Source organism: Methanobacterium aggregans (assembly GCF_017874455.1).
In the GTDB taxonomy this organism is placed as follows: domain Archaea; phylum Methanobacteriota; class Methanobacteria; order Methanobacteriales; family Methanobacteriaceae; genus Methanobacterium_C; species Methanobacterium_C aggregans.
The window spans coordinates 403,700-461,370 of sequence record NZ_JAGGLN010000002.1; the positions used below are offsets into that span (position 1 = coordinate 403,700).

Genomic DNA, 57,671 nt, shown 5'->3' on the forward strand with positions numbered 1-57,671 from the left:
AACTAAGTTTTGGTGAGCTAGAAAAAATAAATTGCAGGGAAAAATCCCCAGTTAATTTTATATCTTACTCACAAGGTTCAGAAGTGCTGCTTTAGGATCGTCTGCAAGTATTATTCCAGATGCAAGAAGAACACCCTCTGCTCCAAGATCCATGGCTGCCTTCATATCCTCCCCTGTGGAGATTCCTGCACCACAGAGAACCTTTACATCAGGATTTATCTGGTGTATAACATCAACTGTTCCTTCAACAACTTCAGGTTCTGCCTTTGAAACTGGTATTCCTGATCCTATGAGTTCAGGAGGTTCTATTGCAACGAAGTCTGGCCTGAGGGTTGCTGCAGCTGCACTGGTTTCAACGTTGTTGGTGCAGACAACACTCACCATATCATTGGCTGTAACCTTCTTAACCACATTATCAATATCTGCAAGTTTCATCCTCTGTTCTGAGTGATTTATAAGGGTTCCAGATGCCCCTGCTTCCTTAACAGATTCCAGGAGTATGCTTCCTGTGTGTCCGCCGGCATCAACAGGATCCACGTGATGTGCAAAGACTGGTATTTCAACTTCATTTGCTATTCTCCACAGATCAGCGTGCTGTGGCGACACAACCACGTTGATACCTGTTTCTTCTGCAACTTCTCCTGAAATTTTTGCAAGTTTCAAGGCTCTTTCCCCTGTGGATTCTAGGTAGGTTTTAAAATTCAGAATTACAATTGGAGTTCTGGTGATTTGCTTCATGATTCTCCCCCAAAAAAGTATATTATTCTGTATCTCTTTTTATAAACAGAACATAAAAGTATTTTGGTTCCTTTTAAAAGAATTATTAACAGAATAAGTTAGGGGAATAGTCTCAATCCATTCCTTAAATCTAATAATTTCATGGATTCATAAATGGAACATGAAAAAAAAATCTTATCTTTTGTTTTCTTGCATTTGTTATTTCATTTCTAAGGAAATTATGCAAAAGAAAAATTTTATGTAAAAAAAACTTTATAAAAAATTGAAAATTTAGAGGTTCAACAGTGAAAAAAAAATCCATATGGAATTTCAGCTGTTGATTCTAAATTTATATATTCTTCAGCAATTAGAGTTTTGCTGAAAGTCACATTTTAGTTCTATTAATTAATGAGGGACCTAGAAGTTTTTTCTTAATTCAAACATTCCAGGTTTTGAGGATGTTGCCCAGTACCTCATTTTGTAGCCGTTTGATTTGTAGTTGTAGTCAACCCAACCACCGTTCTTGTAAAGCTGAACAGACCTGTGCCTTGAGGACATACTCGTCCTGTACTGTATGATCCTAGCTTTAACTCCAGCTTTGGTTAACTGTCCCATTAGGTAGTCACTGTTAGCCCAGCAGTCACCCACACCTTTACCATAGGAGTACCTGTAGGTTGATGCTGCTTTAACCTTTTTGTAGGTTTTTTTGTAGGTTTTGGTCTTTTTGTAGCTTTTAGTTTTCTTGTAGGACTTCACTTTTTTGTAAGCCTTGACCTTTTTGTAACTTTTAGTTTTCTTGTAAGCCTTGACCTTTTTGTAACTTTTAGTTTTCTTGTAAGCCTTGACCTTTTTGTAACTTTTAGTTTTCTTGTAAGTTTTGACTTTTTTGGTCTTTTTGTATGCTGCGTTAACTAAAACGTTTCCACTATTCTGGTTTGCACTTAAAATAGACTTATCCTGTACGCTTAACGCACCTTGGCTCTGATCTACTGTTCCCATTGATCCTGGGATGATGCATATAGCAAAAGCTAATGCGCAAATAAGTGCCCCAATATGTAGTCGCTTAATTCTATCGCCTCCGCGCCCTAAAAACCAAATAGTTAGGACTAGAATTCTTTAACCTTCACACAGTATATAAATTTTTTTATTTAATTCTCTAAAAAAGACATTTATAGCGCCTCTTTTTAGATTTAAAACGTTTTATGAGGTTATTTAAATAAAAAATTTCAGATAATGTATCTCCATTGGTATTTTTAACAAATCAACCTATCTAAAACCTATTTCACCATAAATATGGCGCTGCGATTGAATGGTGTATCAACGTGCACAATGGAAATCATCGATTCCATTGTTTCAGTATCTTTATGGAAGATTAAGGTTGTTAAAAATAAATTAAGAAAAAATAGGGAATTAAAACTTTATTTAAACCATTTTTAACGATTTCTGATTATTGTTCATTTTTTCTGTGAAATCATGAATTAAAAGCATTTAACCTGCTTATTTTTCATTCGTCTAGCTTAGAACTTTTAAAAGGATCTATTCAAAAAAATCAGTTGAAACCATTGCAGTTGAAACTTGAAAAAATAACTATCGAAAATCATATGAGATTATACAGTGAAATGGGAAATTACAGAAAAAAAATGTTTTTATTAATAAAAAGTTGTTGAACAGCTGCTTGGCAGCTGCTGAACTTAAGGATTCATACAAGCTTTATGCTGCTACAACTGTCAATCCAGGTTTGCTTGAAGTTGCCCGGAACATGGAATTGTAACCGTAGCTTGAGTATGGAACATCCGCCCAACTACCACTCTGGTAGATCTGAACTGATCTGTGTCTTGATGAGTAAGCTGTACTGTACTGAACTATCCTTGCACTTATACCAGCTGCTTTGAGCTTGCTGTAAAGATAAGCACTCATCGCCCAACAGTCTCCACTTCCAATACTCTGCATTGCAGCCGCTGTATGTGCTGAGCTGCTGTAGCCGTACCTTGCACCACTTTTAAGGATCTGAGCTGTGGTTGAAGAGGAACTGATACTGTAGGTTGTGGTCGTTGTTTTGGAAACAGACGCTGCTTTAGCTGTTTTGTAGTAAACCTTTTTGTAGGTCACGACCTTCGTGTACTTGTAGTACTTCTTGTACTTGTAGTACTTTTTATGGTTCTTGTAGTAAGCTACTTTCTTGTAGTAAGCCACCTTCTTGTAGGTCACAACTTTCTTGTAATAGTAAGAAGCTGCACTGGCTTCTGCAACACTTCCACTGTTTCCATTTGAATTTAAACTAACTTTTTCTTGTACGCTTAGCGTACCTTGGCTCTGATCTCCTGCTCCCATTGATCCTGGGATAATGCAGATAGCAATAGCTACAGCAAATAGAAGTGCGCCAACATTAAGTCGCCTAATTATACCGCCTCCGAACCTATAATGCTTTGATTATAGGAATCTTTTTGGATAACATTAGGTCAACCTCAGGCACATATAAAGGTTTTGATTTAATTTCCAAAAAACGGCCATTATAGAGTCCCTTTTTAGATTTAAAACGCTTTAAATGGATATTTAAATGAAGGATTTGGAAGAAGGTCATTTTATTGACACTTTTAAGAAACAACCATAGTTTTAGGACTGTTTCAAAAAAATAAGCCCATTCAATATGTTTTTGTTTGCAGTTACCCCACCGTAATCAATTGACAAATAATATTTAAACTCCGTTGACTTTAAAAAGTTTTTTTAAGAGCTTTTTTGATTCAAAGAGGGATTTATAAATAAATAAATAAAAAATAACTCATTTGAGAAGTTTTTTAAAATTTGAACTGAATCCTGATATAACGAACAAAATGCTTCTTTATTGAAGATGTTCATGGTTTGGAAGTTATTACTAAGGATCATGCCAGATGAATTGGTTATGAACTGTTCAATGATCATCATCCATGCAGGTAGAAAAAAAGCTTATTAAACCTTATTAAAATTTTATTAAAAATATTTCATTAAATAATTCCGAAATGGAATGAAACATGAACCATTCAAACAATTAAAATAGAAAATATGGGGGACAGATCCCTCTGCCCTCCCAAGTACGTTTATATTCCCTATATCTCACTGAACTTCAATGTTTTTCTCTGTTACCATATGGGCAACGATACATTGGGTATGCTTGATGCAATACCATCTGAGCTCGAGTTTTCACTTGTAAAACACTTAATTTGTACTTACCACAAACATTCCAGGTTTCGAAGATGTTGCGTAGTATACCTTTTTGTAACCATTGGCTTTGTAGTTGTAGTCAACCCATTTACCGTTCTTGTACAGCTGAATAGATCTGTGCCTTGAGGACAGACTTGTTCTGTACTGTATGATCCTAGCTTTAACATGGGCTTTGGTTAGTTGACTCATTAGAACTGCACTGTTAGTCCAACAGTCACCTACACCCTTACCTGAAGAGGAGTAAGAGTAAGTGTAAACTGATGCTGCTTTCACTGATCTGTAGACCTTCTTGTAGGAGGTAACCTTCTTGTACTTGTAGTACTTCTTGTATTTGTAGTACTTTTTATGGTGTTTGTAGTAAGCTACTTTCTTGTAGTAAGCCACCTTTTTGTAGTAGGTAACTTTCTTGTAGTAGTAAGAAGCTGCACTGGCTTGTGCAACACTTCCACTGTTTCCATTGGAATTTAAACTAATTTTATCTTGTACGCTTAACGTACCTTGGCTCTGATCTATGGTTCCCAATGATCCTGGGACAATACATATAGCAAAAGCTAATGCACATAGAAGTGCGCCAATATGTAGTCGCCTAATTATACCGCCTCCATACCTATAATACTTTGATTATAGGAATCTTTGGATACAATGGGATCATCGTCGTGCATATATAAAGGTTTTGATTTAATTTCCAAAAAAAGGCACGTAGCATGCTCTTTTTTAGATTTAAAACGCTTTCTGAGGTTATTGAAGTAGATGATCTTGGATAAGGATTATCCATTGTTATTTCTAGTAAATCAGCTTATTTTAAAGTCCATTCCTCCAAAATACCCATATGCGATCCTTTTGTAGAGAGGTAAATACATTCCGATTGAACTATAATTTATGAAATTCCTTTTTTTAAATAGATATCTTGTTTTTAGGGATTAAATAACCATATAACCATTTAAAACAGAGATAGCCCTAAATCAGATTATTCTAAAAGGATTTAATATAAAATTTAAAAATCTTAATAAAAGCCTTGAAAGCTTGAAAAAATCGCCTAAAATTTTACATAATTTCAAAGGATTCCTATTAACATGCATTATTAAAAGTATGAATTTATTGAGTGATGAATCATCCAGATAGATGTGAATTATGGCACGAACATATATAGATTCCATGAAAAATGGTGATTCTTACTAAATTTTCCAAGGGGTTTTTAGTAGATTTATATTACTTTACAGAGAATTAATATTAATTTTTATATTGATTTTTATTGAAAACATCACGGATCTTTAAGGATCTTTTGATTTACACAACTACCGAATAGACACATCTATATATATATTACAAAGCAACTCACCAACAATTCATTATAAATATAATACAATCCAATTTTAATGAAACGTAGTCTACGTTATAAAGAATTATTTTGAATGTTATATTTTAATATCACAAATTGAATGATACTATGCTGCTTAAAGATGAAGATAAAAGGGACCTCGAAAAGAAGGGTTACAGATTTGCAGGTGAACACAGACATGCAGCTGCAAAGGTCTGCCACTGGACCCGTAAAAGTCTGGTGGATGAAGGAGTATGTTACAAAGAAAGGTTCTATGGTATCAAAAGCCACAGATGTCTCCAGATGTCCCCAAGCATTCCATTCTGTCACCATAAATGTCTCTTCTGCTGGAGGGATGTTTCCATAACCAAGACAGAGTGGGTTGAAGAGTACGATGAACCAAAAACCATTATAGATGACTGCATTGAGAATCAGAGAAATCTTCTCTGCGGCTACTTTGGAAACTCAAAGGCCAACATGAAAAAACTTCAGGAAGCCCAGGATCCTAAAAATGCTGCAATATCCCTTGCAGGAGAACCCATGCTCTACCCAGAAATAGATGGACTTCTTGAAGAGTTTAAAAGAAGAGACTTCACAACCTTTCTCGTTACCAATGGAATGACACCCTCTAAACTGAAAGAACTTGAAACAGAACCCACCCAACTCTACGTGTCCCTCGATGCACCCAATGAAAAGGATTATAAAAGCCTGTGCCAACCACAGGTTGATAATGGTTGGAAGCTTCTGAATGAATCCCTTGAACTTTTATCAAGCTTCGATTGTAGAACAGTTCTCAGAACAACCTGCGTTAAGGGCTACAACATGATGAAACCTGAAGGTTATGCAGAACTAATCAGAAGGAGCAATCCAGATTTTGTTGAGATAAAGGCATACATGTACGTTGGAAATTCCAGGCAGCGCCTTGAACTTGGAAACATGCCTTCCTTCAGTGAGGTTAAAGAATTTGCAGAATCTGTTGCAAAATTATGCGGCAGAGAAGTGGTTGATGAAGCCTATGAAAGCCGTGTTGTTCTCCTATCATGATTTTAGTTAATATATGATATTTATATTATCTATAATCTACATTTCAACGGTTTTATGTGATTACATCATCCATTACATTTGATTATTTCATTTTTTGATTATTTCATTTTAATCATTACTCTCTGAATTCATGATTCATTTTAGGATTGCATTCAACTATTTTTTTTAATAATTCAAATCCAAGTTTTTATAGGAATTAAAAATGATTTTAGGAATTTATACACTCCACAAAATTTAATTAAGATATTAATCATAAGTACATGAAAATATGAAAGGAGTGTTAACATGAAGAAACTAGCAGTTGGATTGATTTTGATACTCGTATCTTTAAGTCCCATATACGCCACTTCAGGATTTGCAGTAACCTACGGTGAGGCAACTTACTCAAACCCTGCCTGGAAAAATTCAGTTACAAGTTACTTCCAGTCCCACACAGATAAAAACATCAGCGATGCAACTTCAAAGGTTATTACTGCATCTGAAGTGAATACCGTGTCCAAGGGTGTTACAGGGAAAACTTACAGCTCAAGTCAGATATATTCCTGTGCAATGGTGGATCTCAGCTACTCAAATGGAATAAAGATCGTGGTGGATAAAAGTAAGATAAGTGTTGTAACACCTAAAATGTATGCAAATGCACTTAAATCAACTGGAATAACAAATGGATACGTTGTTGTAACATCACCAGTCACTGCTTCAGGTGAATCTGCACTTGCAGGTGTGCTTAAATCCTACGAAATTGCAGTTGGAACTTCAATACCAGAACAGGCTAAAAAAGCAGCCACCGAAGAACTTTACACTGAAACACAGATAGTTAACCAGACAGGACAGAGTGGAGATAACGTGGCAACCCTCTTCGATAAGGTGAAGACTGAAGCAACGAACCAGAACACCCAGGATCCTGCCCAGATAAAAGTTATAGTCGTGAACATTGCAAACAACATGAACATCAACCTAACGGATAGCCAGGCCCAGCAAATTGCAGATGCAGTTGCAGGTTCTCTGCAGGCTCAGTCAAGTCTTACTGACTTTAAGAATCAACTTCAAAGTGTTACAGATCAGGCCAGTCAGTCAAGTGGAATACTGAATCAGATATGGAATTATCTACAGGGACTTTATGATTATTTGGCAGGGGTTGTCTCAGGTCAAAGTCTGTGATCCCCACATCTCTTTTTTAAATATCCTTTAAATTTGGTTGAATAATCACATCAAGGTATCAAATCCCATGAAATTATGAATGAAAAGGGTATGGATGGAATGAATCCCTTGAATAAATTAAACTGCCTTAAAGAAAATTAGATAGATACAATATTAACTGTGCAAAGATAATTTAAAAGTGAACCAATTATAATTATAATCCTGTAATACATTAAAAAAAATCAAAGAATAATTCCTTTAATTACAGATCATATTATTAGTACTGATTTAATAGTGATAAACATGCTTATAGCTCAAAACCATCTTCAGCTCATATTGGAAGTCGCAATAATGATTCATGTTGGAGTACTTCTCCTTTTCAATATAATAACCATCCCATTGAGTATGGTTCTCTTCCTTTCATTGTTATTAACTGCCCTACTGGCACTGGTATTTGGATTGGATGCAACCTTCCTTTTTTTACCATTTCTCTCGCACCATGAATTCACCCACCCCTTCGGCCCTCTGGCTGTTTTTGGATGGGTAACCCTTGCTGCATCTGCAAGTCTCTTGAGTGAAGTGGACATTAAATCATCGTCCATCAAGGCACTTTCTTACATCCTTTTCTTTGTTATAGCAGTTGCAGGAGGCCTTATGCACAGATCATTCCTGTTACTGTGGTTCCTTGGATGGATCATTGGAACCGTTATAATGTCCAAGAGCTTCAAAAGAACGTCTCAAATTACTCCAAAAAGAGTAATAGGCCTGTTAATTGTGGCTTTGGGAAGTTTTGGAGTGCTGGAACTGTTTTCAAGGATCTTCAACAAAGCCGTGCTGAGCCCACTCTTGAGAATTTCACGTCTTGAAGATAATGCAATGCCCAGCCTAGGTATGGTTGTTCATAACACCACATTCTGGGGGCATGTGCAGGGTTCCTGCTACTGGGGAGCCAACTGTCTTGGAGGATCCGATGGCTACATATCCCTCCCAATGAACCTCATAAATTTATTCACACTTCCACTTCCACTCTTCTTTGGAGTGCTTGTTACAAAAAAGGATGTAATAGATTACATGCTCCCTGGAATATTTGGAATAGCATTCGACTTTGGATACGGAAGTTTAATACTCTTCCTTGGCTGGTGCCTCCTTGTAATGTTCACAGGATTTTACATACTCAGGAAATATAGAAGCACACGTAAAAATGGGAGTAGAAGATATCTGGGCCGTGAAGCACTTTTAATAGGTGCTCTGACAGCATTCATTTGCCAGACCATCATAGGACTGTTCCTCTTTAACAGAACCATCAATGGATCTGCAATGCTGACTTACATGATGCTTTCAGCACTTGTTATGGCCCATGTTGTTAACGTTAAAACTAGAGTGTGATTTAAAGATTTAGAACAATTAATAATTGAAATCAGGTAGGTTTCAATTTATTAAGTTTTTGTACTGGAAATTAGTTCTTTTACTAAGTAAACTACCTTATTCCATTATTTTATTGGCCAATAGTCTAATTCTAAAAATCATAATATCAGTATCCTAGGAATTATTTTTTTACCTTAACTTTTTTAGCCAAATGAATTTTAAAGAAATATTGAATTAAAGCATAGAGAAATAAATTAAAAATTAAAATAATTAAAAATTAAAATAATTAAAAATTAAAATAAAACTTTTCTGAATTAAAAGAATTGACATGAAAAGTGGGTAATAATACTCTTCAGTATGTCTAACTTCAGGTGTAACATCCTTAACTTATGAAGATTCTAGGTATATACCACTCATTCTTGATAGGTGGGATGAAGTGGATCATTGAATTTAAACAACAACAACTCTCAGAATTAATGACGTTCCATATTGAACTATGTGAAATATTAAGAGTTCTTTTAAAATAAAAGTAGGAAAAGGATTAGGTTAAAATGAAAGGATGGGTTGAAAAAGATATTTGAAAAATGTTAAAATAAAAGGTGTTCAAGTCATGGACTTGCAGATGTCAACTGCCTTTTTTGCAGCTTCTTCCATGGAAGTTTCGAATGAAAGTCCTGCTTCAGCAAGTATTTTCTGACCTTCCTCTTCATTTGTACCTGTTAACCTTATGACAATTGGAACTTTACGGTTGGAAGAGTTCATAACATCAAGAACACCCCTTGCAACATCATCAGCCCGAGTTATACCACCCAACACATTTAAAAACACAACTTTGACATTTTCATCTGAGATAACAATGTTCAACGCCTTTGCAATACTCTCTTCCGATGCACCACCACCTATATCCAGGAAAGTGGCAGGTTTACCTCCATAAATGTGTAACATGTCCATTCCACTGAGTGTAAGGCCTGCACCGTTTCCAATAACCGCAATATTTCCCTTGAGTTTAACGTATGCAAATTCAGGTTTATGCACATGTTCAAGTTCTGCAAGCTTTTTCTGCCTGTAAAAAGCATCATCATCCACTTCAAATTTAGCATCAGCTGCAAAAAGTTCCTCCCCTGTAAATACTAGGGGGTTTATTTCAGCTATGGTTAAATCATAGTCCTTAAATGCCTGGAAGAGTTTCCAAATTATTGAACCAACCTTGGAGATCAAGTGGCTTGGAACACCCATTTTAATGGCAACTTCCCTTGCCTGGTAGGGTAAAAACTCTTCAAGTGGGTTTAAATAGTACTTGATTATTTTTTCAGGGGTTTTCTTGGCAACTTCCTCAATATCCACACCACCCTGAAGACTTGCCAGTACCAGAGGTTTTTTGGTTGACCTGTCCAAAACAACACTGACATAAAATTCTGATTGGATGTTCAGTTTTTCCTCCACAAGCACTATTTCAACAGGTTCTCCATTCACCTCTGATCCAAGAAGCCCTTCTGCTACAACGTAAGCTTCAGCTGGTGTTTCTGCAAATTTTATTCCCCCAGCTTTACCCCTACCCCCTACAAGTACCTGGGATTTGATGGCAACAGGTTTTCCTATAGTTTCAGCTGCTTTTTGAGCTTTCTCTGGGTTTTCTGCAATGATACTCTCAGGCACAGGAATTCCCTCTACCTGAAATATTTTTTTAGCTATGTACTCATGAATTTTCAAGTTAATCATCCTCCCCGACTAGAGATGTTCCTGCATCAAATGCAGCAAGGTTCTTATCTTCAGTACCTGGTGGAACACTTTCTGCCACTGCCTGTCGGGCTGCTTTCTCAGATATAACCTTTGTTATCCTTGTTATTGCACCTATCATCACTATGTTGGCAACGATCTTCAATCCAACAACTTCTTCAGCTGTTTTGGTTACAGGTGCCTTGTGAAATTTTATGTTGTGATCCTCCACGAATGGCAGAACCTCATCCTCAATTATCATATCGGGATCAACTATCAAAGTGCCACCATCCTTTAGATCATCAAGGTAAGCTATCAATGCCTCATGGGATAATGCTACAAAAATGTCTGGCTTTTGAACCTTTGGATAGTCTATCTCCTCATCACTTATTACAACTTCAGTTCTTGAAGCTCCGCCCCTTGCTTCAGGACCGTAAGATTGGGTTTGAACAGCGTTTATTCCATCGTGAAGGGCTGCAGCTTTTCCTATAACTATTCCTGCAAGGATTATGCCCTGACCTCCAAAACCTGCTATTCTTATGTCTTTACGCATCTTAAGCCTCCTTGTAAGCTGACTTAACTGATTGAGGAGTTCCATTTTGACATTTGTCTGCAATTAACTTGCAGAGTTTCTCTGCAAATTCAGGTTCTTTCTTATCCTGAAATTCTCCTATGACAATTTTTCCCTCAAGTTCTTCTTCAGGAAGTTTATCAGCCTTTCTTTTCATCATACTGGACTCCTTCATCCAGTTCATCATGTCGATGGGAGAACGCATCTTATTTTTACGTCCGAAGTAGGTTGGACATTGGGATATCGTTTCAACAAATGAGAACCCCTTATTTTCAAGACCTTTTTTTATGGAATTTGAAAGCGGTACTGGATGTGTGGTTGTCCATCGTGCAACGTAGGTTGCACCTGCTGCTTTTGCAAGTTCTGAAAGGTTGAAAGGCCTTTCAATTGCCCCATATGGTGCTGTACTTCCATAGCTTCCCTTGGGACTTGTTGGGCTTATCTGTCCTCCAGTCATACCATATATGTTGTTGTTTATGCAGATAACAGTCAGGTCTATGTTTCTCCTTGCACCATGTATCAGGTGGTTTCCACCTATTGCAGCAGCATCACCGTCTCCTGTGAACACAACAACATCGAGGTCAGGATTTGCAAGTTTCAGTCCTGTTGCAAATGCTATTGGTCTTCCATGGGTTGTGTGGAGTGAATCACACTTCACGTAGCCGGGTATTCTTGATGAACACCCTATACCTGAAACGAGTACAAGGTTGTCAAAGTCCATTTCTGCAAGTTCCATGGCATTGAAGAATGCGTTCATGACGATACCATTCCCACATCCTGGGCAGAAGATGTTTGGAAGTCTTTCCTTCCGGAGGTACTTCATAAAACGGCTTTCCTTCTTTTCATCCATCTTATCTCATCTCCGTGTTACAGTATATCCTTAAATTCTGTATTATCATTAAATTTATTTTTAAATTAATATTTAGAAGTTATTTGTCTGAAATAATATTATTTAACTTAATTAAACAGATGTTCCAAATTTGAAGCTTTTTTAATGGATATTAACAATTTTAATCATTAATTGTTTCAATCTGATCTTATTTTTTCAAGTATTTCCTCAGGTAAATGCATTTCTCCACCGATCTTTGGGAGGAGTTCAACTTCTTTATCCCTGAGAACCCTTTGAACCTCGTAAAATACCTGTCCAAGGTTCATCTCTACAACCAAAATTTTTTTGGCATTGCTCACGGCCTGGATCAGTTTTTCTTCAGGGAATGGCCAGACAGTTTCAAGCTTCACAAAACCTGCCTTTATACCCTCTTCTCTTGCATTTTTAACTGCTGTAAGGACTGACCTTGATGGTGCACCGTAAGATACAACCACAACCTCTGCATCATCTGTGAAGGTTGTTTTGATCCGGGTTATTTCATCCCTGTTTTTCAGGATCTTGTCACATAACCTTGTAACCAGTTTTGAATGGGTTTTGGGGTTGGATGCATCTGGATATCCCCTTTCATCATGGGTCAATCCTGTTATGTGCATCTTGTAACCATCACCGAAAGCAGGCATTCTTGAAGTTCCAGTGGGATCCGCCCTGTAGGGCAGGAAATTTTCAGGAGATTCTTCAGGCATCTTTCTTGGTGTGATGTCAACGTGTTCAGGTATGGTGATCTTCTCCCTCATATGGCCAACGATTTCATCGCTCATTACCATAACTGGTACACGGTACTTTTCAGCCAGGTTGAATGCTTCAACTGTGAAGTCAAAACATTCCTGGACAGATGATGGTGAAAGAGTTATTACTTCGTAGTCTCCATGGGATCCCCAGCGTGCCTGCATCATGTCGCTCTGGGAGGCCATTGTTGGCTGGCCAGTGGATGGTGATCCACGCTGCATGTTCACGATTACAATGGGTGTTTCTGTCATGGCTGCGTATCCCATATGCTCCATCATCAGGGAGAATCCTGGGCCTGAAGTGGCAGTCATTGCCTTCATACCGCCCCAAACAGCACCTATAACAGCACCAAGTGCCGATATTTCGTCTTCCATCTGTATGAATGAACCTCCCTCCCGTGGGAGGAAAACTGCCATGTCTTCGGCTATTTCAGTTGAGGGGGTGATTGGGTATCCTGCAAAGAACCTGCAGCCCGCCTTAATGGCACCCCTGGCACAGGCCTCATTTCCCTGTATAAAGAATTGATCAGTCTTCATCTTCTTCATCCACCCTTATTGCTTGATCTGGACACATAAGAGTGCAAGTACCGCATCTGGTGCATCTTTCCCCATGAACTGGTACTGGCAGGCGCACACCCTTTTTATTGGGTGTTTTTGACTGCTCATAAACCTTCCTGGGACAGAACTCAGTGCAGATATTGCATCCCTTGCATAAGTTCTCATTAACGGTTATCATATTCATTCCCTAATTTATGGTAATTAAACAGAAATTTATCAATATATGATGTATAGCCCTAATAATATAAAAATTAATGCAGAATTAGTGGAGTTCTTATAAAGTGATCCAAACTGTGTGAATTAAAATTAGTATCATTAAAAAGGACAAAGTTCATTTAAGTCATAGCATCATCCAAACCCGGAACATGATTAAAATATTTGCTATTAAAGATTCAAGCTCATAATCACTTATTTTTATAATTTTAAATGGCTAATTTTGTTTTAACCGAGTAAATTTTGATGGTACCTTTAACACCGTTTTCTGAAATTACAAGGCTTTTAATTGCAGAATTATTTAAATTAAAAGTACATGTTTATTTTGATTCTCATTAAAAAATGGAATACCTTTGTTGTAAATTATATTTCCATTAAATTGAGCTATTGACTGCCTACCCTTTACATCAGCATTATAACCCATATTAAAAGACCATGGGTGCCTGTACTTACTGGTGCCCATGATAAATTGTAATTTATCCTAATATTCATGGTTCCTGAAGGTATGGTAACAACGGTGTCCTCTACTGAATCCATTCCACCTACGTTATAACTTCCTATTAGCGTGCTTTTGGTAGTTGTTAAAGTGTTGTTGGTAGTTACAGTGTGGGTTAATACGAATGGTATCAAACAACAAGGAAAACCAAAGCCCCAATCCCCATTAAAATCCGTTTTTTAGTTTATCCCAGACCTTGAACCAGCCTCAGATTCTGATTCTTCATCCAGTGACAAAACCTCACTAAATTTTAAAGTGCCTCCACACTCACACTTATCACTGAAATCCTCAGGAGACTCCCCAGGCTGTAACTGGTAGTATCCTCCACATTTCTCACAGACTAAATATCCATTGCTTTCAGATAGATAGAATAATGCTGCGGATCTGTAGATGTAGATCTCTATGTAGGGAACTATGAGCAATTGGATTAACAGAACCCCTACAATTTTAAGCGAAGCTAAACTGAAAAGGGCTACAATGAAAGCTCCTATAATTATAACAATTAAACCAATGATTATGGCACTTATATACAATTTTACAAGGTTACCCCATCCAATATTAGAGATCTTCTTGAATATTTCGCGGACTTCAAATGCTGCCCCAAGATCATCATAAAATGCCATATTTGCCAATGCCATTAAAAATACCGGAAGCATTACAATCAAGTAAAAAATTGCAATTAAAATCAAAATTCCAAGGAGTATTACAACACTATTTCCCATAATGCCCGCAGTTAAACCTAAACCTAATCCACCAACTATCATAATCAAGAAAAAAGGAAGGATATAACCGATAACAACCACAAATATTTTAATACCATCTACAAACAGGTCAAACCCATTGTTAAAATCTGGGAGTTCTTCAAAACCAGCTAAAGAATATTTCAGAATTCTGATCTTATACCCATATACAAATAACCCAAATATTAACCCAAAAAGACCTGAAATGGCTAATAAGATCAGAGTAATACCTGCAGATTGGAGAACACCCATAGATTCAAAAATATAATTTAAACTACTCAGCATTACAAGGATTCCAAAAATCAAAAGCTTCTTCCAATCTGAAAACGGATATTTAATGGAATTTTTTACTATTTCCCCAACCTTCATGAGCATTACACCTGTAAACAATTGAAATCAATATTATATTAACATAACAAAATAATATTTAATACTTTCTATTTTATTTCTATATAACCCGGTAAGAGCATCAGTAGAACTATTTTTAGGATGTTCTTTAAAAATAAAAGGATATTCCTAATTCTTTCAAAATATTTCCTTCATCAATCATGTTTAAAAAGATTTTAAATCCAATAAAACTCGTTGAATGTTTAATTCAATCAATTCCAAAAGTTTTGAAAAAAATAAAAGCAGTACTTAGGTATGAAAGTTCATTTCAATATTAAAAAAAGTGAGGTTAAAAAATTCCAAATTGAGAAGTTCAAACTAAATTCGATAACAAAAATCAGGAAAGTAGTTCATGGAATGATCTCTCATGGAATGATCTCAAGGTAATGAGCCTCATTTGCACCAGCATTAAACTCTATACTTGTAACACCATCCATTATATCTTCAAATATCTGCCATAATGTGTCATCATCTGCGTAGATGCAGAAAACATTTTTATCTTTAAGTGTAACCTTCTCAACACCTTCATAATCATTTTTAAGGTCTTGGTATATTTCATCAGCAGTGACATTACTATCTGTTTCAGCTTCTTTTCTAACAGTTTGGTTATTAATATCCATGAATAGTCCTCCGTATCAAATTTCACCAACGAACCCAATGAATGAGTTCAATGAATCAATTTTAGTAAGTAGAGTTTATGTTGGTTAAAATAGGTTATTTCATCATTTATGAATTATTTGTTATGAATTATTTTATTTTTAAAACACTGTTAAAAAAATAGTGAAATTAATGGTTTAATTATTTTTTTAAATTAGGGTTTATTCCCTGGTATTCATTGCTCTTTTACTGATCTCGGGTTTTATTCTTCGATCTTTTCTATGTACATAAGGGGATAGTTAAGCTCTTCAACATACCTCAACCTCACAGTTACCCTTTTACCACCATAGACTGATGAAACCTTAACATCCAACATTTCACCTGTGAGGGAGATGTAATCATATTCATTTTCAACGGCGTGGAGTGTGTTCCTGTCTATGGTAACCTCCAGTTTTTCTATACATGGCTGGAGTTCCATTGCACCCTTTATGGATCTTTCAAGGGATTCAGCACTTTTGATACTGACTGGGGTTCCAACGAACTGATGAAAAAGTGCACCCATGGTTATTGCACCTTCAAATATTGCCCTTTCCCTTTCTGAAATATTACTGAAGTACTCTGAATCCACATCCACTTTATCCACAGTTTCTGTATTCAAATTCTTTGTATCCAAATTCTCTGAGTTCTCTTTCATTCAAACACCTGATAATATGACATTTAATATGGGATGTATAGTTGGATACACCCAAAAAACGTTAAAACTGAAATCTAAACACCTAATAAACTGTTCATCCATGACAATCCTGATCCAACAGCATCTGGAAGGGGTTGATAGAAGTATCCTACCACAAGGAGCAATGTGAATAGAACTGTTGCTGCAAATATCAGGATCTTATCCTCTTTAACAGGATATAAATAGCTCAGTATCGTTCCAACCGCAAAAAAACCAGCCATTATAATGAATGCATATTCAGGGTTGTTCGGGGGTTTTTTCTCGGTCTTCTCCTGTATTGGATATATCTTACCCTGTTTCGCCTCTATCACCAGCCTTTGAGCTGATGATCCCAGGGGATAACATGTTATAAGGAACAGCACTTTTCCCTGTTCCACGGATAATCTGTAGGAAGCTGGAACTATTGTTGAGTTGATAACAGTGTACTCCACGTTACCTATCCCCGGCCATTCAAGGGTTATGTTGTCTCCTGCCTTAAGCTCGTTGAGCCTGAGAAACGGGGACCCATGAAGGGTCCTGTGACCAAAAAGAACAACCGTTCCATAGCCTGGTTTGGAAGATGCAGGTTCATGGTAAACACCATAATTAATGGATTTATTGTTTATGGCCTGATCAACACCTATTTTAGATATTTCAAGGTAAGGAGTGTCTGAGATGTTCTTGGTTACCTCCTGGGCAGATGCATAGTAATTAACTTCCACGATGCAGTAGAATGAAATTATGAGCAGACCCAGCACCACGAAGATGGTTGAAATTTTCATGGTTATTAATATGAAACTCATCTTTAAGAACCCTTTGATCCTTCATGAAAATGGGCTCATGAACCTTGCAAAAATTTGGGAAACAGTGATCAACAAAGATTTCGGTTTTAATTTCAATTTATAGATTATAGGTAGGTTATGGAACAAATTAAGTATAGATTATAGGATAAAAACTTGAAAAAAAGTATATCAAAAATAATTTTTTTAAAATTTGAGTTTATAGAGGGATTTATTTAAAAAAAAGGGTTTGAAAGATTAAAAAAAATATCCGTACTGACTGTTAATGTTAACAGCCAGTTTTAGGCCCTTCTTCAATTGTAGATGGTTTTGAGTTCACTGATCATCCATGTTGGAGCTGATTGTGTTGGAACAGTGAGCATTGCACTATCCATGTTCTGTATTAAGAACGGAGCATCATCCCTTGGAACCTCCAAGAGTATCATGTACTGAGCATCAAGCTCTCCCAGGTTTGACACCCTTTCAAAGTCAGCAAGTCTCCATCCATAGGAAGTTAGGAGTGAACTAACCTGACCTTGGTTCCATGTTCTAGATGCTGCAGCCTTTAAAAGCTCTTCAACATTGGTTACCTGAACAGATTTGGAGTATCCAGATCCTGATCCAGCTGAAGAACCATATGCGGATCCTGATCCTGAAGTGGAGTTAGTGTTCGCAGATGCAGATGCTGCCATTGATGCTGCATATTTTGCCTGTAACTGTGCCTGTGTTAAGTTGGCATCTATAGTTCCACTATCCGTTGCCCTTAAAATTGCCAGGACTGTTGCTCCACTGATGTTAGGAGTTGTACTCGTATTGGTAGTATTTCCACCACTTGAAGCATTGGTTCTAAGGTACACATCAACTGTGTTTCCCACAGTGACCAATCCCCCAGCAGCCTGGAGTCTGGATACCAGTATTGGAACTGCAACAGTGTCTGGTGTTTCAACATCCATGTTGGACAGAACACTTGCATCGGCGCTGTTAACAATTTGCTGGGCCGCATCAACCTTCATCATCAAATCCTTTTGATTGTCAGAACTTTGATTTCCAGTATCATAGGTTATCATCACCCTCTTGTAGGTGTCCTTCTTGTTGTTGATCTGCTGGGTTTGATACGTTCTCCATGACGTTGTTGCAGGTCCAAGAACATCCACTGCCAGTACCTGATCCGGAGTAACACCACTATCGATCTCAGCTAGTAGTATTTGTTTCTTTGGATCAGATGCTAAACCTCCTTTGAAATAGGAATTAATCTCATTGTACTTCTGCATTTTGGCATCGTTAAGTGTATCTTGATACGGTGCATAGAACAGGAAGTAGTAACCTACTACAGCAATAACTATGAGTATAACACCAAAGACAGCCGCACCAACCAATGTTTTCTGGTCATCATCGGGAAGTTTCTTTCCAAAGCCACCACCCCCACCTAAACCTCCTAAACCTTTAGCTTTTTTCTCAGGAGGTCTCAACCTAGGTTTAGAGTCCAGAGGCTTCGTTTTAGGTCTGGGCATGGGTTTGGGTATTTTTTTGTTGTTAGAAGATTTTTCACCCAAATCACCTGTTTCCTTACCTTTTCCATTGTTCCCTGATACTTTACCCACCATGTCCTTGAGTCGTCCCCCCATGTCTGACTCGGACTTTTTTCCATTTTTACGGAGATCAGGGGCTTCTTTTTTATCTTTATCCTTTTTTCCTAGTATTTTATCTAACATTTTGGACCACTTCTACGAAGATTGGCGTATAAATCCATAAACGGCACTGTTAATAAATATGCTACTGCAACGATGAATAAAAGTTTTGCAGGAATATACGCGATTATGGAAAGAATATTTTGGGGCATACATGTTGAAATTATCAAGATGCTACCTAATGCAACAACCAGTGTACCTTTAAATTTTGGATACTCAACTGTACTTATCATGAACACAGATACCACCATCATCATGACCAGTGCCAAGTCCATCTGGAAGATTCCTGAGATATAAAATGATCCAAGAATTAGTGCTGTCGATGGTATAGGTAGGCCAACGAATTTATCCCCACTTGAATCTGTAGTTAAATCTGCAAGTACATTGAACCTTGCAAGTCTTAATATCCCACATATAACTATTAGGAGAGCTACTAGTATATTAATGTATGGTACCGAATATGTTACGCATGCCGAATACAAAAGCATTCCGGGTGCAACACCAAAGGATATTACATCTGCCAGTGAGTCAATATTTTTTCCAAACCCAAACTCATCAACCCTTTTTGTATGCCTGGCAACCCAACCATCTAAAGAGTCAAATATTACTGCAATGAGCATAAACTTTGCCGCAAGAACTAGATTCCCAGTCATAATCATTATAATGGATAAAAATCCAAAAGAAGCATTTCCAAGAGAAACCAAATCTGCATAAGAAATAAAATCTTTCATATTCATAATTAAACTCCTTTAAAGTCCTTTTTATGGTTTATATTCTCTTTTAATTCATTTCAGGAGTTATTTTTTCTGGTTTTTCATTTAATTCCATCATGACCTTTTCAACGAGTTCCGCCATGATGGTTTCTCCAGCCTTGGGTTTCTGACCTTCAGCCACCCTAACCTCAAATTTTTCATGGGGCACTATGAGGTCTACCCTGGAACCAAATCTTATCATGCCCAGTTTGTCTCCTATTTCAAGTTTATCGCCCACTTGAACATACTGAACTATTCTTCGGGCTATAAAACCTGCTATCTGGATTACTCCCACTTTCCCATAATCTGAATCTATTACTATTAAGTTTTTTTCGTTTTCCTTTTCAACGTTCTTCCATGCCATCTTAAATTTTCCAGGGCAGTACTTGGTTTTTACAACTTCACCTGAAATTGGTGCCCGCTGTACATGAACATCAAAGGGGGACATGAATGTACTTATACGAATTCCCCTCTCCCCTTCATCTAAAAGATGTTCCATGAGAGGATAATCACAACCAACCACTTCTACCTTATCTATGCGTCCTGTTAATATCCTTCCATCTGCAGGTGCAACAACAACACCCTCATCAGAAGGTATTTTTCTCTTTGGATCTCTGAAAAACTGCATTAAAAATGCTATGGCTGAAAACAAGATGAAAGTCACAATAACGTAGCCAAATAAGAAGGGTAAAACTGCTATTGTTAATAATATTCCCACTTTTTTATAGGTTCCTTTCACAAACATTGTAACCACTGATTAATCAAAAAATTGATTATCAAATTATTATTAAACTATTTTATTCTCTATTTTATTCTACTGAACTACTATTTTTACTCAATTATTCTGTACTACTCCTTTCTGGATCCATTCTAAAGCCTGAAATGTAGCTGAGTTTAGTTAATTGAATATAAATATAAATAGTTGCACTTGGTATGTAACAACCTACATAAAACATGTGTCATTACAAACATTTCAATATTTCAAGGGTCCAAACAGAGAATCTGGTAAATATATTCATTTATGAAAGAAAATAATCCCATGATAAACACCCATTGTGTGAAAAAAATTTCAGAGAATACCATTTAATATTACGATTTAGTTATTTAATAAACTTTTAAATAGTGCTCCACTTATAAATTAAAACCATTGAAATGATTTTTGAATTAACAGATCTCTTGATATAATATATATTGTTTTATCATCATGTAAGTTCAAGTAAGGTAATATTCTAATTATATTTATATTTCATAACAGTTTATTTAATAAACCAGTACAGTAAATTAATCACAGAAACTTATATGATATGATATATGTGATGGAACTTGAAACTCAAGTTCATTCAAAAACTGTGGTTTTACTACATCATTCATAAATTAACATAAGCATCCTAATTCATAAATAGTATAATATTAATTAAGAAATATTTTGTTTGAATGAATACTTAAATGAATAAATTTGTAAATTGAGTGTAGTAAAAAAATTATAGATCGTACAATTTGTAAGTGAATAATTTCTTAATTTCTAAGTAATATTCAAATAAACGTAAATCTGTACTGAAAATTATTACGCCATGAAGAAGTGGTATTGATGATAGAAAATAAGATTAAAACCTTGAGAAAAGCTGCAAAAGTTACTACAATGCAGGATTCTGATGAAATATGGTGCGTAATCGCAGGTAACGAAGAAATGGTTAATAACGTTGCATATGCAGCTATAACAGACAAAGAAAGGGTTAAAATCCTCTGCAGAGAACATATAACCACTAAAGAATCATTCGTAACAAAAAAATTCGACTTCATACTGATCTATGGAGACTTGAATAAAATAAGAGAACTAAGCTGGATTTGCAAAGAAAACGGTGGAGCTTACATTAAGATAGCACCTTACTACGCTATAAATGAATCTAACCTACTTTTAACAGTAGGACCTGAAAATTCCGTTAAGAAGTTCATGGGAGACTGTGAAAAGAACCGGGTCAAACTTTCATTTTTACTCGAAGATCAAACAACTGGTTTTATAGAAACTGATGTTTACATAACCAACATACTACCTACTTTTATCAGAAACACAATTGATCCTCTGTTTAAAATAGCAGATGTTGCTCTTTCAACTGTTCTGATATCAACCACTGACGATTACATTAAAAAAATCAAAGAAATTGCGAAGTTGAACAAGATCTTCGTAATAGAATTCGATAAATTTTTAGAGGAGGACTGAAATGTTCAATTTATTTGGAAAAAAGGAAGAAAGTGGAGAAGTAAAGAAAAAAGCATTGACAAGCACTTTGGGGATCGATTTAGGAACCCTGAACACTGTTGTTGCAAAACCATCTGGAGATAAATTCGATTTATACAAAATACCCTCAGTGGTAGCTGTTAAAAAAGAAGAGCCAACTTACGTGCTTGCAGTTGGTGAAGAAGCTAAAGCCATGCTCGGAAGAACACCCGAAGATATCATAGCTGTAAGGCCACTGCGAAAGGGAGTTATAGAAAGCATAGCCCAGGCAGAAGCTCTTCTTGTTTACGCAATGGACAAGGGCTCTGGAGAGTCCATGGACTCAATAGACAGGATCGTTGTTGGAATTCCTGGAGATGCATCTGAAGTTGAAAAACGTGCAGTTGAGGACATAGGTAAAAAAGCAGGTGCAAACTACGTTCTTGTAATAAGTGAAGGACTTTCAGCAGCAATAGGTGCAGGCCTTCCAATTGCAGAGGCAGCAGGTACCATGGTCATAGACCTTGGAGCAGGTTCCAGTGACATCGTTGTAATTTCCCTGGGTGGAATCACAGACATTGAAACCATAAGAAACGGTGGAGATGACATAGACAACAACATAGTTGACAGGGTAAAAGATCTTTACAACGTTGAAATAGGTATTCACGAAGCTGAAAACGCTAAGATCCAGGTTGGAATGGTTCATTCCAGTGCAGATATGGAGAACACCACAACATCAGCCATTGGAAAATGCATGGAAACCAACAAGCCTAAGAAAGTTGAAATAGACTCAAAACTTGTTGCAGACGCTGCAGAACCAATAGTTGTTAATTTAATTCAAGCACTAGCTTTGGTACTTGAAAGAATGTCCCCTGAACTCATATCCGGTGTTTACAACAAAACCGTAGTTGTTGGTGGAACATCACAGCTCCGTGGACTAAAAGACAGGATATACGAGGAAGTTGGAGTTCCTGTGGAAATATCAGACGACCCAATGACCGTTGTTGCTAAAGGTGCTGCAATAGTAGCTGCAGAACCACGGGCACTTGAACCAGAAGTTCGTTTAAAAGCTATGAAATAATTATTTTCAATATTTAATTGAAATAATTATTTATTTTATTTATTTTTAAATTTTAGTTGAATATCTTTTTTTAAATTAAAATTATATGGTACTATTGATGAAATTATCAATTTGAAGATTTGAAATTCATCACATCCCAAGTTCATTCTATTAGAGGTTACTGAAGTTCGTGCTAAATTTATTTAAACCACTTCTTTTAAACTATTTTAAACAAAGATTTAAACCATGGGACTAAAGCTAATCCCATTAGAAACTTATTAAGTATTATTAAGTGAAGTTTGAAACTGATCTAAAAAGTGATCTAAACTAAACATCGATCTGAAGGTTGTAATTCATACTGTACATCCTAAAAGAATGTTGGGATAACTACTAAAAAAGGACAATAAAATGAAGATAGTGGGAATAGATGAAGCAGGAAGGGGATCCGTACTTGGTCCTTTAGTTGTGTGTGGTGTGGCAGTAGAGGAAGATAGATTAAAGTACCTTGAAAGACTGAGACTAAAGGATTCTAAAAAATTATCTCCAAAACGGAGAACCATACTTTCAAGGAAGATAAGGAAAATAGCAGAATGTTACCCTGTTAATATAACTGCCCAGGATATAGACATCCTGCGGTCGAAGGATGTTAACCTCAATGAAATTGAAAAAATAGCAATTAAAAAAATCATAGGAGAATCAGAACCAGATATTGCCATAATTGATTCCATGGATGTTAAACCTGAGAGACTCAAGGCAGAGGTTGAGGGTTACAGGGAAAATCTTGAGGTTGTGGCAGAACACAGGGCCGATGATACCTATGTGATTGTTTCAGCAGCATCCATCATTGCAAAGGTTGAAAGAGACACTGCAATATCCAATATCAGAGAAGAGTTTCCAGATGTTGGATCCGGTTATCCAAGCGACCCTACAACGATTGCATTTCTTGAAAAAATACCCTACGAGGAAATGCCAGATTTTGTCAGAAAATCCTGGTCAACCGTGTCAAAAAGGAAGAAATGAGGACCAACCATGATATACGAATTCTTTACCAGCGGTTTTGGAACCATAATGGAGATGTTCAAAAGCGGAGGAGTAATAACCTACATAATAACCATAATCGGTTTGTACGGAATCATTTATTCCTTTGAGAAGATCCACTATCTGCGTAAGATGTCCAAGGTGGATCTGCCCCAGATAATGGGGGTTGTGAATGATACCATGGAAAATGGAGGTTCACTCGAGGCACTGCGCTCAATAGGAAAGTATCAAAACCCCTTATCCAAAATAATCTCCGAAGCCCTTAAGATCGGTTACAGGAGCAAGAGTGAAGTTGAAGATGCAATGGAACGAGTTTTCATAGTTGAAATGGGCAGAATGACCAAGGGACTTGACAGCATCCGAACCATAATTGAAATCGCACCTCTACTTGGACTTATCGGAACTGTTCTTGGTATGTGGTACACCTTCAAGGCACTGGGTGTGAATGCCAACCCCACAGCCATGGCAGAAGGTATATACATAGCACTCATAACAACCATAGCAGGTCTTGCCGTTGCCATAATCATATTACCCCTTTACTCTTACATCAACGGTAAAATAGAGGGCGAACTGGATAAAATCGAGATAGCCAAAAAGATGACCAACTGGCGAACTGCAGAAATGAAGATAAAAGTGGATTCAGGAATAGATAACGCTGTTCATGCACTTAAGGAATCCAATGGCGTGGTTGAGGTCCGAAAACTTCTTGATTCAGAAGCTAATATTTGGATATCCATTAACCCCAACATGCTTGAAAAGAGCATAAACAACATAATAAGGGAAAAATGTAACTGTAACGTGAAAATCGTTGAAAGTAAACTTAGACAATGATCTGGAATTTAAATAAAAAAAACAGGGAATAGATGGGATCTTAAGTCGAATAAAAGTGAAGAGATAATTGGAACGGTCTAACATCAAAATAATGAGGAGGAACCCTACATGACCCTTGATACTCAAAGATACAGGAATAAAATGCGGCAAAAACAGGCCCGAGTTAATCTAGTTCCACTTATAGATGTTATTTTCACCATACTCATATTTTTGATGGTTACAAGCAGTTTTCAGGCTGCTGCAGATACAAGTTCCTCTTCAGGTAAGCCCGAGGTGATCCAGACAAATGGAACCTCAGAATATTATTTAATACCTGTTTCAGGCCTTAAGACTGTCACAGTCAACGGTGTGGATATGTCAAAGGATATAAGAAACAGTGCCATTGCTGTTCATACAGATGTCATAGATTACGGGGAGATAATAATAAAATCCAAGGAAGGAACCATAATAATCACATCACCCTCAAATGTACCTACTGATAAAGCTGTGAGCATTCCTCAATCATGATATCTTGAGTTTGAATTGGGTTAATTGGAATAGTTTATTAAACCCCAGACCCAAATAAATTTTATTGATTTAATTTTGAAGAATCCCATGAAGATTCCATCTGAAGCATTTAAATCCAATTAAAGTCATTGAAATGATAATTAAAACGTTAAAAAAGTTTAGAGGGTGATATTAGTGTACCTTGGAAGAATAGTTGCAGTTGGAAGTACTGAAAATGGAAAATTCGCAGCATACAGAGTTTCAAGCCGTTCATTTCCAAACAGAATGGCAAAATCCTTCAAAAACCGAGTTTCAATAGTTCCAACAGAAGGAAATGAAAAGGATGTCTTTCAAAATCCGTATATAGCCTACAACTGTATTAGGATAGTTGGAGATGTTGCAGTGGTTACCAATGGTTCTCACACAGATGTTATAGCAGAAAAAATAGCGTCTGGAATGAACGTAAGGGATTCAATTGCCCTATCACTCATTGCAATGGACTACGAGAAGGATGATTACAACACACCAAGGATAGCATGTGCAGTATCTCCAGATGAAGGTTCGTACATAGGTATAGTGACCCATGACGATGTAATCGTTGAAAAGGTTCCAGAGGGAAAATCAGTGTACATATCCACCTATGAACAGACCAGACCCGCATACGTTGACTTTGAAGCAGAGGATGCAGAGGATGCAGCCCAGTTCATAATGGATGGGGGTAAATTTGCAGAGTTCACAAACCCTGTGACTTCAACTGCAGCTTTCATGAAGGATGGGGAATGGAAAATAAGTTCCATATAAAATCAGTGAGTGACTGGGGATAATTGATTTACTAAAAAAGTAGTTAGTGGATTACATATCACTGAAAAATTGTAGTTTAATTGAAATTTAAAAATCATGAGTTGGGTGCGTAATGGAATTGAAACTCATAGGCATACCAGGTATACCTATTTTAAAGGAAGGAAATAATATTGCAGATATCATATTAAATGCTCTGGATGAAGAAAGCCTTGAAATCTGTGACGGTGACGTTCTGGTTATAGCAGAAACCATCGTATCAAAATCTGAGGGAAATATAATTGATCTTAAGAGTTTAGAGCCAAGTGAACTTGCATTTGAGCTTTCAGAGAAAACTGGGAAAACTCCTGAGATTGCAGAGGCCATAATAAATGAATCCAAGGATATAATAAAGGTTGGTCCTGATTTTATAATATCAGAAACAAAACACGGTTTCATATGTGCCAATGCAGGAATAGATGAATCCAATGTTGGTGAGGGACTTGCAACTCCAATGCCTGCAGATCCAGATGGGAGTGCAGGTAATATAAGGCAGAAAATTGAGAAAATCACAGGACATGAGGTTGCAGTTATAATTTCAGATACTCAGGGAAGGGCCTTCCGTGAAGGGGCTATTGGAACGGCAATTGGTATCTCTGGAATGTTTCCACTGTGGGACAGGCGAGGAGAACAAGATCTTTACGGTAGAGAACTTGAAACCACAAGTATAGCTGTTGCAGATGAACTTGCAGCCGCAGCTTCAATACTAATGGGACAGGCCAATGAGGGAATTCCTGTGGTTATAATCCGTGGTGTTGATTACTTCAAAAAGTTGAGAACTGATTCTGCAAGCGTAAGATCACTCCTGAGACCTAAGAAGTACGATGTTTTCAGATGAGATTCTCAGTGCATTGAATTTAAAAAAATAATAAATCAAGAAGAAATAAAATGGATAATAGGATCCTATGATAACCATACTTTCAGGTGGAACAGGCACCCCCAAGCTCATACAGGGAATTATGCAGATTGTAAACCCTGAAGAGATTACTGTGATTGTTAACACCCTTGAAAACTCTTATTTTTCAGGTGTTTACGTTGCAGCAGACCTAGACACAGTTATGTACACCCTTGCAGGTCTTATAAATGAGGAAACATGGTATGGAATTAAAGGTGATACATTTATTACACATGAAACTTTAAAGGAGATCAAATGTCCTGAAACCCTTAAAATTGGGGATAAAGACAGGGCAACAAAGATACAGAAAACCCTCCTCATGAAAAAATATTCCCTTTCAAGGGCCGTTGACATACAAAGAACCGCTCTGGGCATTAAATCTCGTATTATTCCCATGAGCAACCAGAATTCCAATATAACCATTGTGACAGATGAGGGAGATATGGAATTTCATGAGTTCCTCATTGAAAGATCAGGAAAGCCTGAAGTTCTGGATATTCAATACAACACGGTTGAACCATCACCGGGACTTGTTGAATCCATTGAAGAAGCAGATATGGTTGTTTTAGGACCTTCAAATCCAGTTACATCCATAAAACCCATAATATCCATGGATGGTGTTGTTGATGCACTTAAAAAAGCTCATGTTACTGCAGTTTCTCCAATAATTGGAGGTGCTCCTGTAAGTGGTCCTGCAGCGAAGTTTATGAGTGCACTTGGATATGAGGTTTCATGTTCTGGTGTTGCTTCTCTTTATGGTGACTTTTTAGACAGATTTATTATTGATGTTGAAGATGGTAAGTATAAGGAAAAAATAGAAAGACTAATATCGGATGTTGTTGTAACAAACACAAACATGAGAAACATCGGAAATAAATTGATGTTAGCCAGAAGTATTTTGGGTGAAATTTTATGATTCAGATGACTTTAATTCAAATTGATAACTACGGCCCATGGACCGTGACTCCCACACCAAGGGCAGAGGCAGATCTTCAGATACTGCAATCAGAGCTATATGCAGACCTTCAAAGACAATTTGCAGCAAAAGGAGGTCTCGTTTTCTTCACCCGGTTTGATAATATGCTAGCGGTGACAAACGGCGTTGATATGGAAGACCACCGCAGAATCCAGAAATCCATAGGAAACAGGTACCCCATAACAGTCAGTATGGGCGTTGCAACAGCAGAAACACCCTATGATGCACAGAGCAAGGCAACTGCAGCTCTTCAGAACTATGGAGGGGCTCAGTCCGAGGAGCGAAAGGAGATACTCGCAATAGACAGCCTCGTTAAGAAGGAAGAAAGCTTTGTTCAAATTGCACACATCGACATAAATGGAATTACAGATACACTTACAGATATAATGCCTGCATATGATACTAGTTTTATTGTGAATCGTGTTCAACACTTTTTAATGAAAAAATTGATTGAAAAAGGTTCTCTTTTGTTCTTCATAGGCGGAGACAACTTCATGTCCCCCTGTAATGGATTAACACCAGAGGGACTTCTCAAGATCATAGAAGAAATTAAGGACGAAATAAACATAGCACTTAAAGCTGGTGTTGGAAAGGCTCCAAGCGCTGAAAAAGCTGCAAATCTTGCAGATCTTGGACTTGAGGAAATAAGGGGCGGTTTCACCTACAACCTAGTCCATGTTATGAAGGAAGCCCAAGGATAAGAATTGGATATGTTCAGGTGAAAGGTTGAAAAATACCTTAAATTCCTTTTTTACTCTTTTATTAATTTTTGTTTATGCCAAAAGTCTAATTAAAAATTGAATAAAATGAAAATGATGTGTAAAGAAAGATAAATAAAACTGATTAACACGATTGGTTAAAAGTTAAAAGGATATTTTCTGAATTATATTCAAAAATGTATTCACTTGATAACTGCAGTCTTTCCTCAGGTAAGTCTTAACTAAAAAAAGGATTGTGAATCTTTTTAATTTAAATGATCCTTGAATTTATTATTTTAAGTCAGGTGGTTTTATTGAAGTACTAGCACCCATGGCAGGTATAAGTAATGGTAGATTCTGCAGAAAAATGTCTTCATACGGCTTTGACATGCTTACACTTGGAGGTTACAGTGCAGATGATATCTCTGCAGAGGCCGGACGTAAAATACTCCAGAGAGGCAGACCAGAATTTGACATGGACCCATCCAACCTTCCCTCCCACATAGAGAAAGAGATAAAAATTATCAGAGAGGGAAATCCTTGGGAAGGTCTTGTATCTGTTAACCTCAGGGCAGCTTCTCCAGAACCCATGATACCCATCTCAAAGCTGGACTTTGTGGATGTTGTTGAGATCAATGCCCACTGCAGACAGCCAGAGCTGGTTGAAGCAGGCTGTGGTCAGAGCTTACTAATGGATCCAGAGGTACTTCATGAATTCACATCCCATGTTGTGAAGAAGGGAAAAAGCAGTGTTTCTGTTAAGTTAAGGGCAAATGTTCATGGTGTTGATGATCTAGAAATTGCGGGTGCTGTTGAAGATGCAGGTGCAGATTATCTCCATCTTGATGCAATGAAACCTGGATTTAACTCTGCAGATTACGAACTGGTGCGTTCCATTAAGGATGCTACAGACATATTTCTCATAGGCAACAATTCCATCGTTGATCTGGAGTCTGCAAGGAAGATGATGGCTGCGGGTGCAGACGGAATATCCATTGCAAGGGCTGCAATATCTGGAATTCTCAAATTCGATCTGTGGGATATATAAGAAATGGGGTCAAAAATAAATAGGAACCAGTGTTAATTAAAATATATATAAATGATCCATCAAATTAAGAATATATATTCATTATAATTTATTGAAAGGTGGTTGCATGTCGTTTATAGAATTGGAAAATGTTACTAAAACCTTCGATGGTGTAAAAGTTCTAAAAAATCTGAGCATGACCATAAACGAGGGAAAAGTTCTGGGTATTCTTGGTAGAAGTGGTTCCGGTAAATCCGTACTGATAAACATGCTCAGGGGAATGAAGGAGTACAAACCCGACGAAGGCAGGATCTTTTACACGGTGGCTCTATGTCCAGGGTGTATGAGGGTTGAAGCCCCATCCAAGGCTGGAACTAAGTGTGGATGTGGATGTGAATTTGGACTTGAAAAGGTTGATTTCTGGAACTCTGACAGAAAACTCTTTGCAGCCATTAAAAGAAGGATTTCAATAATGCTGCAGAGGACCTTTGCACTTTATGAGGATGACACAGTTATAGACAACGTTATAAAATCCATTGAAGGCCATGAATACGAGGAAAGCACCTACATGGCAATAGACCTCCTTGAAATGGCCCAGATGACCCACAGGATCACCCACATAGCCAGGGATCTGAGTGGTGGAGAGAAGCAAAGGGTCGTGCTTGCAAGGCAGATAGCAAAGGAGCCTATGCTTTTCCTTGCAGACGAACCAACAGGTACACTTGACCCTAAAACAGCTGAACTCATACACGAGGCTCTTATTGAAGGTGTTAAGGATAAGGGAACCACCATGGTTATAACATCCCACTGGCCAGAGGTTATGAAAAAACTCTCAAACTACGTTATCTGGCTTGAAAAGGGAGAAATAATTGAGGAAGGCAAACCAGAAGAAGTTGTGAAGAAATTCCTTGAACAGGTACCTTTACCTGAGAAGAAGGAAGTTTACCAGACAGGAGGCCCAATAATCCAGATGGAAGGGGTCAAAAAACATTACTACTCCATAGAAAGGGGAGTTGTCAAGGCAGTTGATGGAATAGACCTCAACGTTAACGACAGTGAAATATTTGGAATTGTTGGATTAAGCGGTGCAGGTAAAACAACCCTTTCAAGGATACTCTATGGATTAACAGAACCCAGCAGTGGTAAGATAGAAGTTAAACTCGGGGAGAACTGGGTTGATATGACTGAAAAAGGCCCCTTTGGAAGGGGTCGAGTGAAACCTTACCTTGGAATACTGCACCAGGAGTACAGTTTGTACCCCCACAGGAACGTGCTTGGAAACCTTACAGAGGCAATAAGCCTGGAACTTCCAGCAGAATTTGCACATATGAAAGCACTGTACGTTCTCAAAGCAGTTGGATTTGATGAAGATTACGCTAAAAATATATTGAAGAAATATCCTGATGAACTGAGTGGTGGAGAGCGTCACAGAGTTGCCCTTGCACAGGTGCTCATAAGGGAACCTAAGATAATCATTCTGGATGAACCAACAGGTACCATGGATCCAATAACAAGGGTTCAGGTAACAGATTCTATAAGAAAGGCACGGGATGAGCTTAGTCAGACTTTCCTGATAATATCCCACGATATGGACTTTGTTCTTGATGTGTGTGACAGAGCAGCACTTATGCGTGGTGGGAAAATTCTGAAAGAGGGAGATCCTCATTCAATTGTGGAAGACCTCACACCAACTGAGAAGGAAAAGATGCTTACGGAGGAATAGAATGGTATGGGAAGATGCACCATCACACGTATGTAGGGGAGGAGACAAGAGGGCGTTGGCTTTCTGCTGTCCGCCTGTAAAACCCTGTCCAATATTGTACGCACTTGAAGATACTAAGATCACACCTCAAGAGTACATAGAGATCAAGGAGAAGTTTGGAGAAAAAAGCAGGCTAGGCCAGGGTGAAGGAACCTGTTTCGGTTCACTTGTATGGTGCTGTAAACCATCAAAACCATGCCCCTTAAGGGATATGGTTATGCGCAGAATAGACATGGATGTTGACGAGTACATGAAGCTTAAAAAGGAACTTTCAGAGGAACTCGTTGGTAGCGAGGGATCAACACTCCAAGAAAGTGTGAAGGCACTCTCTGAAACCTTCAACATTCCAGAGGATGAAGCCCAGAAGGTCCTTGCAGAATGTGGCAACGATGTGAAAACAGCTGCCAAAATACTCAGAATGAAGAATCTGGAGTTATAAGATGGGATGGACTCCACTCTTCCTTGAAATGCACCATAAAAATGTTTTAGTGGTGGGTGCAGGAGAGGTGGGAGAAAGGAGAGCCAGAAGATTTCTTGAAGCAGGTGCAAGTGTTGTGGTGCTGGGAAGCATTGCACCCCGTGAGATCCTTGAACTTGGAGCATCCCTAGAACCAATGGAGGATGCTGCAAAATGGGTTGAATGGGCCGACCTTGTGGTTACAGCAACCCCTGACACTGATTTAAACCAGATGATTGCAGATCTTGCAGGAATTAAGCTGGTCAACAGGGCCGATGCACCACAAAATGGTAACTTCATAGTTCCATCATCTTTTTTCATAGGCGATGTACAGATATGCATATTCACAGGCGGTAAAAGCCCCCTCATGTCCAAGGAATTAAGAAAAAAGATACAAAAAGTAATAAAAACTGAGGATGTGCTGCAGCTCGAGCTTCAGGACTTTGCAAGGAACATCCTAAAAAAACGGGTTGATGATCAGAAAGCCCGTAAAAAGTATCTTTATCAAATATTAAATGATGAGAAGGTTAAAAAGTTCCTGGAAGATGAAGATCTTCAGGGGGCCCAGGTTTACGTTGAATGTTTACTATCTGGATTGAAAGAAAATTGATTTTAGGTATAAAAAATAAAAAACTAATTTTAAATAGGATTGAATTCAAAAAAAGATTTTGATGAGGTAGTTCTGGAGTATTAACACCTTTTTAAGTACTAAAAAAATTAGTATTACCTCAAAAATTAAATTTAATAAAGAGATGGGATAAACAATTCTTTTACTGAAGTGATCCTTACTGATCAAAAATAAATATAAGTTTTTATTGAATTTAAATAAACCATAATTGATTGATGATGAACCTTTTTTTAAGGGTTTTGGAGGGAGCAAGTGATCCTAAATATCAGAGTCGACCATAAAACTGCAAGCATCGGTACAATGGAGAGATCAGCACATAAACTTGACGTTGCGTTCCAGGAAATTCAGAATAAGTACCCTGTAGAGGAACACCTCCAAATAAAGACCTGCAACAGAACAGAATTTTACCTGGTGCTTAAGGACTGCAGTATGGAAGTGGAATGTGATGATTTCGTGGTTGAAACTGATGAAAAAGCACTTGAACATCTTTTAAGACTTGCATCCGGATTGGAATCCATGATAGTAGGTGAAGACCAGATACTTGGCCAGATAAAGGATGCCCGTAAACGAAGTATTAAGGAAGGATGCTGCGGCAGAGTTTTAAACACTGTTTTTACCAAGGCAGTTCATGTTGGCCAGTCCGTTCGTAAAAAAACCCGGATAAACGAGGGATCCGTGTCCATAGGATCTGCAGCAGTTGACCTTGCAGAGAAGGTTCATGGAAACCTTAAATGTAAGAAGGTCCTGGTTGTGGGTGCTGGTAAGATGGGAACCCTTGTTGCCAAGGCCCTGGTTGAAAAAAATCTTAAAGCAATCGTTGTTGCAAACAGAACCCATGACAGGGCAGTTTGCCTTGCAAGGGAGCTGGGTGGTTCAGCCATACACTTCAACAAACTCGCTGAAGCAATGAAAGATGCAGATGTTGTTATAAGTGCAACAGGAGCCCCACACCCAATTTTAACCTATGAAAAGGTGAAGGAAACTGTGCCTCCAGAAAATCTCAGGAACATGGTGATGGTGGACATTGCAAACCCCCGTGACATAGAGGAGAGGGTTTCAGAACTGGGTGTTAAACTTTTCAACATAGATGATCTTCGTGGAGTTGCAGATGAAAGCCTGAAGATGCGTGAAGCAGAAGCAGTGCGTGCAGAGAAAATAGTTGAAGAGGAACTGGAACTTCTCCATAGATCACTGAAGCGCATGGAAGTTGAACCATTGATATCCAGTATTCGTGCTAATGCCGAGGAAATAAGGGTTAAAGAAACCAGGAAAGCTCTTAAAATTCTTGGAGATATGAATGGTAATGAGAAGGTGGTTGATGACCTTACAAAGGTCCTGGTCAAACACATCTCCTACGATATGATTCAAAACCTGAAGCATGCAGCTGAAATGGATGAAAAAGAGGTTATAAAGGCTGCAGAAACAATTTTTAAGGGTAAAAATTGACAGCTGATTTAAATTAGGGTAGCTGATTTAAATTTAATTAGTTTTAATGGATTTTTTAATGTTAGGATATGAATTAAAGATTTTTTTAAGGTTCTGATTAGGAATTAAATAATTCTTTATTTTAAATTTTAAAATCCTTTATCTGATTATTTGTTTTAAAAATCATTACTTGACCCTGTATATAAAAAAAACTTATTTTTAATGATAATTTTAATGATTGAATGAATCTTCACCCCTGTCCATAAGTCCCAGAACCCTTGTGGTGAATAGGAGGATGAACGGTGCTATTATGAGCTGGGAAACCAGATCTCCCACCAAAGGCAGGGTTGAGAGGTTGTCAGTTAGAACCAGCTTCAAAATTCCAAGTATCAGAAATATTCCAGTGTAAACCACCACAAGATCCTTGAAGCCCAGATATTTGATTTTCCTGATTATTGCCCTGAAATCCAGGCCTGATCTTATGTTCCCATGGTTGTGGGCCATGTTGAGCATGACTGCAGGAAAGAAGATGTAGATGGTGCCCAGTAAAAGGATGAGGATCAAAAATCCAATTATGGTGGCATCTGCAGATGCTTCAGTGCTCCAGAGAAGCATGATGAAGAGGAATGAAGGAACTGCAAAATATATGGTGAGTATCAGTAGTTCTTTAATGCCATGAACCGTCATTTCACGGAATCTGTTGAGTTTTGGAAGCTTTTTTGATCCTTCCACAGATTCTTCAAGCACCCTGAAGAGGTACCCTGCCTCCAGAACCCCTAAGACTAAAATGAAAAGGAGTATAATGGCATTTAACCAGTTCATAGTCAAGGAACCTGAAAATCCCCCTTCAGAATCCATGAGTACCAGTAAAATGCCCAGGAGTATGAGTTTCTTCCAGTCTGAAACTGAGTACCAGAATGAATCCACGAGTATCTCTTTCAAGTTCATTGAAAATCAGTTATTCACTTGATGATTTAAATCTTTCCTTGAACCAGTTAAAAAGAAAATTTAGACAGTTGATTGAAAGAGAATTTTAGATGAGATTTGTGCAAAGTTAAAAAATGCCAAAAAACGTTCAAATAATTATTATTAAACCTCCTAATTAAATTTCATTAAATTTCATTATTTTTCTTAGAGCAGACCTTAGTCTCAACGTTAGAATTTTTACAAATGTAAAACTTTGATTAAAATTAGTTTAAGCCCATTTTGTTGGAAGTATCTCCCTAGGATAGAATAATCATTTTAGAACTCTTCAAAGATCCATTTTTTACTTCAGTTACAAAATAACAGCCCATAGATAGGGATTATTTGATCATTACCAAAATTAAATCGGTATTTTTATATATGATAGGTTTATTTATAAGGTATCAACTCGAGGCCATTAACTCGGGAAGATTTCTGGTATTAACGTAGAGATCCAACATAGATACGTAGGAGGGATTGAATGAAGAATTGTTTTGACCTGGAAGGAAAAGTGGCAGTTGTAACCGGTGCTTCAGGCGGTCTTGGAGCAGATGCAGCAAGGGCATATGCACAGGAAGGTGCTGACATTGCTCTTTTAGCAAGGAGAAAAGAAAGATTAGAATCCCTGGCAGAAGAAATTGAATCAACAGGAAGAAAGGCTCTTGCAGTTCAATGTGATGTATCCAATGAGGAAAGCGTCAAAAATGCAGTTGAAGAGGTAGTTAACCATTTTGGAAAGATAGACATACTCCTGAACAACGCGGGTGTGGCAATTCGCGGGGGTGTATGTGATTTATGTGTTGAAGACTGGGACAAGGGAATGGATGTAAATGTTAAAGGAATCTTCCTGGTCTCAAAACACGTCATTCCACAAATGATCAAAAATAACTACGGGAAAATTGTGAACACCAGTTCCATAAACTCTATAGCTGGTGACAAAGAGGACATGTTCATACGTCACGTTTACAACGCATCAAAAGCAGCTGTTCGTGGTTTAACAATGGGTATGGCATGTTCCTATGGTAAATATGGAATTACAGTAAATGCAGTGGCCCCTGGTCTTTTCGAATCTGAAATGACGGCAGATACACTTTTCAAATCTGAAGAATTCCTGGAAAGATACAGCAGAGTTGTACCCATGGACCGTCCAGCTAAAAAAGGAGAATTAAACGGAGCCATCATATTCTTCTCATCAGATGCCTCATCTTATGTAACTGGACAGACCATCTTCGTTGACGGAGGTTTCTCAATCGTCTGATTTCATTAAAAGAGTTTATAAGAATTTCCCAGCCCTTGTATATTTAAATTTTATCTTTTTTTGGTTTAAAGAGCTGATTAATTCCTTTCTAAAAATAAAAAAAAAGTTGTGGATGAATGTTCAGGCGAACATTCCCTTGGGTTCATTTTTATCCTTTTTATGCTGTTTCAGGGAGTACTCTACGTCACTCCATGTTACAGTTTCCCTGTCCTCGGATATTGCCCTGTGAAGTGCTACCTTGAGGAGCTTGTCCTTGATGTCCCTGCCTGACATTCCCTTACTGGCTGTTGTGAGCTTCTTAATGTCAGCTTCAAGTGGCAGTGGCATGGATTTGATGTAAAGCTCCAGAATTTCTTTTCTCTCCTTTTCATCAGGCAGAACAAATTCTATTTCCTCTTCAAACCTGCTTCTGATTGCAAAGTCCAGAAGGTGGGGGTTGTTGGTTGCACCTATGGTGACAACACCCTTGTTGTAGTCTATACCATCCATTTCAGTTAGAAGGGCGTTCACCACTTCTGAAACATCTCCCCTGAGGGACTGGTATTTCCTGTCAAGACCCACTGCATCGATTTCGTCTATGAATATCACTGCTGGTGAGCAGGCTGAAGCTGCATCGAATAATTCGTGTATCTGCCTTGAACCATCACCAACATGCTCCCCTATGAGGCTTGTGGCCTTAACAAGGAAGAGTGGGACTTGAAGTTCGTTTGAAAGGGATTTTGCAAGCATGGTCTTTCCTGTTCCTGGTGTTCCATGGAAGAGGACGTTTCTTGGTGCCCATTCCCCGAACTTCTCAGGTTCCTTCAGGTACTTCATGATGATCTTGCACTTGGTCTTGGCACGTTCCTGACCAATAACCTCGGACATTTTAACGTTGCTTTCAATTTTTTTAACTTCACTGGATTCTTCAAGTTCCATGAGGATGATTGAAGTTTTCTCAGTGATCTTTGAGTTATCTGGATGTGCCTTTATTATTTTAAAAGCATAATCTGGTAATAATTTCTGATCGAATAAGAATGAACCTTCTTTAACTGTGTAATCTTCCCACTGCTCCCTTGCATATAATTCGAAGAGTTCCTTGTCGAATATTTCTATCTTGGGATTTTCAACCAGGTTGCATAGGAATGGGTAGCCAACAGACTGGAGTACAACAACTTTAGCTCCCATTACATGTTCAGGTAAATTTCTTAATGCTTTTTTATCTGATACAAGTGTATCAGTTGCCATATTGTTTAGTTTCACTAGGGATACCTACCAATTTCTTTAATTAATGAATGATTATATTGAGTTGATTATAGTTTGGTTCCATGTGGATAAAAGGTTTTCTCAAAATATTTATTTCATAATACATGGACAAATACCATTTGAAAATATTGATAGCTGTTAAAATTTTATGATGGTAAAATTAGTATGTAATAAATTTTAATTTAACAGGTAAATCTTTAGAGTAAGAGGATTAGGGGGTGATGTAAAAAGAGATTAGGGTAATTTATAAAGTTTTATCCTCACCTGAAATCCCCTCATAAATCCCCTTCATAACCAGGGCATCCCTGTCCCTGAGGGGTGTTTCGCATATCAGGGTGATGTTCCAGCCGTTCTCAGCAACAACCTCCATGAGGGGTTCCAGTGGTGGGCCGTAATCCTCTTCCATGAGGGTGTGATGCTTCCGCTCACCCTTATCTGTGTACTCTATACTTGTGAAGTGGCTGTGAAGGGTTTTAAGGCCCAGCTCATCTTCAAGTTTCTGGAATATCCTGCTGTAATCATCCCTCTCCTTTATGCAGCCGTTGTTTCTTGCATGGACATGTGCGAAGTCCACTGTGGGTTCCACATGGTCGAAGGACCTACAGATCTCTATGACCTCGTCCAGGCTTCCAAGCTGTGACTTTTTACCCGTTGTTTCAGGGGCCAGGTTGTAGTCCTTGACTCCCTGTGATTCCAGTTCTTCCTGTATAAGGGTTATGGATTTTTTGCAGCGCTCCATTGCCTCTTCATGGGTGTAGGTTGTGTAAAAACCAGGGTGGAACACCGTTCTGTAGGCCCCCATCCACTCGGAGGCACTGGCTGCCTGCACCAGCCTCTGGATTGACCTTTCAACCACATCATCCTTGTTGGAAGATAAATTCACGTAGTATGGTGCGTGCATTGAAACCATCACATCACTCTTCTTTGAATCTTCTTTAAGTTCCAATGCAGATTTTTCTGATATTTTCACTCCGTAGGTTGCCTGGTACTCGTAGGCATCCAGGCCTATGGATCTTATGTAGCTGCAGGCCATGTTTGCATTGCCTTTGTAGTCCACAGGCCTTCCTGCCGGTCCGAATTTAACGTAAGTCATGATTTTACCCCTAATTATTTTATAAACATGAAAAAGTTTATCATCTTTTGATTAATTTTAAAAAATGAAGTCATAAAAAGAAGGGAAAAAATGATTTAGTTACATTTTTAATTTTTATGAATTTTAAGACTTTGATAAGCATTCACAGCTGCAACTGCCCCCTCTCCACAGGCCACTACAAGCTGTTGCACTCCTCCTGTAACATCCCCTGCCGCGTATACATGGGGGATGTTTGTTCTCTGGTTTTTATCTGTGATGATGTACCCTAGTTCATCCACATCAACTCCTATAACAGTTGCAAGTTTACTGTTAGGTTCCTCCCCCACAGCTAAAAATACACCAGCAACTTCAACCTCTTCATCAACTTCTGTTTCCCTGTTATGGATTACAACACTTTTTAAAAAAGTTTCCCCCTTCATCTCAGTTAAAACTGAGTTCCAAATGATGGGTATTCCTTCAGCATGTATTCTATCCTGCAAGTATTTCTGGGCTCTTAACTCGTCCCTTCTGTGCACGATTTTCACGTTACATCCTATGTCCTTAAGGTGCAGTGCATGTTCTGCCGCAGAGTTGCCCCCTCCAACAACAAAAACATCTTTTCCTTTGAAGAACATTCCATCACATATTGAGCAGAATGATATTCCCTTGCCTATAAACTCATCCTCACCCTTTATTCCCAATTTTCTGTAAGTAGTTCCAGAGCAGATAATCAGGGCTTTAGCAGAATATTCACCTTTATTTGTGGTTAATAATATCCTATCATCGGTTTTATGAATCTTTGTTATTTCCTCATGTTCATGAAGGTCTATGTACATTTCTGCTTGCTCAGCTATCCTTTTTAAAAATTTTGCGCCAGTTATAGATTTAAACCCCGGAAAGTTTGCAACCAGTGGTGCCATATTAGCATTTCCTCCAGTAACTCCCTTTTCTAGAATCGTTGCATTCAACCCTTCCCTACCAACATATATGCCTGCTGTGAGGCCTGCAGGTCCTGCACCCACTATTATAATGTCATGTTCTTCCATAAAACCACCTGAAAGCTTAGGATATATTGATAATTTCCTTTGAAAAAGGAAATCCCATTTGAATAATTTTTTTTAGTTATTTAATTACTACTTTATATTCTGTATTTTATCCCTCAAAAGTTTATTCACGAGTTTGCCGTCGGCTTTACCCTTGAGCTCTTTCATGGCCATGCCCATGAGAGGGCCCATTGCACCCATTCCACGTTCCTCAACCATTTTACTCTGAGATGCAACTATTTCACTGATTATTTTCTCAACATCATCATCTGAGAGCATCATAAGGTTCAGGTTCTTTGCTGCTTCCTCTGGAGAGGACTCACCATCACAGACACCAACAAGTACTTCCTGAACTGCTTCTTTGGTTATCTTATCCTCTGAAACCAGTTCAAAGGTGTTTTTAAGGCATTCAATGTCTAGTCTTGAGATGTCCTTTCCATCACGTTTGAGTTCCTTGATGGTGTAGGCGAAGGTTGATGCCACTGTTGTTGAATCAACAGATGTTAATGCCATCACCTTCTCAAAGTCGTCTGCCCTGTTCCTCCTCACGAGCTGGTGTGCAAGGTCCTGGCTTAAACTGTACTCCTGGATGATCCTTGCCTCCTTCTCGTCTGGAAGTTCTGGAAGGTTGGATCTTATGTCCTCAAGGTATTCCCTGTCTATGATCTGCAGGGGTATGTCTGTTTCAACGTACATCCTGCTTGCAGTTGGCAGTGGTCTGAGGTACTCTGTGTTGGCATCATCCTTGGCCTTTCTTGTTTCCTCTGGAACCTCAACTGCTGCTGTTTTTGCCCTTCTTATAACTTCAAGGAGTGCATTTCTTGCCTTCTCATCCTCATCTGCCACCAGGATAAATGCATCTTTCTCATTCATATCCAGGAACTTCCGGACTGATGTAACCTCTTCCTCGGTTACTCCATAGGCTGGAAGTTCGTCTGTGTGGAATATTCCTGAAACCCCCATCTTCTTAGCGTATCCTGCAAGTTCTGTTCCGAAGCGTCTTCCAGGCTGAACCTCAACTCCAATGAGTCCTGCAAATCCCTTCAGCTTTATTGCAAGAACACTGCCCTTCTCCAGTGCCCTGGCTATGATCTTGGATCCTGTCTCCTGGAAGAGTTCCTTAACATCAAATATTTCATCAAGAACCTCTGCATCTCGCCTCTGGAGTTCGTCCCTTATTTCAATGAGTTTTATCTGGCGTGTAACCTCATTTTCAACCATGGTTGGCATGAGGTCCAGGTCCTGAACACCCTTGATCTCCACACGGGCTCCTTCTCTTATGGATATGTTAAGGTCCTGGCGTATGGTTCCAAGCCCTCTTTTAACATTTGTACTCCTTAAAACCTGCCCCAATTGGTATGCAACATCTCTGACCTGTTCTGGGTGTTTCATGGAAGGATCTGTTGTTATCTCAACCAGGGGAATTCCAAGTCTGTCCAGTCTGAAGACAACATGCCCCTTTTTCTGACCTATCCTTCTTGCTGCATCCTCTTCAAGACAGAGGTTTTCAATTTTAACCCGCCCGTGCTCCGTGTCCATGTAACCCTCCGTTGCAACCAGTCCTGTTCTCTGGAAGCCCCCAGTGTTACTTCCATCTATCACCTGCTTTCTCATGGTGTGGAACTCATCAACAACAGCCATGTTAAGAAGTGAGGACAGTGTGAGAGCTATTTCAAGGGCTTCACTGTTCAGGGTGTGTGGTGGTTCTTCATCCGATTCAACCAGGCATGTGTCATGTTTGTATGCTTCATATGTGAACTGGAGCTTCCTCCGGGATTCCTCATAGGCTGCCCTGTCTATCTTTCCAAGTTCGCTCTGTGTGGGCCTTAAAGTCCTTAAGAGTTTGTATTCTGGCTTTTTGTCCTGCAATTCACATGGACATGGACAGAAGAGTTTTTGTGATGTGTTAAGCTGCTGGTGTATTTCAAGACCCATTTTAAGGCCTAATTTTTCATAATCCATTGATTATCACCCTTTTAATTCATTGAAGATCAACAATACGATTGTTTGATATGGAATATTCATAATAATTTTTTACAATTTGATTAGAGTAGGAAGTAATCCCTTGATGAGAGATCCTCCATCTCACCCCTGAGGTTGGTCTGCATGATCTTCCTCACCTCTTCAAGGTTGTCTGTCTGACCCAGGGCCCAGATGAGCTTTACATAGGCTGTTTCAGGCAGCATGTCCCCTGCAGATATGACACCTGCGGATACAAGCCTTCTGCCTGTGCTGTAGACGTTCATGTTCACCCTTCCGTAAAGACACTGGGAGCTCATTACAACTGGTATTCCGCTGTCTGCTGCCCTTTCAACTGAGGGTATGAGGTAGTCTGGACAGTGCCCCAGTCCCGTTCCCTCGAGAACTATTCCCTTGTAGCCCTTGTCCACGTGGTAATCCAGGATCTCCCCTGAAATACCAGGGTAGCTCTTTATGAAGGCCACCTTTGATTCGAGTTCGTCCCTGAGTTCCACTTCAGTTTCTCCACGTTTTCTGTAATCCACGTTTGGCTGGATCTTAACCCTGTTTTCCTGGATCTTGGCTATTGGCTGGGTGTTTATGCTGCGGAAGGTGTCCCTTCGTGATGTGTGCATCTTCCTGACCTTGGTTCCCCTGTGGAGGTAGGCATATGAATCATCCTCTGTTGCGTGCATGCAAACTGTGACCTCTGCAACGTCGGATTTGGCTGCTGCAACTGATGCCATGAGATTCCAGAATGCATCTGATGACGGCCTGTCCGAACTTCTCTGAGCACCTGTTATGACAACTGGAACCGGTGTTTCCAGCATGAAGCTGAGGGCTGCTGCTGTGTAGTGCATGGTATCTGTTCCATGGGCAATCACAACACCATCTGCACCGCCAGTTATCTCATCTGCCACGGATCGTGCTGATTTTATCCAGTAGTCAGGTTTCATGTTTTCACTGAGTATGTTGAGTATGGCTTCTCCACGGATGTTTGCATGGTCTGCAAGTTCAGGTGTTGCCCGGAGAAGGTCGTCTGCTGTGAATGCGGGGTGAACTGCCCCTGTTTTGTAGTCTATGACAGATGCAACTGTTCCACCTGTGGATATAATGGATATGTCCTGTTTTTTGTTGTCTGGTTCCACTTCAAGGGGTGGAAGTTCTATCCTTGGTTTTTCACCCCTCTGGATGAGTTCCACTCCTGCTCCGTCTATTCCCACGCCCACGTTGTATCCGCTTGGAAGCTTCAAAACCAGGTGTTTGTCATCTGCATCCTCTGCCCTGTCAAGGAGCATTCCCTCGTAGGATATCTCTTCCTTGGTTACGCGAATTGTATCCCCCACGGATATACTCTGTGATTCTAAAAATTGTTTTGCAACGCCGTTATAACTCATTGAATCCCTCATTTACATTTTTAAAAGCTTTAATTTTTTAAATTAGAACAATTATCTTTGAATTGATCCCTTTTTTAAATGATTTTCTCGTACAAAGAACTTTTTTACAGATTTTTTTATAAATTTTACAGGAATTTAAATTCTTATAATAATTATTTTATTTATCATAAGGAGTAGCTTGTGATTTTTTCCTTTAAATCCCCTGATTTTATTCTATTTTTAATTTTTATATGCTCATGATCATAGTACGAACCAATAAAACACTAGTTTATGGTTAGTTCAATCTAAGATAAAACCTTTATAATGCCATTTAGAATCACTGGTTCAAGACCATGAAAAATTCAGGGCCAGTATTAACCCATTCCCTGATTAAAAATCATGGATTTGAATTTGGAGAGTGATATGCAAGTAAAAGAATCCAGAATGCATAGGATATCCCTGTAAGCCATTCAAAAATTGGAGTGGGCAAATTTCTGTTTAGCATGTAAAATATTACCAACAAAGAATCCATTAAAATAGGGATTACACCATAGAAAGCCAGTTTTTTGAGTTTCAGATCTTTTCTGAGGTTGTAGTTCATCAGGATCAGGAAGAGGAGTGAGGATATGAAGAAAGTGGCTGAAAAGAGTCCGTGCAACGAGGGGATGTCTTCAGAGAATAGCCCCACCATTACGAGTGAAAATCCAGAGGCCAGTCCAGATATCTGTGAGTATAATAGAACTCGTTTACTGCAGACGGCACTGGCATAGGTTACGTTGATGTGGGAACAGAATATGAGAAAAAGAGATCCTGCAATCACAGATCCAAGGTTGAAGAGAAATGCCCCATGGGGATTGTAAAAGCTGCTTCCAAGGTCGCTTATCCAGTTTTCAAGGGGGTTGAGTTGACCTGAGAATTTTGCGGCTGCTGCGATCATGAAAATGGCCATGATGAGCACTGCAGCTATCCCTGTAAAACGTATGATCTGGAACTTCAAGTTTTGAGTTTCTTGAATCAAAAAGCCCACGAACCTGTGCAGTGACTTATCAAGAGATTTTAAATACTTCTTAAATCACTTGGATTAAAAACATAGCTTAAATATGCTTAATTAATCCTTAGCTCATCTTAGTTAATTCTAAGTTAGTTAATAATGTTAAAGGATTCAATAAATTTAATCATTATCCAATAAACTTAATCCAGGCCATCCAATTGGATTTCAACACCCACTGGACAGTGGTCTGAACCCATAACCTCTGAGAGTATGAATGCATCAACCACATTGGGCATGAATTCTCTGTTCACGAAGAAGTAGTCCAGGCGCCAGCCAACATTCCGCTCCCTTGCTCTGGTTCTGTAACTCCACCATGTGTACTGTCCCTCACCATGGTTGAACTCCCTTAAAGTATCAGTGTAACCTGTTGCCAGGAATTTATCCATCCATGCTCTTTCCTCGGGTAAGAAACCTGATATCTTCTCGTTTTCCTTTGGCCTGGCCAGGTCTATCTCTTTATGGGCCGTGTTCACATCACCACAGACAACTATGTTTTTACCCTCTGCTTTGAGTTTCTCTGCATGTTCAAGGAAGGCATCGTAGAATTCCATCTTGTAACGAAGCCTCTCTGGGGACATTTTACCGTTGGGAAAGTATATGTTGAAGAGTACAAAATCTCCGTAGTCTGCAATGATGGTTCTTCCTTCAAGGTCGAATTTATCGATTCCAAATCCGTATTCCACTTTTTCAGGTTTTATACGCGTGTAAAGGGCCACTCCGCTGTATCCTTTCCTCTCGGCCTCGCAGAAGTAGGTCTGGTAACCATCAAATTCCCTTATATCACGCGGTACCTGTTTTCTTGTGGCTTTGGTCTCCTGCACACACAGGATATCTGGGTTTTCACCCTCAAACCATTCACGAAATCCCTTCTTATGAACAGCCCTTATTCCGTTAACGTTCCATGATAGAATTCTGATCTTTTCCATTCCAATTCCTCTACTCCACTGCAACTGCCCTAATTGGACCTGTTAATGCATTGTAGATCTTTTTGATATTAATTTCTATGGATTGAATCCCATAAGAAATTGTTCATATCTTCCATCTGTCAGGGTTATTCTGGCTCGAAGTGGATTTATCTTCTCACCATAATGGACCCTCCTTGAAGAACAATATCTTAAAAAAAATATCTTAAAAATGTTAAAGTAAAGAATCAGGAATAAAAAGAATAAATAAACTGAAAAAAATGAATTAAAAGAGAAAAATCACATTTAAAGATTTTCCTCTGCCCATTTTGCCCCCGCTTCAAGTATTTTAACGTTGAGTGGAACGAGTTTGGGTTTTTTGGCGAAGGTGTGCTTTATTGCATCCTTGTAATCATCCTCTGAAAGGTCTGTGGATGCAATTTCCATTAAAACACCTAGCATGGCCGTGTTTGCAGCTTTGGAAACTCCCTCTTTTTTGGCAATTTCAAGTGCAGGAACTGCTATTGTCCTAACTCCCTCAGGAGCTTCAAATTCACCAATCTCCACATCATAAAGTATCACCCCTCCTTTTTTAACCCTTTCTGCGAATTTTTCAAGGGAGGGCCTGTTCAGGGCCACGAGAACATCGTAGTTGTAAACAACAGGCGAAGATACAGTTTGTCCAGATATGACCACTGTGCAGTTGGATGTTCCTCCACGTTGTTCTGGTCCGTATGAAGGGTACCATGAAACATGACGCTGTGCGTTACAGGCTGCCTGGGCAATTATAAGTCCCATACTTAGAACACCTTGACCTCCAAACCCTGAAACCTTAACAACTTTGTTTTTAAAGTCTGGATCATCCACTGCTTCCAGTGCACTCTCACTTTCAACATCGAATATTTTATCAAGGGATTCCCTGGAGAAATCACTTTTATCTCTGCAAAGAGGCTCAATTTCCTTGATTTTATCCCTGAAGTTTGCAAGTGGAAATTCCACTTCCATCTGCTCGTTTAAGAAATTCTCAGCACCCTCTGCATCCTGTTTAAGGTTGGTTGGGCATGGAGATAGTACTTCAACGAATGCATAGCCCTTTCCATCCCTCTGCACCTCAAGGGCTTTTTTAACCGCCCTTTTTGCCCTTCGTATGTGGGATGGATCTGAAAGTGAAACCCTTTCAATGAACACTGGGGCTTTCAGGTTGTCCAGGAGCTCACACATGTGAAGGGGGTATCCTGCAAATCTTGGGTCACGGCCTTCCTGGCAGGTAACTGTTTTTTCACCTATCAAGGTTGTTGGTGCCATCTGCCCGCCTGTCATTCCATAAACTGTGTTGTTTATGAAGAAGACAGCCATCTTCTCACCACGGTTTGCTGCCTGGATGGTTTCGTTGAGGCCTATGGATGCAAGGTCCCCATCTCCCTGGTAAAGGATAACAATAGAATCATCTTCTGCCCTTGATATTCCTGTTCCAACTGCTGGTGCCCTTCCATGTGCTGTCTGGACGTTTCCACAGTCGAAGTAGTAGTAGGCGAAGACTGCACATCCCACTGGACTGGTCATTATGGCTCTGTCCTGGATTCCAAGCTCGTCTATGGATTCTCCTATGAGTTTGTGCAGGATTCCATGACCACAGCCTGGACAGTAATGGGTTGCTGTGGGTGCGCTGCCTCCTTTTCTTGGAAATTCATCGAGCAGGGATTTGGGTTTTCCTATGACCTTTTCCCCAATTTCAGGATTATCTGCAGCTGTTTTGTCAGCCATTTCAGTCACCTCCTCCAACTTTACTTCCATTATATTCTGATTTGCCTGCAGTTTCCATTATCTTGTTCATTATACTGTCCCTGTCCATGAGGTTTCCACCCATTCTGTTTACAAGTTCCACAGGACGTTTGCATTCCACTGCAAGTTTTATGTCATCGGCCATCTGGCCGTTGCTCATCTCAACAGATATGAATGTACATTCACGTTCTTCTGATATTTTTTTAAGCTCGTGCTTTGGGAATGGGAATAGGGTTTTGGGTCTGAAGAGTCCAACTTTTATTCCCTGGCTTCTTGCAAGTTCAACTGCAGATCTTGCTATTCTGCTGCTTATTCCATAGGCCACAAGGATGATTTCAGCATCTTCCATTTGATACTCCTCGAAGTCCACCTCATTTTCTTCCATCTCAGCATATTTTTCCTGTATCCTGTAGTTGAAATCCTCAAGCTGGTCGAAGTCAAGGAATATAGAGGTTACAAGGTTTTCCTTGGTTTCAGCGTTACCACAGACAGCCCATGAGGTGTCTATCCTGGGTTTCACTGTTTTTTCAGGGAAGTGCAGTGGCTCCACCATCTGCCCGAGAACTCCATCTGCAAGGACTATAACTGGGTTGAGATATTTTTCTGCAAGGTCGAAGGCCTTGGCTGTGAAGTCACACATCTCCTGGACAGAGTTAGGTGCGAGGACTATGTTTTTGTAGTTTCCATGACCTCCACCCTTAACTATCTGGTTGTAGTCCCCTTGTTCAGGTCCTATGTTTCCCAGACCTGGACCTGCCCTTACAATATCAACTATAACACATGGGAGTTCTGCTCCTGCAAGGAATGATATTCCTTCCTGTTTTAAGCTGATACCTGGACCTGATGATGCTGTCATGACCCTGTGGCCTGTTGATGCTCCACCGTAAACCATGTTTATTGCTGCTTCCTCTGATTCTGCCTGTACAAACTTTCTTCCCACCATTGGGAAGTACTTGGAGGCTTCGTGGAGGATCTCCGTAGCTGGTGTTATTGGGTATCCGAAGTAGCAGTCACACCCTGCATACATGGCTCCTATTATAACGGCCGTATTTCCCTTAACGAGCTGCGTTGCCATTTAGTTTCCCTCCCCTTATCTTCTTTATCCTTTTCTTCATCCTTTTTAGGTATATGTACCTCTACTGCAAGGGGTTCTGGGCAGGTGTAGTAACAATCACCACAGCCTGTACAGCCTTCACCCTTGTAAACTGCGTAACGGTATCCTCTTTCATTGATATCATCACTCATCTTTAAAACGCCTTTTCTGCATGCTAAGATACATCTTCCACATGCCTTGCATTCCAGAGTGTTGATAACAGGATACGGTTCCTTTTTTTGAATCTTTTCAGACATGATATCAAGCTTCTTGGTTGATTTTAGTTTTTAAGAAATTTTTTAAGGTAATTTTAAGTTTTGAATAATTTGAGGTAATTTTTGATTTTTTTAAACTTTTATTATCCTTTAATTATCCCTTAAATTTCAATGATCCTCTTTAATATTTTTTTTGATGTTCATTTTAAACTTAATCCAAACAAATTAATTTAAATCTTGTTTTAAGCTACATTATAAATTATTTTATTAAAATAAATAATAAATAAGGGTTTTATCCAATTTTACCATTCAAATAACTTTTTTAATCTTTGAGAATCTTAAAAATGGAATTAAATGGTTTGAGGGCATTCCATGTATCTCAATCCCCTAGATAGTTCATCCCGGATTTTCCAGGTCCTTTTCCCTTATTTCCACACGTTTTATCTTTCCGCTTATGGTTTTTGGAAGTTCCTCAACGAACTCCACAACACGCGGATATTTGTAGGGAGCTGTAACACCCTTAACATGGTTTTGAATCTCTTTTTTAAGTTCTTCTGAGGCTTCGTATCCCCTGGCAAGCACTATGGTTGCCTTTATAACCTGTCCCCTTACTGGGTGGGGCACACCTGTTATTGCACATTCAAGTACCGATGGGTGGGATATCACTGCACTTTCAACTTCAAAGGGTCCTATCCTGTAACCTGAACTTTTGATTATGTCATCGTTACGTCCAACAAACCATAAGTAGCCGTCTTCATCCTTCCATGCAGTGTCTCCGGTGTGGTAGTAACCTCCATGACATGCTTCCTCTGTTTTCTCGGGGTTGCGGTAGTAACCTGTGAAAAGTCCTAAAGGTCTGCCATTATCTATTTTAAAGCATATTTCCCCTTCATCCCCCACATCACACGGGTTTCCCTCCTTGTCAAGGAGTACAACATCGTATCCAGGGGATGGTTTTCCCATTGAACCTGGTCTGGGTTTTATCCAGGGGAAGTTGGCGATTGCAGCAACTGTTTCAGTCTGACCAAATCCCTCCCTCAGCTTCAAATCTGTGAACTCGTAGAACCTGTTGTAAACCTCAGGGTTCAGTGGTTCACCTGCAGTAACAGCATATTCAAGGGTTGAGAAGTTGTACTCTGAGAGATCTTCTTTTATCAGGAACCTGTAGATGGTTGGTGGTGCACAGAAAGTTGTTACTCCATGTTTTGATGCTTTATCAAGCATGTGTGCTGCGTCGAATCTTTCGTAGTCATAGATGAACACTGCACTTCCTGCAATCCACTGCCCGTAGATCTGACCCCAGAGTGCCTTGCCCCACCCGGTGTCTGCAACTGTGTAGTGCAGTCCATCCTCCATAACGTTCTGCCAGTACTTGGCTGTGATTATATGACCAAGAGGATATGTGTAGCTGTGGTTAACCATTTTAGGAAGTCCTGTGGTTCCTGATGAGAACAGTCCAAATGAGAGATCATCTGCTCTGGTTTCTTCATCTCCAGTTGGTCTTTCAAATTCTGGTGAAGCTTTCTCAATACCTTCACGGAGGTTGAACCATCCTTCACGTTCTCCATTACCTACAAATGCTTTTAAGAGTTTAATGTCCTCTAATTCTTCATGAGCTTCATCGAAGTATTTCGGAACATCATTTTCTTCTATGCATATGGCCATGGTGATGCCTGCACTCTTTATTCTGTAGGTTATGTCCTTGGTTTTCAGCATGTGGGTTGCAGGAATTGCTATTGCCCCTAACTTGTGCAGGGCCAGGAGGCAGAACCAGAACTCGTACCTGCTTTTAAGGGTTAAAATTACTCTATCACCCCTACCCACCCCACACTGCCTGAGGAAGTTGGCTGTTTTGTTGCTGTAATTTTTAAGGTCCTCAAAGGTGAAGATCCTATCCTCATCATCGTTACACCAGACAAGACCCACTTTATCAGGGTATTTATCTGCGTACTCATCAACAACGTCAAATGCGAAGTTGAAGTTTTCAGGAAACTCTATCTTGAAGTTCTTCTTAAAATCTTCGTAGGATTCGAATTCTGTTTTTGGAACGAATTTCTTCAGTAAAGATGACATGAAAATACACCACATAATTATTTAATTCTATTTTTTTAATGAAATTCTAATTTTAAAGGCCTCATGGATAATTTTAGAGGTTAATGTAATTCAATTGGAAAATTTTCGATCTTGAATGGGTTATCAATGTTTTACATTGAATCATCCCAGATTTGAAGTTTCTATTTAAGATTTTTAGATGGTTTTTGTATCTTCGAATAAATTTTAAATCCATTTTTAAGTGGATTTTTTATGGTAATATCCCATTTTAAATTGGATTTTTTATGCACATTTATTTATCCCATTTTAAATGGATTTTACATTATTATGGCAAGAAATTTTGCAGTTTTGTTGTTCAAAGCTTCCATTGCATGTTCATATGTTGAATCAAAGAATACTGAATCCCCCTCTTCAAGCACTATCTCGTTTTCGTTGATATAAAGCTTTAATGAACCTTCAATTACGTAGTTAAACTCCTGTCCAGGGTGTGAATTTGTTGATGGTTTTTCTCCACCGGTTCTGGGTTCCACAGCCACAATGAATGGCTCTGCTTTTTTGTGGATGAATTTTTCTGCAAGGTTCTCGTACTCGTACTGTTTTCTTCTTTCAACACGCACACCCTTTCCTTTACGTGTTACTGTGAAGATGTGCATTCTTGTCTCTTCACCAGTCATTAGAAGTCCCATATCAACATTTAACTTGTTTGCTATTTCGTAGAGGATGCTTGCAGGAATATCTAAGCTTCCTTCTTCGTAGTGAGTGTAATCTTCAATGGATATTTTAAGGTAGTCAGCCATTTCTTCCTGGCTGGCTTCAGAAAGTTCTCTCAGCTCTGAAATACGCAGAGCAATCTCCTTCATTTTCTCGTTCATTTAAAACCCTCATTTAACTCTCAAAATAATATTGTGAATCTCAACAAATCAGCATAATTGCTGGTTTGTATTTATGGAGTACATTATATTTTTAATTATTGAAAGTATTGTGGTTTGAAACCTCAATTCAAAAACCAGTGGTTGGATGGTGCCCTGAATCACAGACATCAGATGTTAATTATAATGATTGTTAATGACAATTATAAGGAATTCTAATATATATAATGATCGACTCCATTGGTTTTTAAGAGTTACAGGAAATAAAAAAACTAAAAAATCAATGCATTTAACCTTGTAGAAGATTTAGGAAAGGCCAAAATTTTAAAAATATGTTTCTTTAAGGGTCAAAGCTAGCATTAAAGTTCTAAAATTAAAGATCAATACATTTTATAGAATATTGAAACTTTTTTATAAAATTCATAGCCTGATTTTTAGTTGGTTTTTATTTTAACCAACATGTTCTTTTAACAATTAAATTAACTTCGAAGATCATAAATAATAGTTGGAGGTTTTTAAATGGATTTAGAACTGAAGATGGTTAAGGTAGATGTTCCAGAAGAATGTAACATCATTCTAGGACAGAGCCACTTTATAAAAACTGTTGAAGATATATATGAGGCTATTTTTAATACTGTACCTCAAGCAGAGTTTGGAATTGCATTTGGAGAAGCTTCAGGCGACTGTCTAGTGAGGTGGGCAGGTAACAACCCTGAGCTTGTTAAACTGGCCCGTGAGAAGATGCTTGAGCTGGCCTGCGGCCATGCATTCATAGTGTACCTTAAAAATGCCTACCCCCTGAACGTCACCCAGCGCATCAAAAGCGTGCCCGAAGTTGTTAATTTATTCTGTGCAACTGCAAATCCTGTTGAAGTAATAATAGCTGAAACAAAACAGGGTCGGGGAATAATTGGAGTTGTAGATGGTTTAAAACCTGTTGCAATTGAAAATGATGAAGATGTTAAGGAAAGGCAAAAACTTCTAAGGAACATTGGCTACAAATTCTGATGGCACCCCATCCCCTATGAAATCCAAGAAAATTTATACTTTCATCTTCAAATATATTACGTGATGATTTTATCTAGTATGGGAAGTCCATTGACTGAAAGAAACATGAACAGAAGGTATCGTGAGGGTTGAAAATGGTTGAATCAAAGGTAGTATTCTGCAGGGGCCGTGAAAATAAAAAGGAATCTGAATACATGTTGGAAGTTGATGAAGAATACGTTTCAATTAAGGACAGAGGCCAGGGCACATGGACCATAAATATAAGGGGTTCAAAAGAGGCATTGACTCCCATGTACGAATTTTTTGACAATGTGATGGATCTGGAACCCCTGACCATGAACATAGCAGGTACCGGTGAAATTAAGCATTACTTCAGGGGTATTTCAGATATAAAAGAAGAAGAAGATGAGGGAAACTATAAGTTTGGAGTAACACTGCAGCTTCTAAAAAAATCAGTCTGAAGTTGCGTGTTTTTCGAATATGTCCCGGATATCCTTGGGATGCTCAAACACAAAGGTGTTCTCCATATCCTGCAATTTTTTAACGTGCTGAGCATCCTCACGGGTTATTTTAAGTTCCAGGTCACGGCCGTTAGGCAGCTTCGTAGTTGTGATTCCCTCTCTAAAATCTGTGGGCATTACGTAGATGGGTGTGGCAGTTTTCTGACCCATTATGGCTGCATTTGTAAGGAGAGTGTCTGCTATTCGCAGGGATATCTTTGCAACTGTGTTGGATGTTGCAGGGGCAAGTAATAAAAATTCAAAGGTCCCCATCTGAATCTGCCCAGCTAAAAATGGCGCGTTAGCATTTATTTCAGTCCATGTTTTGTCGAACATTGTTTCAAGGGTGTTTGAAAGGTTGTAATACTTGAGAACCTGGTCTCCAGCCTTGGAGACGTAAACACGTATATCAAATTCTTTTCTGTACTCCTTCTTCATTTCCTCCATGATCTCAACTGTTTCCTCTATCTTTTCACCACTTCCTGTGATGCCCCACGCAACTCTCCTTCGTTTACCCTTCACTATCATAACAAATATTATGTTTTTATTTAGATAAATTTATTTTCCCCTAAAGCCAGATAGATTAAATCGTAGAAATTTTATAAAAATTTTTTTATAATGAATTAAATTATGAGATCAGTAACACAGATCAAGGTGATTGAAATCGAAGAAAAAGAGAAAAAAACAGAACTTGAATCAAAAGAGAGCCCAGAAATTAAATCTGATCGTGAGAAATCTGAGAAAATAGAAACCTGTTACCTCTGCAACAAGAAATTCGATATGAACAAGGATGATTACAGCCACTACAAGTACGGTAAATACCCTATGTGCGATTACTGTTCCCAGTTTTATGGTTTTTACAAGGAATGAATTCTCAAGGAAGGTTTGTCCATCATGGATTTTTACCTACCCAAAATTTATCAAATGAAAAAATCAAATCCTGACTTAGAAGCAGCCTAAATAAGAAGATTTAAAAAAATAGAAAATAAATTAAAGAAATAAAAAAGCTAATCTTTATTTTTATCCCTTCAAATGCTCCTGAACAAGGGATATTCCCCATTCAGCCATTTTCCTGGCATCTTCAGGTTTCTGAGCCTCTGCAAAGCATCTGAAGATTGGCTCGGTCCCAGATGGTCTTATTATAACCCAGCCATCCTCTGTGAATATTTTAACACCATCGGTTGTGTCAACCTCATGCTCGCTTGTTGCTGCTGCAATCTTCTCCATAACCTCAACTTTAAGATCATCAGGACATTCAACCTTCATCTTCTCTGAAGAGTACGCTGGAAGTTCTGATATTAATTTTGATAGAGGTTTACCCTCTTTTGCAATTGTTTCAACTATTTTAGCTGTTGAAAGTGCTGCATCCCTTCCATAAACGAAATCCGGAAATATAAGTCCTCCGTTTTCTTCCCCACCAAAGAGTCCTCCCCTGTTTTTAAGTTCCCTTGCAACCACGAGGTCTCCAACCCTCGTTGCAATGACCTCGCCGCCATACTCCTCTGCTATGTCGTAGATGGCTGCAGATGTTGCAACGGTTGTTACTATGATTCCACCACCTGCTTCCCTGAGCATCTGTTTTTCAACCAGTGCAAATGTTTTGTCACCGAAGACGAAGTTTCCTTTTTCGTCTATGCATATGGTTCTGTCTGCATCACCATCATGTGCTATTCCAAGGTCTGCACCTGTTGCTTTGACAACTTCTATGAGTTCCTTGAGGTTGTCCTCAGTGGGTTCAGGGTTTCTTCCTGGGAAAAATCCATCTGGCTGGCAGTTCATAGTTGTAACGTCACAGCCAAGCTTTCTAAGTAGGTAGGGTGTTGTGAAGCATGCTGCACCGTTTCCACAGTCCACTATGACCTTGAGATTTGCAGATCGAATTGCATCAGCATCAACACGTTCTATAACGTTTTCTATGTATTCATCCACGATTCCATGGTTCTCAAGGACTTCCCCAATCTCGTTCCATACCACCCTGTCTGGATTTTCATCGAAGAACATGTCTTCTATCTTTTCTTCCATGTCCTCTGCTATTCCTATTCCATCTTCATCAACGAACTTTATTCCGTTGTACTTTGGTGGGTTGTGGGACGCTGTTATCATCACACCACCATCACAGTAGTTTCTAACTGCAAATTGGACTGCAGGAGTTGGTAAAATTCCAAGATCAAACACCTGACAACCCGAAGATAGGAGTCCTGATATTACTGCGTGTTTTATCATTCCAGTGGAGGTTCTTGTGTCCCCACCAACAGCAACCTTACCCTTCACAAGTGTTCCGTATGCTGCTGCAAGTTTTGATGCAAATTCTGGCGTTAATTCATGATTTGCAATCCTTCTAACTCCAAAAGTTCCGAATAATCGTTTCATAATTTCACTTCCTGAATGAATTCTAGGGTACAATTTTTTAAAACCTTACTTTACAAATTGAATTTTTATGGATTCTACTTACGATGTGTAAACTAATTGTGTATGTAATTTAGTACCTTTCAGTATAAATTCATTTCAAAGGTTAGTTCCATTTTATTGAATAGAATTTTATTGAACAACATTCTATAAACTGTAGTAGGATGATCTATTAACAGAATGATTGTATAAACAATTATATATTTTTAACAAGTTTATCCATGAATTTTAATAATATCAACGATCTTAAGTTTAGAAGTAACTGAAAAGCTAATGGAAAATTAAAATGAAATTAATAACAATAATTCCTGCTTACAACGAGGCACTTGACATAAAAAATGTTTCAAAGGAGGCTTTGAAGTATTCGGATGTTCTGGTTGTGGATGATGGTTCATATGATGAGACCTATCGCCTTGCAGAGGAATCAGGTGCAATGGTTGTTAAACACCCAAAAAACATGGGTAAGGGTGCAGCCATAAAAACTGGACTTAAGATTGGCCTTGAAAAGGGCTACGATGTTTTTGTAGTTCTTGATGGGGACGGACAGCACGACCCATTCTACATACCAGCATTAACCGCAGCTATTGATGGGGCTGGAATTGTTATAGGTTCCAGATTCATTGGAGGTGTTCCTGAAAACATGCCACTTCAGAGGAAGGTTTCAAATGCCCTTACAACCCATCTTATAAAGTACATGACGGGTTACACCCTGACTGATAGTCAGAGTGGTTTCAGGGTAATATCAAAGGATGCTGCAAAACTTTTTCTGGACATAAGTTACGATGATTATGTTTACGAATCTGAGATGATACACAGGGCATCCAAGAATGATCTGGTGATAAGGGAAGCACCAATATCCTGCAGGTACGGCCATGAAAAATCTTACATCACCTGGATAAACGTTCTCCATTACATAAGCTTCATCTTAAAACTTATCTTAAGGAAAATAAAGAATAGGGTGACTCTTTGAAACAATTCTACGTCCTTGTTGTCAGCTTTGTACTCCTGATCCTTCTGGTTTTGTGGTTGGGACCATCAAATATTATCCATGCCCTTGAAACTGCTGATCTGCGGTTCATAGTCCTTGCAGCCTTCATTCATCTGGTTGTTATAGGAGTCAGATCCCTGAGGTGGGGTTTTATAATCAATCAAACAACTGAATTCAAGAAGAACTACGTTGTGAAAACAATAGGACTCTTTGCAGGAAATTTCAGTCCAGCCAGAAGTGCGGGGGAAGTTTTGAATGCAGTTGCAGGTAAAAAGATCAATGGGATAAGTCTATCAGAGGGACTCTCAGCAGGGTTAACTGAAAGGTTCTTCGATGTTGGGATAGCAGGCTGTCTAATGTTGATATCCTCACTCTTCCTGCCGAAGATACGTGTGATCACCATACTTGGAGGTTTGCTTTCCATTGGCATGGTCCTCCTGATCTACATCTTTAACTGGAGGGAAAATGCCAGCATCTGGCTTTACGATAGGATCCATCCCATCATCAGCAAACTTCCCATCAGGGAGGAGGTTCTCAACAACCTCTACCTCAAGTTCACCGAGGGTTTAAGGGGTATGATCCAGTACACACACTCCTTCAGCAACTTCAAAAACCTGACCTTTGTGTTTTTCCTGTCTGGAGCTTCATGGCTTCTTGAATGTGTTCGTCTTCTGGTTGTTTTCTACGCCTTCAACATTGAAATAAATTTCACAGCCATCGTTGTCATATTCCTTATTGCAAACCTTGTGGGAATTGTTACAGCCCTTCCTGGAGGAATAGGTTCAATAGAAATATCTTTAACAGGATTATTTGTGTTATTTGGTGTTCCCGGAGCTTTAAGCGGCAGCATTGCCCTTGTTGATAGGCTGGTTTCCTTCTGGCTTGTAACTGCACTGGGGATCATCTTCTCTTCCTACTATGCAAAGGACATCCTCGAGGATATCAAGGGTTACACACTGGATCTTAAGGGATCTGAATGAGTTTCTTGGGATAATTTATCTGGATTAGTTAATTTAAGATTTTATTGATCTAAAAAGGAGTGAAACCTCTCATAAACTTCAGAATCCTCCAAAGCCAAAATCCCATCAATCACTTCCTTTAACCCCTCAACATCACCAAACTCATCCAAAACTTTACCCGCAACATCAACAGTCGGTTCTGATCTTAAAAACATTTTTTTACCACCTAACACTTACCATCCCCAAAACCCATAAAACTATCACATCAAACGGCTAATATCTGTGTTTATAAGTTTTAGATAAGTTTTATTAGCAGTTACAACATCAAAAATGTTAATTTTATCCCTACCACATATAACTGCACTACAACCAGATAAAAGCAAAATAAAAGCTTCTTCAGTGACTAAAAAAGTTGTTGACACCCTTTCTGTTCCTTTCCACTTGTTATGTATCAACATAAAATTAATTTCATGAATATGATTATAAAGCCGCTTCACCTGTTTATTTTGCCATTTAACCTTACCTAAACGTTTAAAAAATTCAGTGGTGGGTTTGGGTGTTTCAAGGTCAGAATCAAAATCATCTAACATTAAAAGAATCCTAGTGGCCATTGAACCATAAAAAATGTTGTTTAATTCATTTAAAGTGAAATCCCTGCCTAATTTAATATTATAAAGGTCATAAACAAAAGTATATGTCACCATAACAAACTTAGCAGTTATTAAAGGCGCAAAAGGAATACTCAAAGGAAACTTACTCATATTCTCTGATGCCAATTTAATCAACTCTGAAAGCTCATCAAAATCACCAGAATCCAAACGAGAATCATCCCCCATACCATGAACTAAACCATCATAAACCCCAGAAACCTCCAAAGCCAAAATACCCTCAATCACTTCCTTTAACCCCTCAACATCACCAAACTCATCCAAAACTTTACCCGCAACATCAACAGTCGGTTCTGCACTAAAAAAACTCATATTTTTCACTTCC

At 38.7% G+C, this 57,671-nt stretch carries 57 protein-coding genes (1 of these 57 cut by a window edge); 23 read left to right on the forward strand and 34 right to left on the reverse strand.

All coding sequences use genetic code 11. The features are described from left to right. Positions 1-57 precede the first annotated feature (57 nt). From tpiA to J2756_RS04800, 4 genes are all read right to left on the reverse strand, one after another. The gene (tpiA, locus tag J2756_RS04785) at positions 58-738 is read right to left on the reverse strand and encodes a triose-phosphate isomerase (RefSeq protein WP_209583063.1); all 681 of its coding nucleotides are present in this window, start codon (positions 736-738) and stop codon (positions 58-60) included. Between the two features lie 396 nt (positions 739-1,134). Further along, complete coding sequence (locus J2756_RS04790) at positions 1,135-1,716, reverse strand: hypothetical protein (RefSeq protein ID WP_209583065.1); 582 nt, start codon at positions 1,714-1,716, stop codon at positions 1,135-1,137. A 711-nt stretch (positions 1,717-2,427) separates the two neighbouring features. Further along, positions 2,428-3,048: a transglutaminase domain-containing protein gene (locus J2756_RS04795; protein WP_209583067.1), complete on the reverse strand. Its 621-nt coding sequence runs from the start codon at positions 3,046-3,048 to the stop codon at positions 2,428-2,430. Between the two features lie 861 nt (positions 3,049-3,909). Beyond that, positions 3,910-4,437, reverse strand: coding sequence for a hypothetical protein (locus J2756_RS04800; protein WP_209583070.1), 528 nt, complete (start codon positions 4,435-4,437; stop codon positions 3,910-3,912). A 925-nt stretch (positions 4,438-5,362) separates the two neighbouring features. On the opposite strand from J2756_RS04800, the gene twy1 reads away from it, so the two are divergent. From twy1 to J2756_RS04815, 3 genes are all read left to right on the forward strand, one after another. After that, on the forward strand, positions 5,363-6,277 hold the full coding sequence (gene twy1 / locus J2756_RS04805; RefSeq protein WP_209583073.1) for a 4-demethylwyosine synthase TYW1: 915 nt from the start codon (positions 5,363-5,365) through the stop codon (positions 6,275-6,277). Between the two features lie 285 nt (positions 6,278-6,562). Continuing rightward, complete coding sequence (locus J2756_RS04810; RefSeq protein ID WP_209583075.1) at positions 6,563-7,435, forward strand: DUF1002 domain-containing protein; 873 nt, start codon at positions 6,563-6,565, stop codon at positions 7,433-7,435. Positions 7,436-7,717: 282 nt separating this feature from the next. Further along, a complete protein-coding gene (locus J2756_RS04815) occupies positions 7,718-8,800 on the forward strand; it encodes a hypothetical protein (RefSeq protein ID WP_209583077.1) in 1,083 nt (360 codons plus the stop codon). A gap of 582 nt (positions 8,801-9,382) precedes the next feature. Here the strand turns inward: J2756_RS04815 and sucC are convergent. From sucC to J2756_RS04875, 13 genes are all read right to left on the reverse strand, one after another. Next, positions 9,383-10,489, reverse strand: a complete 1,107-nt coding sequence (sucC, locus tag J2756_RS04820; RefSeq protein ID WP_209583078.1) for an ADP-forming succinate--CoA ligase subunit beta — start codon at positions 10,487-10,489, stop codon at positions 9,383-9,385. 1 nt (position 10,490) lies between these two features. Next, positions 10,491-11,048 carry a 2-oxoacid:ferredoxin oxidoreductase subunit gamma gene (locus J2756_RS04825; protein WP_209583080.1) on the reverse strand — a complete coding sequence of 186 codons (558 nt, stop codon included), beginning with the start codon at positions 11,046-11,048 and terminating at the stop codon, positions 10,491-10,493. A gap of 1 nt (position 11,049) precedes the next feature. Further along, positions 11,050-11,916, reverse strand: a complete 867-nt coding sequence (locus J2756_RS04830; protein WP_209583082.1) for a 2-oxoacid:ferredoxin oxidoreductase subunit beta — start codon at positions 11,914-11,916, stop codon at positions 11,050-11,052. A gap of 176 nt (positions 11,917-12,092) precedes the next feature. Next, positions 12,093-13,217 (reverse strand): 2-oxoacid:acceptor oxidoreductase subunit alpha, encoded by a 1,125-nt coding sequence (locus J2756_RS04835; protein ID WP_209583084.1) that lies wholly within the window; start codon positions 13,215-13,217, stop codon positions 12,093-12,095. Next, positions 13,207-13,416, reverse strand: coding sequence for a 4Fe-4S dicluster domain-containing protein (locus J2756_RS04840; protein WP_209583085.1), 210 nt, complete (start codon positions 13,414-13,416; stop codon positions 13,207-13,209). Before J2756_RS04840 ends, J2756_RS04835 begins: the two co-directional genes overlap by 11 nt. A gap of 437 nt (positions 13,417-13,853) precedes the next feature. Next, positions 13,854-13,988 (reverse strand): hypothetical protein, encoded by a 135-nt coding sequence (locus J2756_RS11635; RefSeq protein WP_281063380.1) that lies wholly within the window; start codon positions 13,986-13,988, stop codon positions 13,854-13,856. A gap of 138 nt (positions 13,989-14,126) precedes the next feature. Further along, positions 14,127-15,056: a DUF4013 domain-containing protein gene (locus J2756_RS04845; protein WP_209583086.1), complete on the reverse strand. Its 930-nt coding sequence runs from the start codon at positions 15,054-15,056 to the stop codon at positions 14,127-14,129. Positions 15,057-15,439: 383 nt separating this feature from the next. Next, positions 15,440-15,694 carry a hypothetical protein gene (locus tag J2756_RS04850; protein WP_209583087.1) on the reverse strand — a complete coding sequence of 85 codons (255 nt, stop codon included), beginning with the start codon at positions 15,692-15,694 and terminating at the stop codon, positions 15,440-15,442. 239 nt (positions 15,695-15,933) lie between these two features. After that, positions 15,934-16,305 carry a dihydroneopterin aldolase family protein gene (locus J2756_RS04855; RefSeq protein WP_209583234.1) on the reverse strand — a complete coding sequence of 124 codons (372 nt, stop codon included), beginning with the start codon at positions 16,303-16,305 and terminating at the stop codon, positions 15,934-15,936. Positions 16,306-16,439: 134 nt separating this feature from the next. Next, positions 16,440-17,186, reverse strand: a complete 747-nt coding sequence (locus tag J2756_RS04860) for a class E sortase (RefSeq protein ID WP_245315932.1) — start codon at positions 17,184-17,186, stop codon at positions 16,440-16,442. 290 nt (positions 17,187-17,476) lie between these two features. Then, the gene (locus tag J2756_RS04865) at positions 17,477-18,874 is read right to left on the reverse strand and encodes a DUF515 domain-containing protein (protein ID WP_209583088.1); all 1,398 of its coding nucleotides are present in this window, start codon (positions 18,872-18,874) and stop codon (positions 17,477-17,479) included. Next, positions 18,868-19,587: an archaetidylserine synthase gene (locus tag J2756_RS04870; protein ID WP_209583089.1), complete on the reverse strand. Its 720-nt coding sequence runs from the start codon at positions 19,585-19,587 to the stop codon at positions 18,868-18,870. The genes J2756_RS04865 and J2756_RS04870 overlap by 7 nt, the downstream gene beginning before the upstream one ends. Before the next feature lie 43 nt (positions 19,588-19,630). After that, the gene (locus tag J2756_RS04875; protein ID WP_209583090.1) at positions 19,631-20,347 is read right to left on the reverse strand and encodes an archaetidylserine decarboxylase; all 717 of its coding nucleotides are present in this window, start codon (positions 20,345-20,347) and stop codon (positions 19,631-19,633) included. Between the two features lie 843 nt (positions 20,348-21,190). Between J2756_RS04875 and J2756_RS04880 the strand changes: the two genes are divergently transcribed. From J2756_RS04880 to hemA, 14 genes are all read left to right on the forward strand, one after another. Next, positions 21,191-21,820 (forward strand): hypothetical protein, encoded by a 630-nt coding sequence (locus J2756_RS04880; RefSeq protein WP_209583091.1) that lies wholly within the window; start codon positions 21,191-21,193, stop codon positions 21,818-21,820. A gap of 1 nt (position 21,821) precedes the next feature. Continuing rightward, positions 21,822-22,898, forward strand: coding sequence for a rod shape-determining protein (locus tag J2756_RS04885; protein ID WP_209583092.1), 1,077 nt, complete (start codon positions 21,822-21,824; stop codon positions 22,896-22,898). A 387-nt stretch (positions 22,899-23,285) separates the two neighbouring features. Further along, positions 23,286-23,897, forward strand: a complete 612-nt coding sequence (gene rnhB / locus J2756_RS04890; RefSeq protein WP_209583094.1) for a ribonuclease HII — start codon at positions 23,286-23,288, stop codon at positions 23,895-23,897. A 9-nt stretch (positions 23,898-23,906) separates the two neighbouring features. Beyond that, positions 23,907-24,746, forward strand: coding sequence for a MotA/TolQ/ExbB proton channel family protein (locus J2756_RS04895; RefSeq protein ID WP_209583095.1), 840 nt, complete (start codon positions 23,907-23,909; stop codon positions 24,744-24,746). 108 nt (positions 24,747-24,854) lie between these two features. Beyond that, entirely contained in the window at positions 24,855-25,253 is a 399-nt protein-coding gene (locus J2756_RS04900; protein ID WP_209583097.1) for an ExbD/TolR family protein, read from the forward strand. A gap of 174 nt (positions 25,254-25,427) precedes the next feature. Then, positions 25,428-26,033, forward strand: coding sequence for an IMP cyclohydrolase (locus tag J2756_RS04905; protein ID WP_209583099.1), 606 nt, complete (start codon positions 25,428-25,430; stop codon positions 26,031-26,033). A gap of 112 nt (positions 26,034-26,145) precedes the next feature. Next, positions 26,146-26,907: a coenzyme F420-0:L-glutamate ligase gene (locus tag J2756_RS04910; RefSeq protein ID WP_209583101.1), complete on the forward strand. Its 762-nt coding sequence runs from the start codon at positions 26,146-26,148 to the stop codon at positions 26,905-26,907. Positions 26,908-26,974: 67 nt separating this feature from the next. After that, on the forward strand, positions 26,975-27,880 hold the full coding sequence (gene cofD, locus J2756_RS04915) for a 2-phospho-L-lactate transferase (RefSeq protein ID WP_209583103.1): 906 nt from the start codon (positions 26,975-26,977) through the stop codon (positions 27,878-27,880). Beyond that, entirely contained in the window at positions 27,877-28,641 is a 765-nt protein-coding gene (locus J2756_RS04920) for a GTP cyclohydrolase III (RefSeq protein ID WP_209583105.1), read from the forward strand. The genes cofD and J2756_RS04920 overlap by 4 nt, the downstream gene beginning before the upstream one ends. Before the next feature lie 328 nt (positions 28,642-28,969). Continuing rightward, the gene (locus J2756_RS04925) at positions 28,970-29,686 is read left to right on the forward strand and encodes an MJ0144 family RNA dihydrouridine synthase-like protein (protein ID WP_209583107.1); all 717 of its coding nucleotides are present in this window, start codon (positions 28,970-28,972) and stop codon (positions 29,684-29,686) included. A gap of 106 nt (positions 29,687-29,792) precedes the next feature. Beyond that, positions 29,793-31,388 (forward strand): methyl coenzyme M reductase system, component A2, encoded by a 1,596-nt coding sequence (gene atwA / locus J2756_RS04930; protein WP_209583116.1) that lies wholly within the window; start codon positions 29,793-29,795, stop codon positions 31,386-31,388. A 1-nt stretch (position 31,389) separates the two neighbouring features. Then, positions 31,390-31,866: a methanogenesis marker 9 domain-containing protein gene (locus J2756_RS04935; RefSeq protein WP_209583117.1), complete on the forward strand. Its 477-nt coding sequence runs from the start codon at positions 31,390-31,392 to the stop codon at positions 31,864-31,866. A 1-nt stretch (position 31,867) separates the two neighbouring features. Further along, on the forward strand, positions 31,868-32,494 hold the full coding sequence (locus J2756_RS04940; protein ID WP_209583119.1) for a precorrin-2 dehydrogenase/sirohydrochlorin ferrochelatase family protein: 627 nt from the start codon (positions 31,868-31,870) through the stop codon (positions 32,492-32,494). A gap of 270 nt (positions 32,495-32,764) precedes the next feature. Beyond that, complete coding sequence (hemA, locus tag J2756_RS04945) at positions 32,765-33,958, forward strand: glutamyl-tRNA reductase (RefSeq protein ID WP_209583120.1); 1,194 nt, start codon at positions 32,765-32,767, stop codon at positions 33,956-33,958. A 210-nt stretch (positions 33,959-34,168) separates the two neighbouring features. Here the strand turns inward: hemA and J2756_RS04950 are convergent, their stop codons facing one another. Further along, positions 34,169-34,885 carry a DUF4013 domain-containing protein gene (locus J2756_RS04950; protein ID WP_209583122.1) on the reverse strand — a complete coding sequence of 239 codons (717 nt, stop codon included), beginning with the start codon at positions 34,883-34,885 and terminating at the stop codon, positions 34,169-34,171. 496 nt (positions 34,886-35,381) lie between these two features. On the opposite strand from J2756_RS04950, the gene J2756_RS04955 reads away from it, so the two are divergent. Further along, complete coding sequence (locus J2756_RS04955; RefSeq protein ID WP_209583123.1) at positions 35,382-36,158, forward strand: SDR family NAD(P)-dependent oxidoreductase; 777 nt, start codon at positions 35,382-35,384, stop codon at positions 36,156-36,158. Positions 36,159-36,278: 120 nt separating this feature from the next. Here J2756_RS04955 and J2756_RS04960 read toward each other — a convergent pair whose 3' ends face one another. The 12 genes from J2756_RS04960 to J2756_RS05015 all read right to left on the reverse strand — a co-directional run bounded on the left by J2756_RS04960 (position 36,279) and on the right by J2756_RS05015 (position 50,820). Continuing rightward, positions 36,279-37,400, reverse strand: a complete 1,122-nt coding sequence (locus J2756_RS04960; RefSeq protein WP_209583124.1) for an AAA family ATPase — start codon at positions 37,398-37,400, stop codon at positions 36,279-36,281. A 247-nt stretch (positions 37,401-37,647) separates the two neighbouring features. Then, positions 37,648-38,496 (reverse strand): TIM barrel protein, encoded by an 849-nt coding sequence (locus tag J2756_RS04965; RefSeq protein ID WP_209583125.1) that lies wholly within the window; start codon positions 38,494-38,496, stop codon positions 37,648-37,650. 107 nt (positions 38,497-38,603) lie between these two features. Beyond that, the gene (locus J2756_RS04970; RefSeq protein ID WP_209583130.1) at positions 38,604-39,521 is read right to left on the reverse strand and encodes an NAD(P)/FAD-dependent oxidoreductase; all 918 of its coding nucleotides are present in this window, start codon (positions 39,519-39,521) and stop codon (positions 38,604-38,606) included. Between the two features lie 87 nt (positions 39,522-39,608). Next, positions 39,609-41,480, reverse strand: coding sequence for a Glu-tRNA(Gln) amidotransferase subunit GatE (gene gatE, locus J2756_RS04975; RefSeq protein ID WP_209583132.1), 1,872 nt, complete (start codon positions 41,478-41,480; stop codon positions 39,609-39,611). Positions 41,481-41,563: 83 nt separating this feature from the next. Further along, on the reverse strand, positions 41,564-42,874 hold the full coding sequence (gatD, locus tag J2756_RS04980) for a Glu-tRNA(Gln) amidotransferase subunit GatD (protein ID WP_209583134.1): 1,311 nt from the start codon (positions 42,872-42,874) through the stop codon (positions 41,564-41,566). Positions 42,875-43,250: 376 nt separating this feature from the next. Then, entirely contained in the window at positions 43,251-43,871 is a 621-nt protein-coding gene (locus J2756_RS04985; RefSeq protein WP_209583136.1) for a DUF998 domain-containing protein, read from the reverse strand. A 173-nt stretch (positions 43,872-44,044) separates the two neighbouring features. Then, entirely contained in the window at positions 44,045-44,830 is a 786-nt protein-coding gene (locus J2756_RS04990; protein WP_209583138.1) for an exodeoxyribonuclease III, read from the reverse strand. A gap of 282 nt (positions 44,831-45,112) precedes the next feature. After that, positions 45,113-46,570 carry a 2-oxoacid:acceptor oxidoreductase family protein gene (locus J2756_RS04995; RefSeq protein WP_209583141.1) on the reverse strand — a complete coding sequence of 486 codons (1,458 nt, stop codon included), beginning with the start codon at positions 46,568-46,570 and terminating at the stop codon, positions 45,113-45,115. A gap of 1 nt (position 46,571) precedes the next feature. Next, positions 46,572-47,663, reverse strand: a complete 1,092-nt coding sequence (locus J2756_RS05000) for a 3-methyl-2-oxobutanoate dehydrogenase subunit VorB (RefSeq protein ID WP_209583144.1) — start codon at positions 47,661-47,663, stop codon at positions 46,572-46,574. Then, the gene (locus J2756_RS05005; RefSeq protein WP_209583146.1) at positions 47,624-47,938 is read right to left on the reverse strand and encodes a 4Fe-4S dicluster domain-containing protein; all 315 of its coding nucleotides are present in this window, start codon (positions 47,936-47,938) and stop codon (positions 47,624-47,626) included. Before J2756_RS05005 ends, J2756_RS05000 begins: the two co-directional genes overlap by 40 nt. A 354-nt stretch (positions 47,939-48,292) precedes the next feature. Beyond that, a complete protein-coding gene (locus J2756_RS05010) occupies positions 48,293-49,969 on the reverse strand; it encodes an AMP-binding protein (RefSeq protein WP_209583153.1) in 1,677 nt (558 codons plus the stop codon). A 296-nt stretch (positions 49,970-50,265) separates the two neighbouring features. Further along, entirely contained in the window at positions 50,266-50,820 is a 555-nt protein-coding gene (locus J2756_RS05015) for a helix-turn-helix domain-containing protein (RefSeq protein WP_209583154.1), read from the reverse strand. Positions 50,821-51,336: 516 nt separating this feature from the next. Between J2756_RS05015 and J2756_RS05020 the strand changes: the two genes are divergently transcribed. Both J2756_RS05020 and J2756_RS05025 read left to right on the forward strand, forming a co-directional pair. Further along, entirely contained in the window at positions 51,337-51,825 is a 489-nt protein-coding gene (locus J2756_RS05020) for an adenosine-specific kinase (protein WP_209583156.1), read from the forward strand. A gap of 134 nt (positions 51,826-51,959) precedes the next feature. After that, positions 51,960-52,286, forward strand: a complete 327-nt coding sequence (locus J2756_RS05025) for a hypothetical protein (RefSeq protein WP_209583158.1) — start codon at positions 51,960-51,962, stop codon at positions 52,284-52,286. Here the strand turns inward: J2756_RS05025 and afpA are convergent. Then, positions 52,278-52,853, reverse strand: coding sequence for an archaeoflavoprotein AfpA (afpA, locus tag J2756_RS05030; protein WP_209583159.1), 576 nt, complete (start codon positions 52,851-52,853; stop codon positions 52,278-52,280). The two genes, J2756_RS05025 and afpA, sit on opposite strands and share 9 nt — an antisense overlap. A 102-nt stretch (positions 52,854-52,955) precedes the next feature. Here afpA and J2756_RS05035 point away from each other — a divergent pair, with 102 nt between their 5' ends. Beyond that, positions 52,956-53,195 carry a hypothetical protein gene (locus J2756_RS05035; protein ID WP_209583239.1) on the forward strand — a complete coding sequence of 80 codons (240 nt, stop codon included), beginning with the start codon at positions 52,956-52,958 and terminating at the stop codon, positions 53,193-53,195. Between the two features lie 150 nt (positions 53,196-53,345). On the opposite strand, the gene glmM is transcribed toward J2756_RS05035, so the two are convergent. Beyond that, on the reverse strand, positions 53,346-54,695 hold the full coding sequence (glmM, locus tag J2756_RS05040; protein WP_209583160.1) for a phosphoglucosamine mutase: 1,350 nt from the start codon (positions 54,693-54,695) through the stop codon (positions 53,346-53,348). A 322-nt stretch (positions 54,696-55,017) separates the two neighbouring features. Here glmM and J2756_RS05045 point away from each other — a divergent pair, with 322 nt between their 5' ends. Continuing rightward, the gene (locus J2756_RS05045) at positions 55,018-55,701 is read left to right on the forward strand and encodes a glycosyltransferase family 2 protein (RefSeq protein ID WP_209583162.1); all 684 of its coding nucleotides are present in this window, start codon (positions 55,018-55,020) and stop codon (positions 55,699-55,701) included. Beyond that, complete coding sequence (locus tag J2756_RS05050; protein ID WP_209583164.1) at positions 55,698-56,699, forward strand: UPF0104 family protein; 1,002 nt, start codon at positions 55,698-55,700, stop codon at positions 56,697-56,699. The genes J2756_RS05045 and J2756_RS05050 overlap by 4 nt, the downstream gene beginning before the upstream one ends. 41 nt (positions 56,700-56,740) lie before the next feature. Here J2756_RS05050 and J2756_RS05055 read toward each other — a convergent pair whose 3' ends face one another. Both J2756_RS05055 and J2756_RS05060 read right to left on the reverse strand, forming a co-directional pair. After that, positions 56,741-56,911, reverse strand: a complete 171-nt coding sequence (locus J2756_RS05055; protein WP_209583166.1) for a hypothetical protein — start codon at positions 56,909-56,911, stop codon at positions 56,741-56,743. Positions 56,912-56,938: 27 nt separating this feature from the next. Continuing rightward, positions 56,939-57,671, reverse strand: partial view of a hypothetical protein gene (locus J2756_RS05060; protein ID WP_209583168.1) — the 3' portion only. It continues 14 nt past the right edge of the window; 733 of the gene's 747 nt are visible here — the last part of the coding sequence; the start codon falls outside the window, past its right edge — the gene reads right to left on this strand; its stop codon occupies positions 56,939-56,941.

Excerpts from the sequence above, each read along its gene's own strand:
- tpiA (WP_209583063.1), bottom strand. The coding sequence starts at position 738 with ATGAAGCAAATCACCAGAACTCCAATTGTAATTCTGAATTTTAAAACC.
- J2756_RS04790 (WP_209583065.1), bottom strand. The coding sequence starts at position 1,716 with ATGGGAACAGTAGATCAGAGCCAAGGTGCGTTAAGCGTACAGGATAAG.
- J2756_RS04795 (WP_209583067.1), bottom strand. The coding sequence starts at position 3,048 with ATGGGAGCAGGAGATCAGAGCCAAGGTACGCTAAGCGTACAAGAAAAA.
- twy1 (WP_209583073.1), top strand. The coding sequence starts at position 5,363 with ATGCTGCTTAAAGATGAAGATAAAAGGGACCTCGAAAAGAAGGGTTAC.
- J2756_RS04810 (WP_209583075.1), top strand. The coding sequence starts at position 6,563 with ATGAAGAAACTAGCAGTTGGATTGATTTTGATACTCGTATCTTTAAGT.
- J2756_RS04815 (WP_209583077.1), top strand. The coding sequence starts at position 7,718 with ATGCTTATAGCTCAAAACCATCTTCAGCTCATATTGGAAGTCGCAATA.
- J2756_RS04825 (WP_209583080.1), bottom strand. The coding sequence starts at position 11,048 with ATGCGTAAAGACATAAGAATAGCAGGTTTTGGAGGTCAGGGCATAATC.
- J2756_RS04830 (WP_209583082.1), bottom strand. The coding sequence starts at position 11,916 with ATGGATGAAAAGAAGGAAAGCCGTTTTATGAAGTACCTCCGGAAGGAA.
- J2756_RS04835 (WP_209583084.1), bottom strand. The coding sequence starts at position 13,217 with ATGAAGACTGATCAATTCTTTATACAGGGAAATGAGGCCTGTGCCAGG.
- J2756_RS04840 (WP_209583085.1), bottom strand. The coding sequence starts at position 13,416 with ATGATAACCGTTAATGAGAACTTATGCAAGGGATGCAATATCTGCACT.
- J2756_RS11635 (WP_281063380.1), bottom strand. The coding sequence starts at position 13,988 with ATGGATTCAGTAGAGGACACCGTTGTTACCATACCTTCAGGAACCATG.
- J2756_RS04845 (WP_209583086.1), bottom strand. The coding sequence starts at position 15,056 with ATGAAGGTTGGGGAAATAGTAAAAAATTCCATTAAATATCCGTTTTCA.
- J2756_RS04850 (WP_209583087.1), bottom strand. The coding sequence starts at position 15,694 with ATGGATATTAATAACCAAACTGTTAGAAAAGAAGCTGAAACAGATAGT.
- J2756_RS04860 (WP_245315932.1), bottom strand. The coding sequence starts at position 17,186 with ATGAGTTTCATATTAATAACCATGAAAATTTCAACCATCTTCGTGGTG.
- J2756_RS04865 (WP_209583088.1), bottom strand. The coding sequence starts at position 18,874 with ATGTTAGATAAAATACTAGGAAAAAAGGATAAAGATAAAAAAGAAGCC.
- J2756_RS04870 (WP_209583089.1), bottom strand. The coding sequence starts at position 19,587 with ATGAATATGAAAGATTTTATTTCTTATGCAGATTTGGTTTCTCTTGGA.
- J2756_RS04875 (WP_209583090.1), bottom strand. The coding sequence starts at position 20,347 with ATGTTTGTGAAAGGAACCTATAAAAAAGTGGGAATATTATTAACAATA.
- J2756_RS04880 (WP_209583091.1), top strand. The coding sequence starts at position 21,191 with ATGATAGAAAATAAGATTAAAACCTTGAGAAAAGCTGCAAAAGTTACT.
- J2756_RS04885 (WP_209583092.1), top strand. The coding sequence starts at position 21,822 with ATGTTCAATTTATTTGGAAAAAAGGAAGAAAGTGGAGAAGTAAAGAAA.
- rnhB (WP_209583094.1), top strand. The coding sequence starts at position 23,286 with ATGAAGATAGTGGGAATAGATGAAGCAGGAAGGGGATCCGTACTTGGT.
- J2756_RS04895 (WP_209583095.1), top strand. The coding sequence starts at position 23,907 with ATGATATACGAATTCTTTACCAGCGGTTTTGGAACCATAATGGAGATG.
- J2756_RS04900 (WP_209583097.1), top strand. The coding sequence starts at position 24,855 with ATGACCCTTGATACTCAAAGATACAGGAATAAAATGCGGCAAAAACAG.
- J2756_RS04910 (WP_209583101.1), top strand. The coding sequence starts at position 26,146 with ATGGAATTGAAACTCATAGGCATACCAGGTATACCTATTTTAAAGGAA.
- cofD (WP_209583103.1), top strand. The coding sequence starts at position 26,975 with ATGATAACCATACTTTCAGGTGGAACAGGCACCCCCAAGCTCATACAG.
- J2756_RS04920 (WP_209583105.1), top strand. The coding sequence starts at position 27,877 with ATGATTCAGATGACTTTAATTCAAATTGATAACTACGGCCCATGGACC.
- J2756_RS04925 (WP_209583107.1), top strand. The coding sequence starts at position 28,970 with ATGGCAGGTATAAGTAATGGTAGATTCTGCAGAAAAATGTCTTCATAC.
- atwA (WP_209583116.1), top strand. The coding sequence starts at position 29,793 with ATGTCGTTTATAGAATTGGAAAATGTTACTAAAACCTTCGATGGTGTA.
- J2756_RS04935 (WP_209583117.1), top strand. The coding sequence starts at position 31,390 with ATGGTATGGGAAGATGCACCATCACACGTATGTAGGGGAGGAGACAAG.
- J2756_RS04940 (WP_209583119.1), top strand. The coding sequence starts at position 31,868 with ATGGGATGGACTCCACTCTTCCTTGAAATGCACCATAAAAATGTTTTA.
- J2756_RS04950 (WP_209583122.1), bottom strand. The coding sequence starts at position 34,885 with ATGAACTTGAAAGAGATACTCGTGGATTCATTCTGGTACTCAGTTTCA.
- J2756_RS04955 (WP_209583123.1), top strand. The coding sequence starts at position 35,382 with ATGAAGAATTGTTTTGACCTGGAAGGAAAAGTGGCAGTTGTAACCGGT.
- J2756_RS04965 (WP_209583125.1), bottom strand. The coding sequence starts at position 38,496 with ATGACTTACGTTAAATTCGGACCGGCAGGAAGGCCTGTGGACTACAAA.
- J2756_RS04970 (WP_209583130.1), bottom strand. The coding sequence starts at position 39,521 with ATGGAAGAACATGACATTATAATAGTGGGTGCAGGACCTGCAGGCCTC.
- gatE (WP_209583132.1), bottom strand. The coding sequence starts at position 41,480 with ATGGATTATGAAAAATTAGGCCTTAAAATGGGTCTTGAAATACACCAG.
- gatD (WP_209583134.1), bottom strand. The coding sequence starts at position 42,874 with ATGAGTTATAACGGCGTTGCAAAACAATTTTTAGAATCACAGAGTATA.
- J2756_RS04990 (WP_209583138.1), bottom strand. The coding sequence starts at position 44,830 with ATGGAAAAGATCAGAATTCTATCATGGAACGTTAACGGAATAAGGGCT.
- J2756_RS04995 (WP_209583141.1), bottom strand. The coding sequence starts at position 46,570 with ATGGCTGACAAAACAGCTGCAGATAATCCTGAAATTGGGGAAAAGGTC.
- J2756_RS05000 (WP_209583144.1), bottom strand. The coding sequence starts at position 47,663 with ATGGCAACGCAGCTCGTTAAGGGAAATACGGCCGTTATAATAGGAGCC.
- J2756_RS05005 (WP_209583146.1), bottom strand. The coding sequence starts at position 47,938 with ATGTCTGAAAAGATTCAAAAAAAGGAACCGTATCCTGTTATCAACACT.
- J2756_RS05010 (WP_209583153.1), bottom strand. The coding sequence starts at position 49,969 with ATGTCATCTTTACTGAAGAAATTCGTTCCAAAAACAGAATTCGAATCC.
- J2756_RS05015 (WP_209583154.1), bottom strand. The coding sequence starts at position 50,820 with ATGAACGAGAAAATGAAGGAGATTGCTCTGCGTATTTCAGAGCTGAGA.
- J2756_RS05020 (WP_209583156.1), top strand. The coding sequence starts at position 51,337 with ATGGATTTAGAACTGAAGATGGTTAAGGTAGATGTTCCAGAAGAATGT.
- J2756_RS05025 (WP_209583158.1), top strand. The coding sequence starts at position 51,960 with ATGGTTGAATCAAAGGTAGTATTCTGCAGGGGCCGTGAAAATAAAAAG.
- afpA (WP_209583159.1), bottom strand. The coding sequence starts at position 52,853 with ATGATAGTGAAGGGTAAACGAAGGAGAGTTGCGTGGGGCATCACAGGA.
- J2756_RS05035 (WP_209583239.1), top strand. The coding sequence starts at position 52,956 with ATGAGATCAGTAACACAGATCAAGGTGATTGAAATCGAAGAAAAAGAG.
- glmM (WP_209583160.1), bottom strand. The coding sequence starts at position 54,695 with ATGAAACGATTATTCGGAACTTTTGGAGTTAGAAGGATTGCAAATCAT.
- J2756_RS05045 (WP_209583162.1), top strand. The coding sequence starts at position 55,018 with ATGAAATTAATAACAATAATTCCTGCTTACAACGAGGCACTTGACATA.